We start from the raw sequence: 57,671 nt of genomic DNA on the forward strand, positions 1-57,671 counted from the left end.
GGTCTGGTGGTAATGGCGGAGGGGTCCCACGCGTACCCATCTCGAACACGACCGTTAAGCCCTCCAGCGCCAATGGTACTTGGACCGCAGGGTCCTGGGAGAGTAGGACGTCGCCAGGCCAAGAGCAGCACAATTTAATAATATTCCCTGATAGCTCAGTTGGTAGAGCACTCGACTGTTAATCGAGTTGTCACAGGTTCGAGTCCTGTTCGGGGAGCCATCATGGAGAGATGTCCGAGTTTGGTCGAAGGAGCACGATTGGAAATCGTGTAGGCGTCACAAGCGTCTCGAGGGTTCGAATCCCTCTCTCTCCGCCAGTTATTTACTTAAGATTTAGGCCCGTTGGTCAAGCGGTTAAGACACCTCCCTTTCACGGAGGTAACGGGGGTTCGATTCCCCCACGGGTCACCATATTTACAAAGCCTGATTCGAAAAAAAAAGTTTGATAAAAGGCTTGCATTACTAAGGCGATATCGGTTATGATATGAAACGTCGCCTAAATAGTAAGACTTACTAACGACGCGGGGTGGAGCAGCCCGGTAGCTCGTCGGGCTCATAACCCGAAGGCCGCAGGTTCAAATCCTGCCCCCGCAACCAACTTTATCCCGGAGTTCATCCGAGATCCCACATGGAGCTGTGGTGTAGAGGCCTAACATGCCTGCCTGTCACGCAGGAGACCGCGGGTTCGAATCCCGTCAGCTCCGCCATTTTCTTTCTAAGACAGATTGCAAAATGGCTCGGTAGCTCAGTTGGTAGAGCAGAGGACTGAAAATCCTCGTGTCGGCGGTTCGATTCCGTCCCGAGCCACCATCTGAGTAATACCTTAATGGATATGCCGTTGTAGCTCAATTGGTAGAGCAACTGACTTGTAATCAGTAGGTTGGGGGTTCAAGTCCTCTCGACGGCACCATTTGTTTTACAGTCTTGGAGGATTAGCGAAGTGGCCAAACGCGGCAGACTGTAAATCTGTTCCTTCGGGTTCGGTGGTTCAAATCCATCATCCTCCACCAGTTTTACCTTAACATTATAGGGGCATAGTTTAAAGGTAGAACAGCGGTCTCCAAAACCGTTAGTGTGGGTTCAATTCCTGCTGCCCCTGCCAATGAAGACTTGGTGATTATGGCGACCGTGGCGAAGTGGTTAACGCATCGGTTTGTGGATCCGACACTCGGGGGTTCAATTCCCCTCGGTCGCCCCATTTTTACCTCGTTGGGGATTAGCCAAGCGGTAAGGCAACGGACTTTGACTCCGTCATTCCTAGGTTCGATCCCTAGATCCCCAGCCATTATGCGGAAATAGCTCAGTGGTAGAGCATCTCGTTGCCAACGAGAAGGTCGCGGGTTCGAATCCCGTTTTCCGCTCCATCTAAGTTCTTGGCGCCATAGCCAAGTGGTAAGGCAGAGCTCTGCAAAAGCTCTACCCCCAGTTCGAGTCTGGGTGGCGCCTCCAACTTCATATTCGCGCCCTTAGCTCAGCTGGATAGAGCGTTAGACTACGAATCTAAAGGCCAGGAGTTCGAATCTCTTAGGGCGCGCCATTTTTTTGTTTAAAGCCAAATTTAATATGCCGGTGTGGCGGAATGGCAGACGCGGCGGACTCAAAATCCGCTTCTCGAGAGGGAGTGGGGGTTCGAGTCCCTTCACCGGCACCATAACTACGATTTCAAGAAATTTTATAATTTCTTGTTTTTTTATTTTCATAGAGAATGCTGGTTCGACAGGCGATCGCAAGAAGGATCGTCTGTTTTTTTGATAGAAGGGGTGCGACAATTTGTTGCACCTGGATGCAAAGTAGTATACTAAATGAATTGAATATAACCGCTCGACGTTATCGGATTTCAAACTCGGGAGGTTAAACATGGCGCACAAGCTTGATGTACTCAATAGGAACCATGTGAGCATAAAAGGAAAAGGCGACAGGGTTATGCTCTTCGCACACGGATTCGGTTGCGATCAGAATATGTGGAGATTTGTCGCCCCGGCATTCGAGGAACAATGGAAAATTGTCCTGTTTGACTTCGTCGGCGCTGGAGATTCGGATAAGAATGCTTACGATCCGGTCCGTTACAACGAACTGTCTGGGTACGCAGCGGATGTATTAGAAATATGCGAAGCATTGGAGCTTCAAAATGTTGTCTTTGTCGGACACTCGGTTGCTGCATTAATTGGCATCCTTGCATCGGTGCAGTCCCCGGGAGTGTTCGATCACCTTGTATTAATCGGACCGTCTCCTCGATATATAAACGACCTGCCGGATTATATCGGCGGCTTTGAACGCGAGGATATCGAAGGGCTGCTGGCACTCATGGCATCCAACTACAAGCAGTGGTCGGGCTACCTGGCTCCGATGATCATGAGGAATTCCGATCGTCCTGCTCTCGCAAGAGAGCTGGAAGACAGCTTCTGCAAGGTGGATCCGACAATTGCGGGTATATTCGCCAGGGCAACCTTCCTATCGGACCACAGGGACGTGCTGCCGAAGGTGGAGACCCCTACGCTTATCCTGCAGTGTATGGAAGACATGATTGCACCGTTGGAAGTGGGCGCCTATATGCATCAGCAAATTCGCGACAGTTCCTTTCGAATGATGGAGGCGACCGGCCATTGCCCTCACGTTAGTCATCCGGATGAGACCGTGGCGCTTATATCCGATTATCTCCGTGAAGCGTATGCGGAGACAAAAAAGGTTGCAGAGGCTTGAGCGTCCTGGTGCCGACCGAAGGGGACAAGGCCGTCCCGCCGGTAGGTCGACTATTGCTCACGCAGGAAAATCTCATTCTGGAAGCCGACGCGGAATTTTGCAGATTGTTCGGCTTTATGCCGCATGCGCTGGCAGGCGTCCGGTTCGAATCGATCTTGACGAGAGCAAGCCAGATCTTGTACCAGCTTCATTTTAGTCCGAGTCTTCGTCTTAACGGCAAGACCGAGCGGGTTCGATTTGCTTTAAAGTCGGGCAGGGCGGAAGCCGTGCAAATCGTCGTCTCGGCAAGCTTATTGTTAAAAGGGGACGCGGTGCATTATGAGTTTCTCGTTTCACCGGAGCGATAGACTGCAAGATGTGACCCCACAAATATGATTTAAACACAGACAGCTTAGGCTGTCTTTTTTTTATAACTCCAAGACTGAGGCAGGGATTCAAGTCAGGCGAAGGAATATCAATCATGAGATGTCCGGACATTCTCAATTTACATAAAGGAGTCTGATCCAGCGGATAACCTCGATCTACCACGCAGCCCCAGAAGTATTGGCATTTACGAGCGGCGTCAACGATCGATATGCAGTCCGTCATGAACGCCGTATGGGAAGGTCTGCTGCCGGCGTTGAATAGGGAAGCCGAAGGGATCGAGCCGACCCTGATACGGCCCGTGCATTCGCAGACAGGCTTACGTCTCTTCAAATCGCTGTTCCTTCGGAGATCTCGCCGAGCAGGGAGCGGGGCCAGTCATGAGGCGTTCGTTAACGCCTGGCCGACAATCCGTTAGGCCTGTCGGAGGTGAAGCTGCGCGAGGACGAGCAAGGCGGCCGCATCCGCTGGACGCAATCCGGGCAAGCTTACGAGCTAAAATACGGGGCTGCGGAATGGATATTGAATGAAGGCAACAAAAATGATGCGGACATGCAAGTAGCCGCGAGCGGATGCTGGACGGACGAGGAAACCTTTCTGCTCACCGTCCGTCCGGTCCGCCTACGTACAGACTTATCGATGCCGATTTGAAGGTGATACGCTGCGAATCTCCTATACCAGCGAATTCAATCTGTTCGGGTCAAAAGAACTGACGCTTGAAGGCAAAGTAACGACAGACACAATCATATAAGTTTAACGCTTGTTAAGTTAGTCACAGCGCAGTTGCGTCCCCCTGCCTATAATGAAGCAAAGAAGCCGGCCGAAGTCAGACAGGCGTCATCCGGCGGCAGCTTAGGGGGCGTTAGCATGGATTATGTGAAGCCGGGACAGATGTTGGAAAGCCTGATTGCGATGGGGGAAACGAAGTCCAAGCTGTCCGTATCGCAGAAGCTCGTGCGAAGCGGATTGGCGGGCGCGATACTCGGATGCGCGACGACCCTGGCCTACACCGCTTCCGTGCAGACAAAAATACCGATCGCAGGCGCCGTCTTGTTTCCCATCGGCTTCGTGCTCATTCTGCTGCTGGGCTTGGAACTTGTGACAGGCAGCTTTGCGGCTTTACCGCTGGCTGCGCTCAAGAGAAGGATAAGCACGGGTAAAATGGTCTCATGCTTCGCATGGGCGCTCGCCGGACATCTGATCGGTGCGGGACTGTACGCGGCGTTATATACGATGGCCATCACGAAGATGGGCCACGATATGAGCAATCCGCTCGTGCAAGCGGTCATCTCGGCGGCGGAAGGCAAGACGAGCGCATATATCCATATCGGCGCGGACGGCTGGATACTGTCGTTCGTCAAGGCCGTGCTTTGCAACTGGCTGGTCGCGCTCGGCGCTATCATGAGCCTGTCCTCGACCTCGACGATCGGCAAGATCACGGCAATGTGGATGCCGGTGCTGCTGTTTTTCGGACAAGGCTTCGAGCACTTAATCGTTAATATGTTCCTTTTGCCAGCCGGTCTCATGCTCGGCGCGAACTACACGGTTGCGGACATGGTCTTGTGGAACTGGATCCCCGTCCTGCTGGGCAACTTCGCTGGTGGAGCGATAGGTACGGGATTGCTGTTTTATCTGGCTCATCGGGAGAGAACGTCGGAGGCCGTTTAAGCGAGAGGGCTAACGCGATAAAGGGACAATCATGACGAGGCATCGCAAAATTTGCACATGAACAAGAATAGGGGCCGGAATCGATATTCCGGCCCGATTATATTCAACCCGTATTCGGGCTTTCACGTATGCGCAGCCACTGAATGGAATCAGCGCGCGACATTCCGAACGCAAGGCGGTTTTCAGTATCCCTTGGGTATCGATGCAGCGAACCGCCATGTTTTAAGTATGCACATGGGGAGGCACTTTTTTACCCTTGTCGTCTCGTTTGGGCGAGCGCCAGTTTTTGACTTTGTTCCAGGCATTCGTAATGGAGTGGGTATACTTTTTGCACTCGGGCTTGCTCTTGCCTTCCCGGTCGAATGCGAGCGTCGCGTTGATCTCGCCACCGAGCACGACGATGATGCTGCTGATGTAAAGCCAGGTGAGCAGCACGATGACGCCGCCCAAGCTGCCGTAGGTTTTCGTATAGTTGGCGAAGTTGCTGACGTAAAAAGCGAACAGTCCCGACGCGACGATCCAGCCGATCGTTGCCACGAGGGCGCCCGGCAGAACCTCCTTGAATTTCAAATGCCGGTTGGGCACGTACTTGTACATGGCCGTGAACACGAGCGCGATGATGGCGATCGGGATGACGAACTGCGCCACGGACCATACTTCGTCAAAGAAATCGGGAAGCGCGAACGTCTTGAAAATCCACTGGCCGAGCCAACGGCCGAATACGAGCAAAGCCAGGCTGCTGAAGATAACGAGCGTGAGGACGAGCGTCACAATAAGCGACAGTCCCTTAACCTTCCAAAACGGGCGTGTCTCCGGCTCGTCATAGGCTTTGTTCAGCGCCCGGATGATGGCATTAATGCCGCTCGAGGCCGACCATAGCGAACCGATGATCCCGAAAGAAAGCAATGCGCCGCTGCGATTATCTTGTATGTTTTTGATCCAATCGACAAGCACCTGGCTGTTGGACTGAGGCAATACCTTATTCAGGGCGTCCAGCAGATCCCAGGTCGTGAACGGCGTGAACCCGATCAAGGCGATAAGGAAGATCATGAAAGGAAATATCGCCAGGATTAAGTAATAGGTCAACTGGGCGCCCATCGCGGGCACTTCGTCGTCCTGAAAGCGGCAGTACAAGTTCTCGGCAAAGCGCAGCGACTTTTTTTTCGTTTTTTTGTCCATCTTCCTTTCCTCCTTGCCTGGGTAAGGGATCGACCGCCGCACCATGCGACGGTCGATCGCGATTCACAGCCTCAGGACGATCAGGATTGCTGCGCCAGCCTGACGAGCATATGCGCAAGCTTGTGTCGTTCGTCCTGTTCGCCGACCTTCCATAATTCCTTCAGCAGATTTTCCTCGGCGTTGCGTGGATCCTCGTGCTCCGCGAGATAATCCGCGACCTTCTCCGCGACCTGCGCGAGCTGCTCCTCGGAGAGGCCGAGCGATTCGCCAAGCGCGATTCGCTTGTTCAGATAGCTTTTGAACGATTCGAAGTTGCTGAGGATCTCGTCCTTTTTCGGAGCGTCGATTCTAGAGATCGTATCGCCCACCTTGGAAGTGTCGATTCGTTCTTCCTTATCGATGATATGCTGGGATTCGCTCATTCTGAATGCCTCCTTTGAAAGTTAATGTCATTGTGCGCTTTCCTTCGGACATTCTATCCGCATCGCCGACCGTTAGAACTTTGGTAGGGGATCTGCCCGGGACTACTTCCTATTGTCCATCTTGACCGCCGGTGAAACGGAAGTACAATGGGGAAATGGGAAAGGGGCGAGGAGCGGATGGGCTTTGAGAAGGGCGAAGGGCTGGAGCGGCACAGCCGGTTGCTCATGGACAGCTACCTGAAATTAACAGGAAAAACGTTGGTCGAAGCCGAGACGGAATCATGTGCGGCGGAGCGATTGTACGAAGCGCCGTTTGCTTTGTTGTCCCACGGGACGGAGGCGGATCCGGTGCTGAACTATGGCAATCGGACCGCGCTGACGCTATGGGAAATGACCTGGCAGGCGTTTACAGCGATGCCTTCCAGGCTTACAGCCGAACCGCTGGAGCGAAGCGTCAGGGAAGCCTTTATGGAGAATGTCAGGATAAAGGGTTATTCTGACGGATACGAAGGGGTCAGAATCTCGGGGAGCGGCAAAAGGTTCCGGATCGAGCAAGCCGTTGTCTGGAATCTCATTGACGAGAAGGGTGCGTATCGGGGCCAGGCGGCGATGTTTCCAGGCTGGACCTGGCTATAAAAAAGGCTCTGCCCCAACTGAAGGGGCGGAGCCTTTATCAATAGTGGAAAAAACTCAGAGGGCGCTGCCTCCGAACAAATACCGCTTTTCCCAAGTCGTTCCGTCGATCGTGTCCGTGCGAACGCCGCCGCTGTCCTTCGAGTAAGTCTGAAGCATTTTGCCGTCTCCCAGGTATATCGCGACATGCGTAATTTCAGCGTTAGACTTGACCGCATCGCCGTATGCGGAAGCGGACGTGCCGCGATAGGACATGAAGAACATCAAATCTCCCCGCTTCAGCTCGCGCCAGTCGCTCGTGACGGTCCCTTTTTTCTTGACGTAATCTCCTTGGCTGCGCGAGTCGGAAGGCAGCTCGATCCCCGCCGCGCGGTAATAAATCCATTTGACGAAGTCCGAGCAATCGAACGTCGCATCGGTATTCCGATCCGAACCGTATTCGTAAGGCGTTCCTATATAACGCATGCCTTCTGCAATGATCTTTTCAACGTCGGATGACGAAGCGGTCGTACCGTCTGCCGAAGCATCGGCCGTACCGCCTGCAGAAGCATCGGGCGTAGAGTCCATGCCTCCAAAGGTCCAAGCGGAGCCGATATCCGTCGCATTAGCGGCGGAAGCATCAGCTGCCGGCAGAGCCGTCCATATCGCCGAAGCCGCCAACAAGCCGGCCGTGGCAATCGTCAAGCGTTTGCGTAACATCCAAACACCTCCCGTTTATGGTATAGATAACGCTAACATAGACGGAAGGCCAAAGGTACCCGCAAATGTTGGCACCTTAAGACCGTGCCGGCCCCCGACTGCAGTCTAGGGCCAATTCCGTGCGCGGGTCCGTTATCCGAAGGCGTCCGAGCGTTTACAATGAATTTGTGAGGTAAAGCAAACAGGAAACGACGCAAAGGGGTGAGACGAGTTGAAAAAGAACAGTGGTTGGGCAGTGGTACTGATCGCGTTGGGCGTACTTCTTCTCTTCGGTAAGCTGGGTCACTTGGTCGGATGGATCATCGGTCTTCTGATTCCGATCGCGATCATCGGTCTTGGCGTGATGGCATGGCGCAACGGTTACAGACTGATCGGCATCGTCATCGGCATCATCGGCGGCTTCATGCTGCTGGGCAAGCTGTCGGTCGTGATCTTCTGGGTCGCGGCGATCGGGCTGATCGTGCTGGGAATATCGATGCTGAACGGCAAATCGGGTCGTACCCGCAGATGGTAAGCAAAGGAGGTTATCCATAACAATGAGCGTAGTCAAACGAGTGCGGGACATAACGGTCGCAACGCTGAATGAGAGGCTGGACAACGCGGAGGACCCCGTTAAGCTCATCGATCAGTTCCTCTGGTCGACGCATCAAGAGATCTGCCAGTGCGAGGTGCTGCAGCGGCAATACGCCGCCCACACCGACCAGATGCACAAGCAGTTGAAGGACGCGCAGCTGTGGACGCAGCGCCGCGAGGAACAAGCGCTGACCGCGCTGAAGGCAGGCGAGGAGAACGCCGCGAAGCTGGCGCTCGCCGACAAGGTCGCCCATGAAGAACGGGCGGAGCGCTATCAAGGCTTGTACGAGCAGAGCCGCGACGAGCTGCTTGAGCTGGAGCAGCTGCTGCAGGAGCTGAGGGACGAATATCGCAGCGTCTACGACCGCAGGCAGTTCTACATCGCCCGTATGGAGTCGTTGAAGCTGCAGCAAAGGCTGAACGCCCGCTTCGCGCCCGGAAGCGCAGATCCTTCGCAAATGCTGCGCAAGGTGGACGACCGGCTGACGGACATGGAGCTGGAGACCAAGAGCCTCAGAGATTTGCGGCGCATGGGCCAGGAGCTCGTCTACCAGGCCGGCACGGTGGTCTCGCAAGCCGTGGACCGCGAGCTGCAAAATCTGAAGCGCAAGCTGGAACAAGGAGGGTAAACGATGCGCAAGCTGTATAGATCGACCCGCGACCGCAAGCTGTTCGGGGTGTGCGCGGGACTCGCCGATTACCTCGGCGTTGACGCGACGCTGCTGCGAATCCTGCTCGTCATCGTGACCGTCTTCTCCGGCGGCACCGTGCTGTTCGTCTACATCATCGCCGGGTTCATCATTCCCCGCGATTCGGACTTCGGCGGCGGCAGCGCCTTCGGCGGTCCGCATGGAGGCCATGGCGGCTGGGCGCCTCCGCCTCAAAACGGCGGCTGGACGCCTCCGCAACAACGTCCGCCGGCACCGCCCGCTTCTTCCTGGAACTCCGGCGGCGCTTGGCCCGGTCCGGGTCCTGCCGCACCGGCAGCCAGGCCCGCTCCCCAGACGGCCGCTCCGTCCTCGCAAGCGTCGTCGACGCTGGACGCGATGATGGAGGATATCGAGAAGAAGGCGCTCAAGAAGGAAATCGAAGAACTGAAGGCCCGCATCACCAAATTTGAACAACAATCGAAGGGAGAATAATACAATGGGCGTATTTCAAAGAATGAAGGACATGACGAAGGCATCGGTGCACGAGCTGCTGGACAAACTGGAAGACCCGGTTGTAATGCTCAACCAGTATATTCGCGACATGGAAGTGGAAATTCGCGACGCCGAAGTAACGGTGGCGCGTCAGATGGCGGCAGAGCGCCGGCTGAAGCAGCGTCTCGACGAGGCGGTTCGCATCTCCGCCGAGCGCATCGGTCAAGCCGAGCAAGCGCTGCTCTCCGGCAACGAAGGCATCGCCCGCAAGCTGCTCGAGGAGAAGGTTTACTACGAAGGCCAGGCTGGCAGCCTGCAAGAGCTGCATAGCCAAGCGAGCGCGCAGGTCGCCGAGCTGACCGGCCAGCTGCACGAGATGAAGGAAGAGTTCTACAAGCTGCGCAACAAGCGCAACGAGCTCGCCGCCCGCGCTCAAATGGCCAAGGCGCGCAAGCAGCTGGCGCAATCGAGCCAGACGCACACGATCGAGAGCGGCAATGCTTCCCGTGGCTTCTACCGGATGGAGGAGAAAATCCTGCAGATGGAAGCCGAAGCCGATGTCGCCCGCCTGCCTGGCGCCCCGTTCGGCGGCGTATCCGTCGCTCCGTCCTCCGTCGATCCCGCCAAGGCGATGAAGGTCGATCAAGAGCTGGCGGCGCTGAAGAGCCGTATCGCGCCTCCGTCCGCTTCGGACGAATAAGGAACGTCGACAGGCGGCATTCACGCCGCAGAAAACATGTGGTATGCTAGCAAGGATGCTCGCCGAAGGCCATAACGGACGAACCCGTCCGTTATGGCTTTATCCGCGATAACAAGGTATTGGGCCGCAGCGCAGACGATCCTACGGAGAGGAGGCGGCCGGTATGAAAAACCTGAACTTGTCCAAAAAGTCGCTGGTGCTCATCGCCGCCGGACTCTATCTGGCCGTCGGCGCCATCGCGGGCTTCGCGACAGTCAACGCGGCCATCCTCCTATGGCTCGGCATTGAGCGCTACAGGCAGGATCGCAGCCGGTTATCGGTCGTTGTCATCGCCGTCAGCGCGATCGTGCTGGTCGTCAACCAGATCGGTCTCGTGCTCGTGATCGGATTGATCCTTGCGGCGATCTATTATTTGCGTGTGAGGCCGTCCCAAGGCGCCGGATATGTCAGCAGGCCAAGGCTCATTCTGAGCATGAGGCAGGATCGGCCAGGCTGGGTGCTCCGCTCCATGGGCAGTTGGCATCTGTACGGCGAGGTCAGGCTGGACCTGAGCGGCGTCGTGCCGGAGGACAACGAGACGAACGTCGTCTTGCAGGGCATCGTCGGCGATATCGAGATCGTCGTTCCCGAGGACTACGGGGTGCAGGTCGAGGCCAATGTGCTGCTCGGCCAGGTGACGGTCGACGGGCAGGGCGACGGCGGCATGATGAGGCGCATGTCGTGGAGCACGCCGGGCTTCGCGCGTCAGGATCAGCAGATCAAACTGCAATTTAATTACATCGTCGGCAACATTCGTATCCGGCCGATCTGAGGAGGAGCGCATAATGGTCTGGCGTCAAATCGGCGAAGCTGTTCTGTTCTCCCTCGGGATCGGCTTCGTTGTCATTTACTTGCTGGAAAGCCAGGGACTCGCGGCTCCGTTCGAGTCGTGGTCGAACGTCATCACCTTCGGCCTTACCGCAGTCGGCGTCCTCATCGTGGCGGGCGTCGGCTTCGGTCTGTTCAGAAGCCTGCCGACGCGCAGCCGCATCGAGCAGATGCGCCATACGCTGCTGCTGATGGAGCGGGGCAGCCCGGTGCAGCCGCAGCCGAACATGGGCAAGGACGAGATCGGGCTGCTCGCCGAACAGCTCGTTCGCTTCAGCCGCAAGTGGGAGGAGCAGGTCGCTTCGCTGCAGCGCTTGTCGACCAACAATACGGAGCTTGCGGCCAAGGCGCGCATGAGCGCCGTCGTCGAAGAGCGGCAGCGGCTCGCGCGCGAGCTGCACGACGCGGTCAGCCAGCAGCTGTTCGCAATCTCGATGACGGCCACTGCCGTCGGACGGACGATGGACCAGGACTTCGAGCGGGCGCGTCGGCAGATCGCGCTCATCGAGGAGATGTCCTCGGTCGCGCAGTCCGAGATGCGGGCGCTGCTGCTGCACCTGCGGCCCGTCCATTTGGAGGGCAAGCGGCTGTCTCAGGCGGTGCCGGAGCTGGTGAAGGAGATGCGGGCCAAGGTCGACATCGACATCTCGCTCGATATGGACGAGGACCTGCCGCTGAACAAAGGCATTGAGAACCATCTGTTCCGCATGGTGCAAGAAGCGCTGTCCAACACGCTTCGGCATGCCCGCGCGAACAAGATGGACATCGCCTTACATAGACGGGGAGACACCGTCAGGCTGGCGATCCGGGACGACGGCGTCGGCTTCGATATGCAGGAGAAAAAGCACGCTTCGTACGGGATCGTCAGCATGGAAGAACGGGTGAACGAGCTCGGCGGTTCCCTGAACATTGCCAGCGCGCCGGGCAAGGGCACGCGCATCGAGATCCGGGTGCCGATCATGACGGAAGAGAGAGGGTGGGAAGATGGCGGAGCAACAGCCGATCAAAGTGCTGCTGGTCGATGATCACGAGATGGTGAGAATCGGACTGGCTGCCGTACTGGGGACCGAAGAAGGCATTGAAGTGGTAGGTGAGGCGGGCAACGGACAAGAAGGCTTGCGACTCGCAAAAGCGTACAATCCGGACGTCGTGCTGATGGACCTGGTCATGGAAGGCATGGACGGCATCGAGACCACGCGCCGTCTGCTCGAGCAGCAGCCGGAATGTCGCGTCATTGTGCTGACGAGCTTCCTTGACGACGAGAAGATGTATCCTGTCATCGAAGCGGGCGCATTCAGCTACTTGCTCAAGACGTCGAGGGCGAGCGAGATCGCGGATGCGATCCGGGCCGCGGCACGCGGTCAATCGGTTCTCGAATCGCAGGTCGCCTCCAAGATGATGAATCGGTTCAGACGGCCGCCGCAGACCGAGGCGCAGCCGCACGAAGAGCTGACGGAGCGGGAGATGGAAGTGCTGCATCTGATCGCACAGGGCAAGTCCAACCAAGAGATCGCGGACGAGCTGTTCATCGGCATCAAGACGGTCAAGTACCATCTGACCAATATGTTCAGCAAGCTGGGCGTCGAGGACCGAACCCAAGCGGCGATCTACGCACACCGCAACGGATTGGCCGAATAGCCTGCCAAGAATATCGTGTCCTCCGCAATAAAGCAAGCCGCATGAACCGCGCCAAGTGCGCTGCATGCGGTTTTTTCATACCCGAATGCGCGTCTTTAGTCGGAAGTTCGACCGTGATCGACAATTTTTTTTATTTTCTGACGGTAAATATTACCTTGCGTTAACGATTCGGGACTACAATAGGTAAGAAGCAGGTTGTCAGTGGAGGCGGCTACCATGAGTAAATGGGTAAAAAGTCTACTGAATCCAGCATGCATCAGGACGATCGTAGGAGGCTCCCGCGAGGGAAACGTCGGCATGCTGGCAGGGCGGCTTGGTCCCGACAGAGCGACCTGGCCGAAGAAAAAGCTAAAGCAATGGATGGAAGGCCGCTCGCAGATTCTGTGGGGCTGGCAGGGCGAACATCTGCTGCTGCTCGCCGTGCGGCTGCCGGAGGACGAACGCCGGCGACAGGCCGTCAGGCCCGAGCTTGAAACTCAGCTCCGCGGCATCGTCGCAGAGGATGCGGGCGCCGAAGCCGCGATCGGCTTCGGATTTATCATGATGCCTCCAAGGGCGCCGGGTCACAGCGGCGAACAGCTGCTCATGGAGGGCATGATGGAGGCCGGCGCACGCGCTTATAAAGCTATGGAAGAAGCCAAAGTTCCCGAGGTGTCCGCGAATCCGGCCAAGGCCGCGGCAGACCCCAAATCGGCCGATCCCTGGGCGGAGGGCGAGCAAGGATTGACGGTCGGCCGGCTCGCGGTCTCCATGCCCGCCATGCCGCCGGAAACGCCGGTATCGGCAGCCGCGGAGTGGTTCGAGGAACAGCCGGACAGCCACAGCATCGTCGTGGTGATCGCGGGACAGCCGCGCGGACTGATCACGCGGGACCGGCTGAATCGGATGCTGGCGTCCAAATTCGGCATGCCGCTGTATTGGAACCGGACGATCGACAAGATCATGGAGAACGCGCCGCTCGTCGCGGAGGCGGACATGCAGGTTGAAGCCGTCGCCCGCAGGGCCATGGATCGTTCGGACTCGCAGCTGTACGACACGGTGATCGTGACCGAGCAGGGCCGGTACGTGGGCGGCGTCACCGTCAAGGCGCTGCTCGAATCGTTCGCTTCGCTGCAAGCCGAAGCGGCACGGCGCGTCAACCCGCTGACGGGATTGCCTGGCGGGGACATTATTCGCCGGGAGATCGAAGCCCGTATTAAAATGCGCAAGCCGTTCAGCGTGTATTACGCGGATCTGGATTATTTTAAATGGTTCAACGACAGCTACGGCTATAGCGCCGGGGACGATATGATCCGATATACGGCGTCCGTGCTTGACGGCGTCCTGAACCAGGAGGAAGGAACCCATCACTTCCTGGGTCATATCGGGGGCGACGACTTTATCTCCATTAGCGATCGCTCCGATCCAGAAGCTCGCTGCCGCGCCTTCATCGAGCGGTTCCACGCCGGCGTCGATCCGATGTACGGGACGGCTCGGCCGACGGCGGTGGTCGACCGGCATGGCGGCGCCGTCCAGCAGCCCGGCGTGACGCTCTCGATCGCCGTCATCCGTTGGGACGGCTCAGGAACCGTCAGTCATGAAGAACTGTCGCGATTGGCCGCGGCATGCAAGAAAAAGGCCAAGGAACTGCCGGGAAGCGCGTACGCCGTCAGCGAGGCGATCGCAGCGTCATTCGAAGAACGGGCATAAGACGGCTGGAGGGGGAGACACGATGGCGTTGGGAACGTATCCGGGGCCGGGCATATCCAGGGTTGCGGACAGAGAAGCCGCCCTGTTGTACTTTTATTGGAGCGGAGCTGCGGGGAGCGCGGCCTCGCTGATCGAGGCGAGGTGGAAAAGGAGGGCCGAGGAGCTGCTCCTCGAGAGCTTTTCGGCGCCGACGAGACCGTATGCGGCGAAATGGCTGCATAACGATCTGATGCTTTTTTTCTGCGCGGACAAGCAGGAGGAGCCGGGCCGCTTCAGACGCGAGCTGATGCTGTCAGCCAGGGCGTACAAGCAGCAGCTGCTGGAGCCGGCGCTGCGGGAAGAGCAGCCCGGCGCGCCTTTGCCTTCGCTTCACGCAGGCTGCGCGTTCGGCGAGTTCAAGCGTGGCGAGGGGACCGCACGCAAGCTGCACGAGATGGCGCGGGAAGCGATGCAGAACGGCCAGCACGAGGATGCGCTGGAAGACGCGCTCCGGCTCGGCGAGCTGCAACGGCTGCTGGATAATCAGGCGCTGCGGTCGGTCTATCAGCCGATCGTGGACATCCGCGAGCGTCGTCCGCTCGGATATGAGGCGCTGTCGAGGCCGATGAACACCGACGTTTTTAACGGGCCGCTGCCGTTGTTCGAGTTCGCCGAGCGTGCGGGCAAAGATTATGCGCTGGACCGCCTCGCCAGAGAGCGGGCCATCTCGGGCAGCGCCGGCCTTGCGAAGGAACAGAAGCTGTTCTTGAACCTGTCTCCCCGCATTATCGACGCACCGCAATTTGCGCCCTGGAAGACACTCGCGCTGCTGGAGTCGCATGGCTTGACGCCCGACCAGGTCGTCTTCGAGATCACGGAACGATCGAGCATCCGGGACTTCGGCTCGGTGCAGCGCGTGCTGGCGCATTACCGGAGCCAAGGATACAAGATCGCTATCGACGATGTCGGAGCCGGATATTCTTCTTTGCTGTCGATCGTCGAACTGCGGCCGGATTATATTAAAGTGGACCGTTCGATCGTCAGCGGCCTGCATGCGGATACGTTCAAGGAACACATGCTCGGCACGCTCGTCGAAGCCGCGGATCGGATGGGGATTGCACTGATCGCCGAAGGCGTGGAGACGCAGCAGGAGCTGGACAAACTGATCTCGATGGGCGTCAATTACGCCCAAGGCTATCTGCTCGGCCGACCGGGACCGATGGCGGAAAACCTTTAGGCTAAGCATCAGCCGTTCGCCGGAATGAGTAAGCGAGGAACCGCAGGATCGTATCTCTAGCGGTTTTTTTGCATGCCGCGCGGCGTTGTACGGGGAGGTTCTTGCAGCGTTTGAACGATATCCCCTTCGGACAGGATGGTGTGAACACCGGTTGAAGTCAAGCCGCCACAGACAAGGAACGAACGGGCCGTTAAATTAAAGCGGCGCAAAAAAAGGAACGTGCAGCATGATCTGCGACGTCCCTTTTCACAAGAGAAGTTTAAGCTTGCTCGCTGAGCAATAGGCCGGTATCCGGATACAACGACTGCAGCTGCATCTGATCCGTATAGATCGCTTCGCGGAGGGGAATCATCCGCCAAGGGGCTTGCTCGGCCAGCGGCTCGGCGACTCTGCGCCAGCCCATGGGCGAGTACGCTGCGGTGAGCCGTTCTCCGATGCCGGGATCGAGCTGCAGCTCTTCCTCGGATTGGAGGCTTAGGCTCAGACTCTCGGCCTTGTCCTGGAGCTCGCTCATCGCGGCTTCGGACGGGCTTGCGTACACTTTGTCGACGGCGTAATTGACTTCGATCGCCTGCTTCACGACGGAAGAGGCGGCTTCGGCGGCACGCCTGACGTGAGGAGGCAGCGGGGCCGGCACCGGCGCGCGCCGCGAATCTCCTTCTTCGCGAACGTACCGGTAAGTCTCTTCGTCGAGCACCTCTTGAAACGGCAGGAGCGGCGTCACTCTATTAACGGGGGAAATGCGGGCGGAGAGCCGTGCTGAACCGTTCAAGCTATTGAAACGTATGGCCATAATTGCTGACCTCCTCAGTGCGTATTTTATTTGGCTGCGTTTCCCTGTTTCCCTATTGTAAAGTTATGCTGAATTACCCTAACGGCATACGCTTGAAACACCGGCAGGCCAGTTGTAAAAAACCTCCAAAAGAATAGCTTAGAGAAGTCAATTATGATAAACTACTGAGCATGAGTAAGGGTCAAATTTGGGCTTTAAAGCGATGCAGTCCGAGAGAAACTTCGGCGGCTCAGCCGAGGCTCGGGCGAACGCTATTCTAACGCATTGAGAGTTGACGAACACATGACGGATCAACTGATAGACAACGTAGCCGCGGAAGGCGCGGTTTACTTTATCTTTGGCGCGACGGGCGACCTGGCCCGCCGCAAGCTGTTTCCGGCGTTGTACAGCCTCTACCGCGAAGGCAAGCTTGGCGACAAGTTCGCCATCGTCGGCCTCGCGCGGCGCCCGCGCACGGACGAGCAGTTCCGCGAGGACGTCCTCGAATCGATCAAGGAATTTTGCCGTTACAAGATCGGAGACGGCCAGGACTGGCAGGATTTCGCGGAGCGCTTTACCTACCACTCCCTCGACATCGGCAACGTGGACGGCTTCCGCGAGCTGAAGGCCTCGACGGAGGCGCTCGAAGCGCGTTACTCGATCGCCGGCAACCGCCTTTTCTATCTGGCGCTGGCGCCTGAACTGTTCGGCACCGTATCCCGCAACCTACGGGACGGCGGCATGCTTGAGAGCGAAGGCTGGCATCGACTGGTCATCGAAAAACCGTTTGGCTACGACTACCCGTCCGCGTCCAAGCTGAACGAGGAGATCCGCCACGTATTCCGGGAGGACGAAGTATTCCGCATCGACCATTACCTGGGCAAGGAAATGGTGCAGAACATCGAGGTCATCCGCTTCGCCAACGCCTTCTTCGAGCCGCTCTGGAACAAGCAGCATATCGCGAACGTCCAGATCACGCTGTCCGAGACGGTCGGCGTCGAAGAGCGAGGCGCCTACTACAACAAATCGGGCGCGCTGCGCGACATGGTGCAGAACCATATGCTGCAGATGCTGACGATGATCGCGATGGAGCCTCCGAGCCATCTCGATCCCGAAGCGATCCGCGACGAGAAGGTCAAGGTGCTGCGCTCCCTGCGTGGCTTCAAGTCCGGCGACGAGGTGCGCGAGCGCGTCATCCGCGGCCAATACACGTCGGGCGAGCTGAGAGGCCAAGCGCTCAAGGGTTACCGCGAGGAAGATTCGGTGCCCGCGGATTCGACGACCGAGACGTTTTTCGCGGCGCGTCTGTTCGTGGACAATTTCCGGTGGTCGGGCGTACCGTTCTACGTCCGCACCGGCAAGCGGCTTCCGGTCAAGTCGACCGAGATCGTCGTCGAGTTCAAGAACGTGCCGGGCAACCTGCTGTTCGCTAGCCGGCAGCAGCTCCAGCCGAACCTGCTGGTCATTCGCGTCAATCCGATGGAGGGCATCTACATCCGGATCAACGCCAAAAAGCCGGGCAACGAGATGACGGTGCAGCCCGTGGCGATGGAATTCTGCCAGAGCTGCCAGGTCGGCATCAATACGCCTGAAGCTTACGAGCGTTTGCTCTTCGACGCGGCGCGCGGCGATTCGACCTACTTCACGCGCTGGGACGAGCTTGCGGCCGCCTGGCAGCTGGTGGATCCGATCGCAGCCGCCTGGCAGGAGCATGCCGCGGATCTTGCTCACTACTCCGCAGGCGCTTGGGGCCCGCAGCAGGCGCACAAGCTGCTGCATCAGGACGGCTTCCATTGGTGGCCGGTGAACGGGCAGGACGAGGACAACGTCATTTGGGTCAGCAATTCCGGCAAGTAAAATTATAAAAGGCTGCCCGCCTGCGCGGGCAGCCTTTATTCGGAGGAGGAAACGGCGGATGCCGCGTATATACGACATCAGTATGACGATCGAAGAGGGCATGCAGGTATGGAAAAATTACGAGGCTAAAAAGCCGCGTATCACGAACGTGCAAAATCACGATCAGGGGAAGCCGCACGAAAGCTTGCTGACGATGAACGTGCATACGGGGACGCACGTGGATGCGCCTCTTCATATGCTGGCGGGCGGCGCTACGATCGAGACCATCCCGCTGGAGCAGTTGGTTGGTCCGGCACGCGTGCTGGATCTGACGCACGTCAACGATTCAATTACGAAGGAAGATCTCGTGCCGTTTAACATCCAGAAGGGCGAACGTCTGCTGTTTAAGACGAGCAGCTCGTACACCGAGGAGTTTCTGATGGACTTCGTCTTCCTGCGCGAAGACGGGGCGCGCTATCTGGCCGAGATCGGCATCGCGGTCGCCGCGACGGACGCGCTTGGCATCGAGCGGTCGCAGGCGGAGTATCCGACGCACCGCACGCTGATGCGCGCGGGCGTCGTCATCGTCGAAGGCGTGCGCCTGAAGGACGTCGCGCCGGGCTCCTACTGGCTCGTCATCGCGCCGCTGAAGATGACCGGCATCGATGCCGCGCCGGCCCGTGCGCTGTTGATTGGCGACTAATCTAAATATGACGAGCAGAATCGGGACGCTGAGCGTCCCGGTTTTTTTGATGCAGAAATTACGGTGGACATGCGATGGACTGCGATGGTTGCACCTTCCGCCGGGCTTTGCGAAGACTTCCGCTCGGTCTCCAGACCGAGGCCGCTAAGCTACTGTAGACGGAAGCGAATTTCCATCGCCCGCATTACAATTAAATTCGCAGCGTGCTCGTGTTCATTTCGCTCGTTTACAACGTAACAGTGTTATGTTACATTGATTTTAAGAGGTGACGAACATGGAGCGCGAATTAATCTCGAAAAAAGACCTGCTGGAGCTTATGGGCATCTCTTACGGCCAGCTTTACCGCTGGAAGCGCAAGCAGCTGATCCCCGAGGAGTGGTTTATCCGCAAGTCCACGTTTACAGGACAAGAGACCTTTTTTCCTAAAGATATGATATTGGCTAGAATCGATCGGATTATGAACATGAAGGAAGATTTATCGCTGGATGAGTTGGCCGGCAAGCTGTCTCCTCTGCAAACCGAACTTACGTTGTCCAAACGCGAGCTAGTAGAACGTAACATTGTTTCGAAAATTTCCATCGACCGTCACAGCACGCCGACGCAGCTGAATGATCAGGAAGCCTATACGTTTGCGCAGCTATTGTATTTGTTCGTAACGGATCAGCTGCTGTCGGCGGGAGAGATCAGCCTTGTCGAGAGCGACTTGTTGATAGAGACGCTGCGCGATTACTTTCCCCGTTATGAAGGCAAGCCGTGCGAGCTGCTGTTTATGCGGAAGATGGGCGTAACGATGTTTGCGCTCGCTTCGGTGCCTTCTGCGCTGCACTTCGATACCGGCGTCAAGATCGTTGCCAGAGTGCAATTGGCGGAGATCGCGGAGCAGTTGAGGAGCAAGCTGAACTGAAGAGAGGATGATAAGCGATGGCCAGCGAGATGATCGGCGATTTGAAAATGGATGGCATCGGTACCGCTGCGGGCGGCGTCTATAAAAAAGTAGAACTGAACGGCGTCTGCAAGGTGGCGAGCGATATCGAAGCGCAGCTGTTCGACGCGGACGGCCGAATCCGCATTGGCGGACAATTGACGGCTGTCGAGCTTGACCTCGACGGCACGCTGGATATCGCCGGGAATGCACGAGTCGACAAGGCCGTCATCGACGGTGTCATTACGGTAGTGGGCGCGTATGCGGGGCAGCAGCTGCGTTTGAACGGCATGCTGACCGTCGGCGGGGATTGCGAGACGGACGCGCTCGAAGGAGAGGGCGCCTTCAAGATCGGCGGGCTGCTGAATGCGGGCACGATCGATCTGAAGCTGCAGGGCAGAGGCGCCGCGAAGGAGATCGGCGGCGAGTCGATCCGCATCGGTAAAGGACGGACCGGCGCTTGGCAAACGTTATGGCAGCGGATGCTGCCGAGCTTCGCTCAGGAGCTGATGGCCGACTTGATCGAAGGCGACTGGATCGAACTGGATCACGCGACGGTAAAAGTCGTGCGGGGGGATCGGGTGACGATCGGCGAAGGCTGCGTCATCGATCGCGTGGAATACCGGACCGAGCTTCGCAAGCACCCGGCGGCCCGAATTGGCGAGGAGGCGAAATTAAATGGCTAATCAAAGTCGGCCCGCGCTGAAGATGGTAGGAACCAGTTCCTCGAACGGGGGCGTCTTCGGTCAAGTGAAGATTACGGGCGAGTGCGAATTTCGCGGGGACCTGGACTGCAGCAAGCTGACTTGTACGGGCGAAGTTGACGTTCGCGGAGGGCTGAAGGCGGATGCGGTCAAGCTTACCGGCACTTGCGGCGTGGAGGCCAGCCTTGCGAGCGGAGAAATCGGGGGCACGGGCGAAGTTAAAGTGAAGGGCAACCTGCGGAGCGAAAAAATGAAGCTCTACGGCCAGCTCGCCGTAGATGGCGACGTGGAGCTTGGCGAAGCCTTGCTGCGCGGCGCCATTGTCTGCGGCGGTCTGCTCAGCGCAGAGCGGCTGGAGCTCGGGTTATACGGCCCCAGCTCCGTGGGCGAGCTCGGGGGCGGCAAGCTCAGCGTCCGGCGGAGCCGGATGAGCGCCCTCAAAAATCTAGTATCGCCTTCGGGAGCCGCCTCGTTGAAGGCAGGTACGATCGAAGGCGACCAGGTCGAGCTGCAGCATACGGAAGCCGATGTCGTCAGGGGCGGGGACGTCGTCATCGGTCCGGGCTGCGTGATCGGGCGCGTCGAATACCGGCGGGAGCTGCGCGTAGACTCGCGGGCCAAGGTCGGTCAGCGCGTGCGCATTTAATTCGATATTCAATTTCTTCAGGAGGTTTAATTATGAGCGCTTCGCAAGGCAACAAGCTGGGCATCGTTCTCGCCGGACTAATGCTCGGCATCTTTGTGGCGGCCATCGACAACACCATCGTCGGTACCGCCATGGCGACGATCGTCTCCGAGCTCGGCGACTACGACAAGATCGTCTGGGTCACTTCGGCGTACCTCGTCACGGAAATGGCGGGCATGCCAATCTTCGGCAAGCTGTCCGACATGTACGGACGCAAGCGGTTTTTCATTTTCGGCATGATCATGTTCCTGCTCGGCTCGGTACTATGCGGGACGGCGACGAGCATCACCGAGCTGTCCATCTATCGGGCTATTCAAGGCATCGGGGGCGGCGCGCTCGTGCCGATCGCGTTCACGATTTTGTTCGACGTCATTCCGGTCGAAAAGCGCGGCGGCATGTCGGGCATCTTCGGCGCCGTATTCGGCACCTCGAGCCTCGCCGGACCGCTGCTGGGCGCCTACATCACCGACCATGTCCACTGGCGCTGGATTTTCTACATCAATCTCCCGCTGGGACTGATCGCGCTGGCCCTGATCGTATTCGGCTACAAGGAATCCCGCGTTCATATGAAACAACGCATCGACTGGTGGGGCGCCTCCACGCTCGTCGGGGCGGTCGTCAGCCTTATGTTCGCGCTGGAACTGGGCGGAGGCACGTATGCATGGGATTCGGCGCAGATCGTCTCGCTGTTCGCCGCGGCGTTTGTCCTGTTCGCGGTGTTCTTGTATGCAGAGACCAAGGCGGCGGATCCGATCATCTCCTACGGCATGTTCCGGCAGCGGCTGTTCGCTTCAAGCACGGTAGCGGGATTGTTCTACGGCGCGGCATTTATCACGTTCGCGATGTACATCCCGATCTTCGTGCAGGGCGTGAACGGCGGCTCCGCAACGAACTCGGGCCTCATCCTGCTCCCGCTGACGCTGGGATCGGTCGTCTCTTCGCAGATCGGCGCATTTCTCGCGATGAAGACGTCTTATCGCAATGTCATGATCTTGTCCGCCGTCATTCTCGTAATCGGGGCCGCGCTGCTGTCGACGATTACACCCGACACGCCCAGGGCGACGCTGGTCTGGTACATGATCGTCACGGGCGTCGGCGTCGGCTTCTCGTTCTCCGTGCTCGGCATGGCCAGCATGCACGGCTTCGGGGCGAACCAGCGGGGCTCTGCGAGCTCGACGATGTCGTTCGTGCGTTCGCTTGGCATGACGGTCGGCCTGACCGTCTTCGGCATCATGCAGCGCAACTTGCTCGCTGACAAATTGAAGGGCGCCTTCGCCGGCACGGAAGATGCGCAGGGCGCGGCGCTCGGCGACATCCGCCAATCGCTGACGCCGGAAAACCGTGCCAACATTCCCGAGGATACGCTGCATAAGATCGTAGAGGCGCTGTCGTCCTCGATTTCGCACATGTTCCTTTGGTCGCTCGTGCCCGCGGGACTCGCACTCGCCACCGTCTTTTTCATGGGACGTTCGAAGCTTGAGATTCCCGCAAAAGGGGAAAAGCCGGAAATGGCCGCGGGCGGGCATTGAGGTGCAGTTCGGAGGCGCGGCATTTTAGGCGCGATTCCAGCCGCGCATTTCATATTGAGTTCACAAACCGGTCGTAAGATGGCGACAGTTCAAAGCGCGGAGGTACCGTTCAAGTGCGGCGGCTCCGCCGATTTAAAGGGGTGTAAACGCAAATGGCTATGGCTCCACTCGCGCAAGCCGCGATCGGACGCAAAAACAACAAAGCGCTCGTACTGACGGGACTTATGCTTGGCCTGATTTTCGCGGAGCTCGACGAGACGATCGTCTCCACGGCAATGCCGACGATTATCCGGGATTTGCACGGACTGCCGCTGATGGGCTGGGTGGCCGGCATCTACATGCTGTCCATGACGCTGTTCATGCCGATTCTCGGCAAGCTGGCCGATCTCTATGGCCGCAAACGCGTCTACCTCGCGTGCATCGGATTGTTCATCGCAGGCTCGTTCGTCTGCGGCCTTGCGCAATCGATGCCGATGCTGCTCGTCGGACGAGGCATACAAGGAATTGGCGCAGGCGGCCTGATGCCGCTCGCGATGGTTATTCTAGGCGATACGTACGAGCTCGAGCAGCGCGCCAAGCTGCAGGCGTTGTTCGGACCGCTGATGATCCTTCCGCAGCTGCTCGGACCGACGATCAGCGGCGAGCTCATCTCGCATGTGAACTGGCATTGGATTTTCCTCATTAATCTGCCGTTCGGCATATTGACCGCGGCCGTCATGTGGATCGGGATGGTCGAAAAGAGAGGCGAAGAAAAGAAAAAGATCGACTGGATCGGCGCCGCGACGCTGATGCTCGCGCTGCTGTCCCTGCTGCTCGCGCCGGTGCTGATCGAGACGCAAGGGCTGTCGTGGAGCTCGCCGCTTATTATCGGCATGCTCGTCCTGTTCGTCGTCTTGACGGCGCTGCTCATCTGGATCGAACGGCGCGTAGAAGAACCGATTATACCGCTTCACCTGTTCCGCAACCGCAACGTCGTCGTGCTGTCGAGCCTCGTATTCATCCTGATGCTCGGCGTCATGGGCACGTTCGCCAACTTCCCGTTTTTCGCGCAAAACGTCATGGGCTTATCGCCGCGGGCATCGGGGTATTTGAACCTGGCGTTCATGGGCGGTGCGATCCCGTTCAGCATTCTCGTCGGCTTCCTCATCACGCGGGTCGCCTACCGTACGATTTTTATCCTTTCGTTTACGCTGCCGATCGTGGCCCTCATCCTGATGCTGCAATTCGGCATCGACGTCTCCGTGATGTACGTGGTCGTCGCCTTCGTCATCATGGGCGTGGGGCTCGGCGCACTGTTCGGCGGGGACAATCTGATCGTGCAGGAATCGGTGAGCAAGGAAGAGAGCGGGATCGCGCTGTCGACCGTGCAGCTCTTCCAGTCGATCGGCGCGTCGATCGGACTCAGCGTGTTCGGCTCGCTGCTGGCCGGCGACATCAAGAAAGGCATCGAGGGAATTGCGGATCAATTGCCGGCGGGCACCGCGAGCGAGATTCAGACGGGCGGCATTCCGAAGGGACTCGCGCCGGACCTGCTTGAGCACGTGAAAACCGCGTTCTCTGGCGCATATCACAATCTGTACGTCATCTCGATCGCGTTCGTCTGCATCGCCTTCGTACTCTGCTGGTTCCTGAAGAAGGAAGTGTTGCAGAAGCGGGAAGACGGAGATGCGCCGCTGGCGCACTGAGCCGTCGGCGATGGCTGCAGGTAAGGCAAGGAAGAGGCCGTACGGTACCAACAAAAGGTGCTGTGCGGCCTTTTCGCGCTTTGGCGGGCGGATGGAAGCGTCGTACCGCCATCGCAAGAAAATACGCTAATTCATGCCCGGCGCTGACCGCTTCGCCGCAGGTTCACCTCCCTGGCCGGGCACAATATGCTATAATGTAGTTTGCCATATTGTCCAAGAGAGGAATCCGTGATTCATGAGCAAAGCGATCCGCGACGAACTTAAGCAGGAAGTGGCGAAGCGCCGCACCTTCGCTATAATATCTCACCCCGATGCGGGCAAAACGACGTTGACCGAAAAGCTGCTGCTGTATGGGGGCGCGATCCATGTCGCCGGTTCGGTCAAGGCGCGCAAAGCCGCCCGCCACGCGACCAGCGACTGGATGGAGATCGAGAAGCAGCGGGGGATCTCCGTGACTTCGTCGGTCATGCAATTCCAGTATGCCGGCAAAAACGTGAATATCCTGGATACCCCGGGTCACCAGGACTTCAGCGAAGACACGTACCGCACGCTGACCGCCGCCGACAGCGCGGTCATGCTGATCGACGTCGCCAAGGGCGTCGAGACGCAGACGATCAAGCTGTTCCAGGTATGCCGCAAGCGGGGCATTCCGATCTTCACCTTCATTAACAAGCTCGACCGCGAGGGGCAGAATCCATTCGAGCTGCTCGAGGAGATTGAGCGCGTGCTCGGCATCCGTTCGGTGCCGATGAATTGGCCGATCGGCATGGGCCGCGAGCTATGCGGCGTCTACGATCGCATGAAGAAGCAGGTCGAGCTGTTCCAGGGCAACGACCACTCCAAGATCGAAGTTCGTCCGGCCGCCGACTACAACGATCCGGCGATACGCGAGATGGCGGGCGAATATCTCGCCGACCAGTTGGCGCAGGATCTCGAGCTGCTTGACGTCGCAGGCGATCCCTTCGACTACGAGAAGGTGCGCGCAGGCGAGCTGACGCCGGTCTTCTTCGGCAGCGCCGTCAACAACTTCGGGGTGCAGACGTTCCTCGAGAACTTCCTGCAGCTGGCCCCGGCGCCGACGTCGCGCCGTACGACGGAGGGCGAAGTGGAACCGGACGACGAGAAGTTCTCCGGCTACATCTTCAAGATCCAGGCGAACATGAACCCCGCTCACCGCGACCGGATCGCTTTCCTGCGCATCTGCTCCGGCAAGTTCGAGCGCGGCATGTCGGTCAAGCACGTGCGCGCGGGCAAGGACATTAAGCTGGCCCAGCCGCAGCAGTTTCTCGCGCAGGACCGCGACATCGTCGATACCGCCTATCCGGGCGACATCATCGGTTTGTTCGATCCGGGCATTTTCCGAATCGGCGACAGCCTCGCGCAAGGCGCGAACCTGACGTTCGACGAGCTGCCGACGTTCTCGCCCGAGATCTTCGCCAAGGTGTCTGTCAAAAACGCGCTGAAGCAGAAGCAATATCTCAAAGGTCTCGATCAGCTGACCGAAGAGGGCATGGTACAGGTGTTCCGCTCGATCGGCCCGTTCGAGGATACGTATCTCGGCGTCGTGGGTCAGCTTCAATTCGACGTCTTCGAATACCGCATGAAAAACGAGTACGGCGTCGACATTCAGCTCGCGCGCACGCAGTTCCAGTTCGCCCGCTGGATCGTCGCCGACAAGCTCGATGCCTCCAAGTTCCGCATCAACTCGACGCTCGTCAGGGACAAGAACGACAATAACGTCGCCTTGTTCGAAAACGAGTACGCAATGCGCACCGCCGTGGAACGCATGCCCGACGTGAAGTTCCTGGAGACGGCGCCTTAAGGCGCGTCGATTCAGGATTATTCCCCGGTTTGAGTAAAGAGATCGAATGAAGACCGTCCCGCGATGCCACGCGAGGCGGTCTTCGCCGCATTTCCGCGACATTGTCGGTTGTCCGAAGGGACGGGGTTCGGCTATAATGAAAGCCATATACAAGTTTGGGGCAAATCAAGGCAAAGGAGCGGACCGAATTGGCTACTTTAAAGGATATCGCGGATCAAGTGGGCGTATCGATCTCCACGGTGTCCAGAGTCGTCAACAACGATACGAGCCGTTCCGTCAACGCAGACACGCGCCAGCGCATATGGGACGCGGTCGCGCAGCTTGGCTACAACCCGGGCAAGACGGCGAAGGACGGCGCGGGCTCTAAGCGCGGGATATCCGCGCGGCAGCCCGATATCGGCAAGGTCGGCTGCATCGTGGCGGTTAATCAGAACAAGTACAATCATCCGTACTTTTCTCCGATTCTCGAGGGCATCGAGCGAGGCATTCAGGAGCACGGCGGAGAATTGGCTTATATACACAACGGCGAAGATCTCAAATCTCCCGAGATGCTGCAAAAGGTGATCCAGGACGGCGGAGTGGACGGCATCATCGTCGTCGAGAGCATCGATCCGGTCGTCTACGACGCGATCAAGCGCCATATCCCTTGCGTCGTCGGCATCGACGTATCCGATCCGTCCATTCCCAGCGTCGGCTACGACCGGCTGATGGCGGCGAAGCATGCGGTGCAGCACCTGATCTCGCGGGGGCATCGGCATATCGGCTTCCTCGGCGGCTCCGGCAGGTCGCTCGATATCACCAAGGAAAAAAGATACCGCGGCTACAAAGAAGCGATGGACGAAGCCGGACTCGCGATCCATAAGGAATGGATCCTCGATACGGAATGGAATGCGGAAAAGAGCTATACGCTGATGAAGCGGGCGCTCGAAAAGCCGGCCAAGCTGCCGTCCGCATTTCTGGCCGCCAGCGACATGATGGCGATCTCGGCCATGCGTGCCGTATTCGAGAGCGGTCTGCGCATTCCCCAGGATGTCGCCATCGCCTCCATCGACAATATCGACTTCGCCGAGTACGCGACGCCGCCGCTGACCTCCGTACATATTCCCAAGTTCGAGATCGGTTGGGTGGCGGCCAAGACGCTCGTCGACGTCAGACAGAACAAGTACCCGCTCCCCGTCAAGATTACGCTTCCGTTCGAGTTAATGGCCAGACAATCGACCTGATGCGGCACCATTCGTACGCCCTGCCCGTTTATGCGGTGCAGGGCTTTTTGTTTTCCATAGAATTTTGGATATATTTGCGGCAAAATTTAAGCAAATTTTGCGTGAAAAGAAGTTTGTGCATATTCTCTAAATCAAAGGCTCTGCAAGCGCTTAGATCACTAAAATCCGAATGTTAGATTGGGATTCCGTCATAAGCAATCGTATTTTACGAATATTTACGCCAAATAAAGTCCAAAAAATCAAGGAAAAATTCATCCAAATTGCATTAAAAATCCTTGACGGTTATCTGATATTCGAATAATATTTAAATTGTAATCCAAACAATTAAAGTTTGGCGCAAACACATCGGAGTTGGGGGATACGATATAGGATGAATAAAATTCGGCTGGCACTGATCGGCGTAGGGGATATGGGGACCGGCCATGCGATGGGATTCGATCAAATCGAAAACTGCGAGATCGTCTGGATCGCGGATCCGAGCGAATCCAACTTGGCAAGGGCGATGCCGTACATAAGAAGAAACAATCCCGGTATCGTTGCGAGTTACTTGGAATTGTTGGAACACATCGACACCTTCGACGCCGTCGTCATCTCGCTGCCCAACTATATGCATCGCGATGCGGCGGTGCCGTTTATCGAGCGCGGCAAGCATGTGTTTCTGGAAAAACCGGTCGCGCCGACGCTCGGCGAATGCGACGAGATCATCGCCAAGGCGGAAGCTGCCGGCGTGATCCTGCAGATCGGCCTCACTTACCGTTACTCCAACATCTATCGCCGGATGCGCAGGGAACTGGATGCCGGGCGGCTGGGAGACGTCACCATGATGTGGTGCAAGGAATTCCGCGATCCGTTCCCGCCGGTGGACTGGTTCTATGACGCTTCCAAGTCGGGCGGCGCGCTCATCGAGAAGGATTGCCATCATTTCGATATTTTCAACTGGATGATCGATTCGAAGCCGCGCCGCGTGTTCGCGTCCGGCGGCCAGCACGTGCTGAAGGACGGTCAGCCCAACGTCATCACCAATTCCTATACGCATTACGAGACCCGGACGCTCACGAGCACTTCGATCGTCGACCATGCCTGGGTCATCGTCGAATACGAGAACGGCAGCAAGGCGAATCTCGGCCTCTGCATGTATCTGAAGCCGAGGAACCTGATGGACGAAGGGCTCGAGATCGGTCTGCTCGGCAGCAACGGCGGCCAGATGATCGCCAAGAAGGACAAGACGATCGACATCTTCGGTCCCGAGGACAAGAGCCGCGACCACATCGATCTGGACCACGAATCCGATTCGGTGAACGGCGGACATACCGGCAGCCAGCGGCAGCGGCACGCCTTCCTGAATTCCGTCGCCACGGGCGAAGCGCCCTATGCCAACGGCCGGATCGGCCGGGATGCGCTGCTCGTCGCGCTTGCCGCCGAACGTTCCATCAAGGAAGAACGTTACGTCTACATCAGCGAGCTGAGCTAAGGCCGACAGACAGGGGGAGTCCGCATGACCTCGAGGTGGAAAGAGGAAGGCACGTTTTTGTTGTTCATCCTTCCTTGGATCGTAGGTTTTCTCGTGTTTTTCGTCGGACCGGCCGCGCTGAGCATGATTTACAGCTTCGCGGATTACAACTCGGTGACGCCGCCGCAGTGGATCGGGTTCGACAACTACCGGGACTTGTTCAAGGATCAGATTTATTTGAAAAGCTTCGGCAACACGCTGTATTTCGTTTTTATCGCCGTGCCGGTCACGGTCATGTTCCAAATTCTGATCTCCGTTGTGCTGAACGTCGAGATCAAGGGTATTCGCTTTTTCCGCACGATCTATTATTTGCCCTATCTGGTGCCGCCCGTCGCGACGGTCATCATCTGGCTGCTGCTGTTCGGCACGGACGGCGGCTTCGTCAATCAGCTCCTCGAGGCCGTCGGCATCCCGAAGGTGGACTGGTTCGGCTCCGAGGGATGGAGCAAGCCGCTGATCGTGACGATCGGCATCTGGAGCTCGGGCGGACCGGTCCTGATCTTCCTCGCCGCGCTCAAGGGCGTGCCCGCCCAGCTCTACGAGGCGGCACGCATCGACGGCGCCAGCCGGGTCCGCCAATTTTTCACCATCACGCTGCCGATGATCTCGCCGACGATTCTTTTCTCGCTGGTGCTGCAGATGATCTACTATTTCCAGATGTTCACCGAATCCCGCCTGCTGAACAACGGGGGGCCGGACTACTCTTCGTCGACCTACATGCTGAATACCTACAATACCGCATTCCGCGACATGAAGTTCGGCTATGCGATGGCGCAATCCTGGATTCTGTTCGTCATCATCCTGATCCTGACGTGGATCGTGATGAAAACGTCGAACCGCTGGGTCTACTACGAGAGCGATAAAGGGGGCGACGCATAGGCATGACTTACCGATTCAAAACGCCGCTGCAATACGTCGCGCTGCTCATCGGCCTGTTCATCTTCGCCGGCCCGCTGTTCTGGCTGCTGTCCACGATGCTCAAGACGCAGGAGCAGACGTTCAGATATCCGCCGGAGTTTCTCCCGCACCCGTTTACGCTAAGCGCCTTCGGACGGCTCTTCGAATCGATGCCGCTAATGGGCCGGTGGATCGGCAACTCGTTCGCGATCGCGGGCTCCGTCGGTCTCGGCACGATTCTGTTCTCCTCGCTGATCGCGTTCGGATTCGCCCGCACGAAGGCGCGTTCGCGCAAGTTCCTGTTCGCCATCGTGCTGGCCACACTTATGATTCCGGCGCAGGTGACGCTGATCCCGCTGTATCTGCTGTACCGGAACATCGGCTGGTACGATACGTGGCTGCCGCTCATCATTCCGCACGTGCTCGGCAACCCGTACTTCATCTTTTTGTTCAGACAGTTTTTCCTCACGATCCCCCGGGAGCTGGACGAAGCGACCTACGTCGACGGAGGCGGGTACTGGACGATCTATTCCAGGGTTATCCTGCCGCTGTCCAGCCCGATTCTCGTGAGCGGCTTCATCTTCTCCTTCGTCTTTTCGTGGACGGACTTCTTTTCCCCGCTCATCTTCATCCAATCGGAAAAGCTGCAGACGCTCAGCGTCGGCCTCCAGATGATCATGGGCCAGACTTCGCACGACTTCCCGGTGCTCGCGGCCGGTTCGTTCCTCGCGCTGCTGCCGATCGGCGTCATCTACTTCTTTGCCCAGCGCTACTTCATCGAGGGGGTGGTCATGACCGGGATCAAGTAATCCCGGGGACACCCGTGAGAGCGCATCGAGGGGCAGGTCAATCATTCATCCACGTACAAGGAGGGCTCAACATGCAAACAAAGAAACGGATCGCGCAGCTCGCGGTACTGAGTCTGGTCGGAACGATGAGTCTGGCGGCATGCGGCGGCAACAACAACGAGGGCGCGTCTTCGTCTCCCGCATCCAGCAGTTCGGCAGGCGCTTCGGCGAGCGCATCGGCTCCGGCGTCCGGATCGGCATCGGCCGGCGCAGCCGACATCTCCGGCAAGGTAACGTATGCGCAATGGGGAACGAACGTGGAGACCGAGCAGACGAAGGAGCTGCTCAAGGGCTTCAGCGAGAAATATCCGAACGTCGAGGTCGAGGTCGTCAGCAAGGATTGGGGCACGTACTGGACGGCGCTGACCGCGCAGGCCGCAGCCAAGGATCTGCCCGACGTGTACAAGATCAGCTATGCGTACGTGGACAAATACGCCAAGATCGGCGCGATGAAGGACTTGACCGATCTGATCGCCTCGACGGGCTTCGATACGAACAACTTCGAGCCCGGGGTGCTGGCCGCCCACCAGGTCGACGGCAAGCAAGTATCGCTGCCGCGCGACGCCAACACGATCGTGCTCTACTATAATAAAGGGCTGTTCGACGACCCCAAGACGAATCCGGGCGGCGCCGCTTATCCGGCCGGCGAGCTGACCTGGGATCAGGCGCTCGACATCGCCAAGAAGATGACGCTCGATCGTAACGGCAAGACGGCCGCGGACGCGGACTTCGACGCCAAAAACATCGTGCAATGGGGCCTTACGGTCGACGCCGCCGGCTCCGCCGACTCCGTGCTCGAGCCGCAGATCGAGTCCAACGGCGGCAAGCTCGTGAACGACGACAAGTCGCTCGGTCTCGAATCGCCGGAAGCCAAGCAAGTGCTGGAGTTTTACCGGGATCTGATCACCAAGCATCACGTGACGCCGACCTTCAGCCAGAGCCAGTCGCTCGCCAAGGAGCCGTTCCTGACGATGACGACGGGCAAGGTCGCGATGAGCTTCGCGGGTTCCTGGTCCGCCAGCGAATTCATCAAGGCGAACATCAAGTTCGACACGGTGCTGCCGCCGAAGTTCAAGGAGACGAAGACGGTCGTGCAGGTCGCAGGCAACGCGATGAGTCCATACAGCAAAAACGAGCAGGCCGCATGGGCGCTGCTGAGCTGGCTGGGCGGTCCGGACGGCCAGATCGCGCTCGCGCAGCAGGGCCAGTCGATCCCGGCCAACAAGGCGGCCGCGGGAACGTATCTCGCCAAGGACGAAGGCTACAACAAGCAGACGTTCATCGATGCGCAAAAATACGCGATCTCCGCGCCGTTTTTCGACGGCAAGGAAAAGCTGCTGTGGGAAATCATCCCGCAGAAGCTCGCGCCGGCGCTGTCCGGCAAGGGCGAGCTTGACGGCGTGGTGAAGGAGATCAGGTCGCTTTACGGCAAATAAGAGAAGAAGCGCCGGCGGTCGCTTGACGCGAAGTCCGCCGGTGCGAACGGCATCGATCGAACAACAAGAATAGCGCAAAGACAATGGGAACCGCATTTAACTTTGATTCAGTCTGTCAAAGCCTGCAGAACCCATTGTCTTTTCTTTTGCCTTTAAAACGTATTGCCTGCGGGATGAAGGAGGATGACGAGATGAAGGGGGATGACGGAATGAAGGCGGATGACGGAATGAAGGCAGACAACGGAATGAAGGCAGACAAGGGCAATAAAGGGAAGCGCTCGCAATTCAGACGATGGCTGTCGGCGGGGCTGGCATTGACATTGGCCGCCGGCCTCGCGCCGACAGTCGGAGGGGCGACGGCGTCGGAAGCGGCATCTGCAGCGCCGGCCAGATTCACGGGCGCGCCGTCCGAATGGGATGCGGTCGCGGCGGACGAGGCGGCGGGCGGAGGCTCGCTCAGCCTGCTGAAGGCCGTGCAGCGCGGCGGCATGCTGTACTTGCTGGCAGAGGGGACTGCCATCGATCCGGGCGGCGTCTTCTTGATCGACGCGGACGGCGATCCGGCGACAGGGGCGCAGGAGCCGGCGTGGAGCGATGCGACCGGCATCGACTACCGGATCGTCGGCACGCAGGTGCAGCGCTATGCGGACGGAGCTTGGACGTCGGCCGGTACGGCTGCGTACGCCAATTCTGGCGCAATCGCCGAGGCGGCGGTCGACATCGGGCTGCTTGGCTTAACCGCGTCGGCCCCGCTGAAGGCGGCGTATGCCGAGCCGGCGGCCAACGCGTTCCTGCCGGATGCGGGCAAGCCGATGCTGGCCGTCGAGGCCGAAGCGGCCGCCTTCGGACCCGACCCGGACATCGCGGTCGACGGCGATCCGGCGGATTGGTCCGGCTCCGAGCCGGTCGCCGTGTCCGCGGACGGACTCACGAAGCTGTACGCCGCGGCGAACGGCGACACGCTGAGCGTCATGGTCAGCGGCAGGATGGGCGACTGGAACGACGTTTTTATCGACACGGACCATAGCAAGGACACCGGCTTCACGACGAACTGGCTGTGGCCGGATTACGGCTTCGACTACATGATGGAAAACGGCGCGCTGTATGCGAGCACCGGAAGCGGCTGGGGCTGGAGTCAGCTCGCTGCCGAAGGCATCCAGTACGCGGAGTCCGGCTCGGGGAACGGAAAGGTCATCGAGATGTCCGTCCCGCTTGGGGAGCTCGGAATGGCCGCCTCTGCGCCGCTGTATATCGGCTTTAACGTCGGCGAGGTATACGCGCCGGCGCCTGCAGCACAAGCGGCGAAGATCGTGCCCTCGCTGCCCCGCGTGACGGCGGACGGCAACGACGCCGAGTGGTCTGGCATCCGTCCGATCGCGAACGGCACCGGCAATATCCGGGATCTGTCGGCGTTCGTGAAAAACGACAAGCTGTACGTGCTCGCGCACGGCTACGACCTGTCGGGCGAGAAAAACCTGTTCATCGATGCGGACAACGATCCGGAGACCGGCCATCAGGGCTGGCAGTATGCCGGCACCGGCGCCGACTATCTGGTGCAGAACGGCACGGCATACAAGAGCACAGGCAGCGGCTGGAGCTGGGAAGCGCTTGGCGCGGCGGAGAGCGTCGTGTCGAGCGTGTATGCGCCGTCCGGCGAAAGCGTGCTGGAGACGGTCGTCGACATGAGCGGCTGGGAGGCGAGTTCGACGGTGCGGGTTGCGCTCGGCGTAGGCGCCGACTATGCGCCCGCGGCATCCGGCGCCGCGCGCTATCCGGCCGTACTGTCTGAACGCGGCGCGCAGATCGCGGTCGACGGCCGGGACGGCGACTGGTCGGACGTCGACAACAAGGCGGCGTCGAGCGGCGGCTCTTTTCGGCTGCGCGCGCTGCGCGACCGGGAGAAGCTGTATTTGCTGGCGCAGGGCAGCGGTCTGAACACGCAGAACGAATACTTCATCGATGCCGACGCGGACGGCACGACCGGTCTGCAGGATGCCCGCTGGCCGGGCGGCGGCATCGATTACAAAGTGTCGCGCAACACGCTTTATCGATATGACGGCGCCGGCTGGACGGCATCGGGCAAGGTGCAGAACGTGCCGGATGCGGCGAGCGACCTCGTCTACCTGTATCTGGATCAGATCGGGGCAACGACGGATAGCGGGCTTAAGGTCGCTTATGCGGCGAAAAACGTTCTGGCGCTGCCCGGCGTCGGCCGGCCGATGCTGACGGTGCAGGCGATGGTCGAGCAGCCGTCCGAGGCGGGCGTCTACTACCCGCGCGAATCGTTTGACGTGCTGAACAACCCGTACACCGGCTGGGTCGCCTGGGCGCGGGACGTGCCGAAGAAGGCGCTCGGCGAGCCCTATGCGCAGTCGCACAGCATGGTATATGCCGGCATCAGCTGGCGGGAGCTCGAGCCGGTCAAGGGCGAGTTCGACTGGGCCGGCATCGAGGAAAAGTACCAGTTCGCTTACTGGGCGAGCCTCGGCAAAAAATTCAATCTTCGTATCGTGATGGACACGCCGACGTCGGACCCGGCGCATAAAGACATTCCCGACTGGCTGTACGACGAGCTGGTCGAGGCGGCGGGCTCCGCGGACGGCGCGGGCAAATGGTACAATTCGTCCGAGATCGGCGCGGGCTTCGCGCCGAACTACAACCTTCCCGTGCTGCTCGAGGAGCACGAGCGGATGATCGCGGCGCTCGCCGCCCGCTACGACGAGGATCCGCGCATCGCCTACGTCCAGATCGGCTCGCTCGGCCACTGGGGCGAATTCCACAACTACCCGGAGCCGCTGTCGGGCAAGTTCCCGAACGTCGCCGTATCCGACCGGTACGTGCAGCACTATCTGGACGGCTTCAAGCACAAGCTGCTCGGCATGCGCAAGCCGTTCCCGATTGCGGCGGCAAGCGGCCTCGGGCTGTTCAACGACGTGTTCGGCGATAAGGGCTCGACGGAATCCTGGCTCAGCTGGATTCGCGACGGTTGGTCGGACATCGGCCTGTATATCGAACCGGGCGAGAGCGCGGCCGAAGCGCAGGCGGCGTCCAAGATGCCGAATTTCTGGAAAACGAGCTTCTCCGGCGGCGAATTCACGAGCGGCAATCCGCTGCTGTCGCTCGCCGACGGCAGCATCGTCGAGTCGCTGCGGGAAGCGCGGCTGTCCCATACGTCTTGGCTTGGACCGTCCGCGCCGGCGGACTACGAGGTGGGCAAGGGCGGGATCACGCAGGACATTCAAGAGAACATGGACACGTTCCGCAAGACGATCGGCTACCGGTACGTATTGAATGCCGTGAAGCACGACGGCGAGGCGGCCGCGGGCGACAAGCTCGAAGTGAAGACGCAATGGACAAACAAAGGCATCGCGCCTTTCTATTACGACTGGCCGGTCGCCGTGGCGCTGGCGGATGCGGACGGACGGGTCGTCGCGTCGAGCGTCACGAAGGCGAGCGGCGTCGATATTCGCGGCTGGCTGCCCGGCGACGATGAAGCAACGCTGCCGCTGGATATCCCGACAGGGCTCGCGAGCGGCGAATACCGGGTGCTGGTCGGCATCCTAGATCCGGATACCGGCAAGCCGGGCATCAAGCTCGCGATCGAGGGTGACCGGGGCGACGACTGGTCGGCGCTGGATACGATCCGGATCGCGGGAACGACGTCGCCGACGTCGCCGCCCGGAACGCTGCAGCCGACGCCGGCACCAACGGATGAGGTGCAGCAGGTCGCGTCGCTGCCTGCGCCGGCGGGCGGCAAGTCGACGGTCGCGATCGTAGCCGGCAAGACCGAGGTGAGGTTGCCGGCGGATGCGGCGTTCGCGCTCGGCGGATCGCTCGCCTTCGCGGACGGCGGCTTCTCGCTCGCGCTGCCCCCGGGCGTATTGAAGCAGCTTGCCGCGCTTCGCGCGGACGGGGGCTGGCAGGGCGGCGAGATTTATGTCGTCAGGCGGCCGGGGGGCGAAGCGGCGGCGAAGACGCTGGCAGCCGCTTCGACGGCGAGCGCGGTCTATCGCCAGGCGGGAGACGCGTACGAGCTGGAGCTCGGCGTTAGGAGCCCTGCCGGCGTCAAGACGCCGCTGCGGCAATTCGACGAAGGGTTGAAGCTGACGCTAAAACTGGCGGAAGGCGCGGACCGGGTGCTGGCGGGCATCTACGCGATTGCCAAGGACGGAGCGCCTGAGTACGCCGGCGGTGCGGCCCGCGGCGATGTCGTCACGGCGACGGTCAACCATTTTAGCGTATACGCCGTGCTGGCTTTCGACCGCATCTACGAGGACGTGCCTGCCGGACATTGGGCCGCGGGCGGCATCAAGTCGCTGTCGGCGAAGCATATCGTCCAGGGCAGCGGCGACAACCGGTTTGAGCCGCTCCGCGCGGTGACGCGGGCCGAGTTCGCGACGATGCTCGTCAAAGCGTCAGGCCTTGCGGCAACGGCGGACGCGCCGGCCTTCCCGGACGTCCCGGCCGACGCCTACTACGCTCCCGCGGTCCGCGCGGCTGCCGCGTTCGGCATCCTCCGGGGCAGAGACGACGGCCGCTTCGGACCTTCCGATCCGATCACCCGCCAGGAAGCGGCGGTCATGCTGCTTCGTGCCTACGAAGCGGCGCATCCCGGCGAGGCTGTCCCGACGTCGGCTCAGGATGGGGCCGTGTTCGCCGATGCCGGACAGACTGCGCCTTGGGCGGAGCCGGCGGTCTTGTTCGCGATCGACCGCGGTCTGCTGAACGGGCTGCCGGGCGCCTTACTCGCGCCGGCGGGCATCGTCAGCCGGGCGCAGGCGGCCGCCATGCTCTCGCGGTGGCTGTCGATTTAAGCGAGAAAACCGAAGAGCCGTACTTTCGCGAGTGCGGCTCTTTTTATTTTGCCAAGGAGGTGATGCCCGTTCGTTTAGCAAACGAATGCCCGACGTTTTATCACTAAAAAGGAGCGTGAGTTAAATGTCGTTCTCGATTCAAGGCCGCCTCGGAAAAATCGTGCTGGCCTGGCTGTGCCTGCTGCTTGCCGCACCGTTCTCCTTGCTGATCCCGGGTCCGCATCATGCCTATGCCGCCATCGGCAAAGACCCGATCTACGGCAAGGTGCCCGGACTGAACGCCTACAGCCGCGTCATGATCTGGTACGGCACGAATACGGCCACCCAGGCGCAGCTGAACACACTGAAAACGTACGATCTCGTCATCCTGGAGCCGACGATCCGTATCGTCAACGTGGCGAAAAACCAGTTCTACTTCGAGACATTCACGCCGAATCAGGTCAACGAGGTCAAGCGGGGCACGGACGGCGTGCTCGGCACGGCCGACGACGTCATCGTGCTGGCCTATATCTCGGTCGGCGAGCTGGCGACTTCGAGCGTCTTCACCGGGTTCACCGGCAATATGACGATCCAGAACGGCAAGGACGTCGGCCTGCTGCCGGCGGACTACGCCGGACCGAGCGGCCCGCTGCACGGACCCAATCCGTGGAATTACAACGCCGCCGGCGGCTATGTCGACGTCGAAGGCGGAGCGCTGCCGGACGGCACCTACAATTCGGGCTACAACGGCTACTCGGGCATCTCGATCGCCGCCGATTATTCGTCTACGGGCAGTCTGCTCACCTGGGGCAACAAGGGACTCATGCCCTGGTACCTGGACCAGCAGGGCACCTGGGTGAACGATTCGCGCTACTTGTACGGCGGCTACTGGAAAAACGGCGACGGCACCGTCGATACGAACAAGACATACGGCGGGGGCTATATCAACGGCGGCGATCCGACGTGGAAAAAGCTCATTACGTTCATGACCGACAAGCTGGAGCACGACGCGGGCTATGACGGCGTGTTCCTGGACACGGTCGACACGCCCGATCCGATCGGCGGCGCGGGACCGACGACCTCATGGGGACCGCGGGGCAACTTCGGGTTCACGGCCAAAGGCATGGTGGAGCTCGTCGAGGCGGTCAAGGCGGTCGATCCGACCAAGGTCGTGGCGGCCAACCGCGGTTACTGGTTTTTTAATCCGGACGAAGGCACCTCCCAATTTGCGGCTCGCTATCGTCACGCGATCAACCTTTTTCTGACCGAATCGTGGTACTACAATCCGTACATCACGTCCGGCTCCAAGTTTTACGACGAGAATGCTTCCTTCGCCGACAACTGGAACACGAATTCGGCCTCGCCGAATTACCGCAGCCGGGACAACTTCGGCGGCTTCTGGAAGGATTACATGAACGCGCAGGCCAACCAGGCCGACGGCTTCAATATGATCATTTGCGACTTCACCATCCCTTCGTCGAGCACGGCCAAATGGATGAACGAGGTCGTCGTGAACAGCGGCTATCTGGGCTACGACGTGAGCGGCGCGACCAACTTCACCAATATGTACGGCGACGCCAAGAGCTGGCTGGAAACGCAGGGCTATCCCGAAGCGTCGCTCGCCGGGACGCATCCGACCGATCTGTACGGGGGCTTCAATATCGACGGCGACTTTGCGGATTGGTCCGGCGAGACGCCCATCTACAGCGATCCGGCGGGGAGCAACGCCAAGGGCATCACCAAGGTGTACGCGAAGTTCGCGGGCGACAAGTTTTTTATGAAAATAGACGCCAAAGCCGCGCTTAACCTGCAAAGCGAAATGATCTACTTCGACTACGACAAGAAAGGGAGCGCGGGCTGGCAGGGCGTCGCCTGGCCGGTCACGCCGGATTCGCGGATGTACTTCGAAAATGCGAATAAAGCTTATTTGGCGCCGCATGTCGAGGGCCAGGGGGACGTGTTCAAATTCCCGACGACGACGGTTACGAACAACGGCTGGCCGGTGCAGGTCAGGCAGTCCGGCAATTCGGCCGAGCTGGCGTTCGACGCGGACTATGTTTTCCCCGGCGCCATGGCCGGCCAGGAGATCTGGACCTGGTTCCGCGTTGCGAACTTCGGCGGCTCGTCCGTGAAGTTCAACGTGCCGGGCACGCCCGCGGTGCCGGCGACGCCGACGGGACTTGCGGCGCAGCCGGGCAGCGGTCAGATCGCGCTCTCCTGGAGTCCGAATTCGGAAGCCAACCTCGCCGGCTACAATGTGTACCGCGGCGGCACGAAGCTGAATACGTCGCTTGTCGCGACGCCCGCCTATACGAATACCGGACTAACCAACGGCACTTCTTACAGCTATCAGGTGACGGCAGTTAATTCGGCCGGCGCCGAATCGTCCAAGAGCGCGTCGGTGACCGCCGTGCCCCAGGCGGCGACGGCGCCCGCCGCGCCGACGGGACTGGTTGCGACGGCGGGCAGCGGCCAGATCGTGCTCTCTTGGGCGGCGGCCTCGGATCCAAGCGTTACCGGCTACAATGTGTACCGCGACGGAACGAAGGCGAACGCGTCGCCGATCGCCGGCACGAGCTATACTAGCGCGGGGCTGACGAACGGGACGTCCTACAGCTTCCAGGTGACGGCGATCGGCGCGGGCGGACTGGAGTCCGCGAAGAGCGCGGCCGCGACCGCGACGCCGACGGCGGGCAGCGGCTCCGGGATCGTCGTCGACGGCGCGGCGGCGGACTGGGCGGGCAAGGCGGCGCTCGCTACCGGAGCCTCGGGCGTGCAGGCGCTCAAGGCGGCGGACGCGGTCGGCAACCTGTACCTGCTTGCGCAGGGTGGCGGGCTGAACGTCAAAGGCCAGTTTTTTATCGACGCCGACAACAATCGGCTGACGGGCTACAACGCTGCGGGATGGACGGCGAGCGGCGCGGAGAGCGGCGCCGAATATATGATCGAGAACAATATCGTCTACCGCAATAACGGCGCAGGCTGGTCGTGGACCGCCATCCGGACGCTGTCCGGCTCGGAGTTCGTCCGGAGCGACGGCGTCGTCGAGCTGTCCGTCCCGCTGGCGACGCTGAACGTGGCGGCCGGCTCGACGATACGGGTCGGCTATATTTCGAACGATTCGACGACCAACCGGCTGCCGGGGACGGGCGTCGCGCTGCCCGCCTATACGATCGGCGGCGGGCAGACGCCGCCAGACACAACGCCGCCGGCCGTCCCTGCCGGACTGACGGTCACGGCAGGCAGCGGCACGGCTTCGCTCGCCTGGACGGCGGGCGGCGAGACCGACCTGGCCGGGTACTACGTGTATCGCGGCGGCGTCAAGCAGAATGCGACGCCGATCGGCGGGACCTCTTACACGGCAACCGGGCTGACCAATGGCACAACATATGCGTTCCAGGTATCCGCAGTCGATACGAGCGGCAACGAATCGGCGAAGTCCGCCGCCGTGAATGCGACGCCGCAGGCACAGGCGACGATCGCGATCGACGGCAGCGCCGCCGACTGGAGCGCGGTCGCCGCGCTTAATTCGGGGGCGGGCGGAACCGTGACCGCCCTTAAGGCGAAGAACGACGGCGCCTATTTGTATTTGCTCGCGCAGGGCAGCGGCGGCCTGAACGTCAAGAGCCAGTTCTATCTGAACACGGACAATCTCGCGACGACCGGCTTCAATCCGACCGGCTGGACGTCCGGCGGCATCGACACGCTGCTCGAAAATCAAAATCTGTTCGCGTACGCCGGCTCGAACAATAGCTGGACCTGGACGCTCGCGAGCACGCTCGGCAGCGCGAGCTTCGTCCGCAACGACACCGTGCTAGAGGCCGCGATCCCGCTTGCCTCGCTCGGCTTGACGCCGGGCAAGACGATTCGTCTCGGCTTCGTCTCGAACGACTCGGCGACGAACCGGCTTCCCGGCAGCGGGGCGCTTTATTCGTTTACGCTTCAATAGTTCGTTCAGCTAGGCGCAAACGTTCCTTCGGCTGCAATTGAAGGGGCTTGCTTGGACACGAGCAGCAATCAAAAACGCCCGAAACTGCCGGTCGTCGGCAGCTTCGGGCGTTTTCTCGATTATTTGTTGCCAGCAGCGGTCAGCCTTGCGCCCCTTGTCCCCGCGCCTCCCAGGCTTCCGCCAGCAACTCCGAATTGATGCCTGCGCCGGCCATCGCGCCCATGGCGGCGGCCTGGATGAGCTGATTCATCTCGGTCGCGATGTCGCCGGCGACGAACACGCCAGGTACGCTCGACTTGCCCAGCGCATCGGTCACCGCCCCGCTGCCGGTCGCGGTTAGCTCGCAGCCGAGCGATTGGGGCAGTTCGGAGCCGGGCACCAGCGTCGGCGCGAAAAAAACACCGGTGCAGGGAACCGAGAAGCCGTCTTCGAGCTCGACCCGGTTAACCATGCCGCCCTCGGAGACGATCCGGCGGATCGGCGCGTCATGCAGCGGAATGTTCCTTACGCGCAGCTCCTCGCGCTGTCCGTCCGTCAGCTCGTCGGGACCGTCGGTACACAAGGCGATACGGTCCGACCAGCCAAGGATCGTCTTGGCGAAGTGAAACGCGCGCTCTCCCTTGGCGATGACGGCAAGCTCCCGATCGCGCAGCTCCCAGCCGTCGCAATACGGGCAGACGAACGCACTCTTCCCGTAGACGTCGGTCAGACCTTCGATCGCGGGCAGACGATCCTTTTTGCCGACGGCCAGCAGCAGCTTTTTCGCCCGATAGGTATGGCCCCCCTTGGTCGAAATCTTGAAGTCGCCGTCCGCTCCCGCGATATCGACCGCGATATCCGCGGCGAACTTGACCGACGGATAGGCGCGAATCTGCTCGACGGCGATGCGTCTGAATTCGTCCGGCTTGATCCCGTCCCGCGTCAGAAATCCGTGCGACTCATGCGTGACCTTGTTGCGCGGCAAGCCTTCGTCGATTACGATTACGTTTTTTCTGGCTCTCCCGAGCACAAGCGCCGCATTTAATCCCGCCGGTCCGCCTCCGATGATCGCCGCATCCAATAACTGTTCCATGTGCATGCTCCTTTTGGTGATATTATAGACTCTTTATATCCATGATTATAGCGGATAGGCATTGCTTTACGCAATCGTTTTGCGCACAGACCCAAAATCGAACAAGAAACGGACAACAATGCGTGGGTGACAAGCGGTATAATGGAAGCGATTAACCCAATCGCGAAGGAGTATGATGATAAGCGTGAGCAAAAATCGGATCGGCCTGATCGGCTGCGGCAATATCAGCGCGATTTACCTGAAAAATCTTACGGCCTCGTCCGACGTGCAAGTCGTGGCGTGCGCGGACATCGACGTCGAGCGTGCGCGCTCGCGCGCGCAGGAGTTCGGCGTGCCGAAAGCATATACTGTCGAGGAGCTGCTCGCGGACCCCGAGATCGACATCGTCGTCAACCTGACGATTCCGGCCTCGCACGCCGAGATCAGCCGCCGCGCGCTCGAAGCGGGCAAACACGTCTATCTGGAAAAGCCGCTCGCGGTCGAGCTGCAGGACGGTCGCGACGTCGTCGCGCTGGCCGAGTCCAAGGGACTGCGCATCGCTTGCGCGCCAGAGACTTTCCTGGGCGGCGGCATCCAAACCTGCCGCAAGCTGATCGACGAAGGCGCCATCGGACGGCCGATCGCGGCGACGGGCTTCATGATGGGCAGCGGCCCGGAAGCCTGGCATCCGGACCCCGTCTTCTTCTACCAAAAGGGCGGCGGTCCGCTGTTCGATATGGGTCCGTATTATTTGACCGCCTTCATTTTCCTGCTCGGCGGGATCCGCCGCGTCACGGCTTCCGCAGCAGTCTCGTTGCCCGAGCGCGTCATCGGCAGCGGAGCCAAAAAGGGCGAGCGCATCCCGGTCGAGACGCCGACGCATATCGCCGGCGTGCTGGATTTCGCATCCGGGGCGGTAGGCACGCTGATCACGAGCTTCGACGTCGCAGCCGGCACGAGCCAGACCAATGTCATCGAGATCCACGGCACCGAAGGCACGCTGCGCGTACCGGATCCGAATACGTTCGGCGGTCCGGTCAAGCTGAAAAAGCCGGGCGGCGACTATGAGGACGTGCCGCTCGCCTTCGGCTACGACGACAACATGCGCGGCATCGGCGTCATCGACATGGCGCGCGCGATCGCGGAAGACCGTCCGCACCGGGCATCCGGCAGACTGGCGCTGCATGTGCTCGAGACGATGAACGGACTGCTCCAGGCGTCCGCCGAAGATCGCCACATCGCGCTTGAGCCGCTGGCGGAGCGTCCGGCGATCATGCCGGAGAGCGGCTTCGAGTAAGGCCGGTCAGCTATTTCATAGGTCATGCGGAAGCCCGGACGGTCCGAGATGGATACCGTCCGGGCTTTTTATGCCTGCTTGCCGGAGCGTCCGCGATCTGTAAGGAAGAAATCGCCGACAAACCGGTCGGCAAATAATTGAACTGCGACGGATTTGGGTAAATTCAATTGGTCCTATTTTGAAACATCCAAATTTGTACATATTCGGAGGCGCCGACCATGGCCAAAAACTTGATCGAGCAACTGAACGATTGGCACCGTAAGAGCAGCTACGGCGAAATCGTCGACAAGATCGAGCAGATTCCCCCGGAAGAGCGGGACTACACGCTTACCAGCCACCTGGCTAGAGCCTATAACAACCTCAACCGCTACGAGGAGGCGCTGACGCTCCTGTTGTCGGTAGCCGAGCAAGGCGCCGCGGATGCACTGTGGCATTTTCGGACGGGGTATTCCTACTACTATCTGGACCGCTACCCGGAGGCGATCGCGGCATTCGAGCAGGCCCGCCGTCTGGATCCCGCTGACGAGCTGACGAAGACGCTGCTCAGGTTGAGCCGTTCGGAAGCCGAGCGTCTCGCCGCCAAGCCGGCTTCGGCCCGCAATCATCCCGAAGTACCGTTCGAGCAATTGGATTTTTCGGAATTCTGGGAAGACAGCGAGTACGCGCGCGACAGCTACGTGTCCGATCCGCCGACGGACGAACTGATCGCCGAGGTGGAAGAGGAGCTCGGTTACAAGCTGCCGACCGGCTACATTCACATGATGAAGCTGCAAAACGGGGGCATCCCGCGCAATACGTGTTTTCCGACGAAAGGGCCGACTTCATGGGCGGACGATCATATCGCGATTACGGGCATCATGGGTATCGGTCGGGACAAAAGTTATTCGCTGAGCGGAGAGTTCGGAAGCCCGTTCATGATCAGCGAGTGGGGGTATCCCGACATCGGCGTCGTTCTGTGCGACTGCCCGTCAGCCGGCCACGACGTTGTTATGCTTGATTATCGCGACTGCGGGCCGCAAGGCGAGCCCCAGGTCATTCATGTCGATCAGGAGCAGGATTATCGAATCACGTTCCTTGCTTCTAGCTTCGAGGATTTTGTCCGCGGATTGGTTAACGAAGACGTGTACGACACCTCAGCCGAGGATGCGGAGCAGGATCTGCTGCGGGTAACCGACGGCCAATTTACGCCGCTGCTTGCGGAGCTGTGCGGCAAGGTGACGGAATTCGAGGCGATCGAGGAACTCATTCGGGCCGTGGGCAGAAAAATCGTGGAAGAGAAAGGCTACTTTTCCCTCCATGCCGACAGGCTGTCGAACCTGATGTACGACGTGCAGTTCTGGCTGTACACCAGGACGTATCCGCAGACAGACCGGGAAGCTTATTTGAAGCGTTATCCGGACATGCTCGTGTTCGGCGAAGGATTTTCCACAAACGGCTATGCGCCGGACTTTGTATCGGATTGGCTGGAAGACCGGATACGTCAGGGAATGATCGAGCCGGATAACGGCGGGTTGCGGTTCACCGACGAAGCGGCGGCGCAAGTGATCGCGCAGTTGAAAAGCGAAGCTGCGGCGGCCGGCCGAAGAGGCGAAGAGAAGCGCGAGCTCGACGAGGAGCTGGCACCGTTTAAGCTCGTCGGGCACGGCGACAGCGCCTCCGTCATTTTGAGTGCCGGCATTTACAAGCAGGAGCTGTTCCGTATGCGGGAGGACGAGGGCTTCGAAGGGAGCGGCTACGATTGGGGTTCGCTGGCAGCCGTGTTCCTGGAGGAGCGGATGCCCGAGTTGTCCGGCGTCGTCCGCTTCGATCCCGAGGCTGGCATGTTCAGCGCTTATTCCGGCGACCGGGAAGCGGTCGTCCGCTTTGCCCGTGCTTTCAAGGCAGCCTGCGAGGATGACGCGCTGATCCGGGACTTGTTTTCCCGCGCCGAATTGGACTGACGACCGGACGCAGGTCCGCTGTCTCAACGCTCAAAGTTGCTCACCTGAGGGCGTTTGTGGAATACTATCCTTATCGTATAAGGAATGGCCGGGGGAGAGCGGAGCAATGGAAAAAACGCTGTGGATTCGCAATGGCAAAGTCGTGCTGCCCGGGAGCGTGGAGCAAGCCGATATTTTCGTCGAGAACGGACGTATCGTCCGGATCGGGAGCACCGGCGCAAGCGGCGTCGGCGAGGATGTGCCGACGATCGATGCGGAGGGTGCTTATGTAATGCCGGGTCTCGTCGATATTCATTGCGATGCGATCGAAAAGGAGACGGAGCCGCGGCCGAACACGCTTTTTCCGATGGAGATGGCTTTCTTGCAGTTCGAGCGCAAGCTCGCCGGGCATGGCATCACGACGATGTATCACTCGCTGTCGCTTGGCGTGGGCTTAAGCCTTCGGGGCGAGCATCTCGTGTCGGAGATGATCGGCACCATCCGGCGGCTCAGCGCGCAGCGGTCGATGATACGCCATCGCGTCCATCTGCGTTACGAAGTATCCCACCTGACCGGCTTTCCGTTGGCAGATCGTCTCATTCGCGAGGGGCAGATCGATTATTTGTCGCTCATGGATCATGCGCCGGGTCAAGGACAGTACCGCCGTCCCGGCGCCTTCCATCGTTATGTGATGAAAAATCAGGGCGTCGACGCAGAAGAGTGCGAGCGGATCGTCGAGGAGCTGCAGGCGCGCCGGGCGCTGATTGATTGGGATAAGCTGCGCCGGCTGACCGGGCTTGCCAGGCAACATGGCATCGCAGTGGCTTCCCATGATGACGATACGCCTGACCAGGTGGACCGCTCGATGGCTTTCGGCGCATCGATCAGCGAATTTCCGCTGAATCTGGAGACGGCCGCATACGCTTTTGGACAAGGAATGAAAATATGCGTAGGCGCTCCGAACATCGTGCGAGGCGGCTCCCACGACAAAAACCTGACGGCCATGGAAGCCGTCAGGGCCGGAGTCGCCGGCATCGTCTGCTCGGATTATCATCCGGCGTCGCTGCTTCATTCGTTATTCGGCATGTATGCGGACGGCATTCCGCTCCATGAAGCCGTGCGGATGGCATCGCTCGAGCCGGCGACGGCGCTCGGGCAAGCGGCAAGCGTCGGTTCGATCGAGCCGGGCAAGCTTGCGGACTTGCTCGTCGTCAGGACGATCGGCGCCGTACCGGTCGTTACGGATACGATCGTCGAAGGGACCATCGTATCGCAGACGCGGGATTTTCGGATGTAAGTAATCAGGTCGTAAATCAGGTCGTGGGGGCGGCGGTATTCGCCGCTCCGGTTCTCGTCGCAAGCTGGGCATGCAGGATGTCGACAAGCTGGTCGCGTATTTCCTCGGAGCTATGCGTCCAGATCATCTCGAAAAGCACGCCGATACCGGGCAGCGTCACCTCGGCATTGCCGATCGAATCCTCGATCGTGGCTCTCAGCTCGGCCTTGCTCTTGCCTTCGACGCGTTGGAAGATGGCTTCTCGCAGGGTGATGTTCACGGTGCTGATCCTCCTCGAAGCGGTCGTCTGCAGACCGGGGTATAGCCGAATCTGCCGCGAATATAGCCTCTCCGAGCCGAGGGGCGGTTATCCGGCGCGCAGGTCCGTGTTATAATGGAAAACACGAAAAGCGAAGCCGGCAAGGCAAGAACGAGGAGGAACCTTCGGCATGGCCAAGGGCAAAAAGCAATTTGCCGTCATCGGTCTCGGGCGCTTCGGCTCAAGCGTCGCGCAGTATCTGGCGAAAATGGGTTACGAAGTGCTCGCGGTCGACGAGAATCAGGAGCGCGTGCAGGAAATGGCGAACGTGGTCACGCACGCCGTCTCCGCGGATTCGACGGACGAGGAAGCGCTGAAGGCGCTCGGCATCCGCAATCTGGACGTTGTGGTCGTGGCGATCGGCCAAGATATCCAGGCGAGCATTCTGACGACGCTGGTCCTCAAGGACCTGGGCGTGCCCCGCATTATCGTCAAGGCGCAGAACGAGCTTCACGGCAAGGTGCTGAACAAGATCGGCGCCGACAAAGTCGTATTTCCCGAACGGGACATGGGACTGCGGGTCGCGCATCATCTGATCTCGCCCAACATTATCGAGCATATCGAGCTTTCCCCGGATTATAGCATCGTCGAGCTGCAGGTCCCTTCGAATATGGCGGGCAAGACGCTTAGAGAGCTCGATTTTCGCGTAAAATACGGATGCAACGTCATGGCGATCAAGCACGGCGGGGAAAAAATGGACGTGACGCCGCGAGCAGACAAGCCGCTGCAGCGCACCGACGTACTCGTCATCGTCGGCAACAACGGTCAGCTGACCCAATTGGAGCAAGCCTATGCCAGCCTTTGAGCAAGCGATCGCCTCCGTCGCCAATCCACGCGTAAAGGGATGGGCCAAGCTGTCCGAACGCAAATACCGGCAGCAGAGCGGACGCTTCAAGCTCGAGGGCGTCCACCTGGTCAAGGAAGCGCTCGAAGCGGGATGGCCGCTCGAGGCGGTCGTCTTCGACGAGGGCTTCGGCTTGCCTGACGAGCTGCTGCCTTACGCGGAGCGCGGCGGACCGGGAGACGGACAGGCCGCTGCCACGGCGTGGATTCCGGTCTCGCCGGATATTATCGCCAAGTGCAGCGAGACGGAGACGCCGCAGCCGGTATTCGCCGTGGCGCTGAAGCGAAGCGTCGACCTGGAGGCATTGTTCGGCGGCGGCTCGGGAGAGGATGCCGGGGATGTTGGCGCCGTGCGCAGTCGCGGTCCTGTCGTCGTGCTCGACGGCGTGCAGGATCCGGGCAACGTCGGCACGATCGTGCGCTGCGCTGCAGCCAGCGGCGCTGCGGCCGTCGTGCTCGGCAAGGGCACGGCCGATCTGTACAACGCCAAGACGCTGCGCGCCACGATGGGCTCGCTCTTCCGCGTGCCGGCGATCGAGGCCGAGCTGAGCGAGCTCCTGCCCGAAGCGAAGCGGCAAGGTGCAGTCTTGTACGGAACGAGCCTGCAAGCGGAGCTTTCCTGCTACGAGATCGACTTGACCGGCGGCGAAGTCTGGCTGCTTTTCGGCAATGAAGGCGCGGGGCTGTCTGCCGACGCGCAGGCGCTTATCGATCGGCCGATCATCATCCCGATGACGGGATATGCCGAGTCGCTGAACGTCGCGATGGCGGCCACGGTGCTGTTGTTCGAGGCGCAGCGTCAGCGGCTGGTATAAGCAGTCCGCTTTTAAGTGAGTGATAACCTGAACGCATAACACCGGGCCTATCTCGGTGTTTTTTTGTTTTTACGAACATCAATCCAAAGTCTGACGACTTCGCGGCACGGAGGTTAGGTATTCCGACGAAAAAAGGATAGAAACATTTCGCATGGATTTATTGTAATCGCTTAATATTCGTCCATATTCGCAATCGATATCTACCTCGAAAAAAAAACGGAGGTGATATATTTACGTGGCAATATAAAAAGATTGGAAGGGGAATTCATTTGAGCAGGAAATGGAATAAAGTTTTGGCACATGTGCTGATCTGGTGCATGGCAGTCGTTTCGTTCCCGTTTGTCACGGCTTCAAATCCGGTTTACGCAAACGAGCCAATAGAAGCGCCGGTCGCGGAGGCGGCCGCGGCAAAGGGCAACGCTACGCCGGAACGCATCCGGGACGGCGTTATTTTGCACGCCTTTGACTGGAATTTAAGCGTCATACAGGAAAACCTGCAGGCGATTGCCGACGCAGGGTACACGGCGATCCAGACGTCGCCGATCATGGGCAGCTCCTCCGGGGGGACCGGCTGGGCTTCTTCTTATACGCCCCGCAACATGGTCGCCGGCGGCAACGGCAATAAGTTCGGCGACAGGGATGCGTTCGTCAGCCTGACCACCGCGGCCAACGCGCTCGGCATCAAGGTCATCGTCGACGTGATCCCGAACCACATGGGCGCCGCCGCTAATTCGGATACTCCGTGGAACGACAGCACGTATTTCCACAATGTAACCGGCAACGTAGGTTATAATGACCGTTTTCTGCTGACCCAGCCGGAGATGATCAGCGGGCTGAGGGATCTGGACACGCACGCCAAGTTCGTACAGGATTCCTACATCGCGTATTTGAAGGACATCATCGACGCCGGCGCGAGCGGCTTCCGCTATGATGCCATCAAGCACATCGAGCTGGACGACGATGTGCCTTCCCCGGCGAGCATCGCTGCGGGCGCCACGAATCCGAAATATGCAGACGGGAAGTTCGCCAGCGATTACGTGAAAAACGTGACCGGCGCCGCCAAGGCGTATCTGGAGGAGAAAGGCAAGGTCAACTTCCAGTACGGCGAGGTGCTGCAGGGGGGAGACCCCAACATGGACAGGATGCAGGGCTATGCCAAGTATATCGACCTGACCGCTTCCAAGTACGGACATGATGTGCGCGGCGTCCTTGAGGTAGGGGACATCGGTCGTCTCGACAAGTGGGCGGATTACGGCGCCGAGGGCCTGACTGCCGACCGGCTGGTGCCTTGGGTAGAGTCCCACGACACCTATAATAACGAAGGCGAGTCCCTGAGCTTCAGCCCGAAGCAGATCAGACAGGGCTGGGCGATGATCGCTGCCCGGAAGGATGCTTCGCCCTTGTTCTTTGCCCGTAACGTCAATGCGGACGGAACACAGAGAGCCAATGTTCGCACCGCGGACAACGTCGCCAATAGCCGGCCCCAATGGACACATCCCGAGGTTGTGGCCGTAAACAAGTTCCACAACGCGATGGCGGGACGCGACGAGAATCTGGTCAGTCTCGGCACCAATGCCGTCATGATCGAGCGCGGGACGACCGCGGCCGGTGGCGGCGCGGTGCTGGTCAACACCAGCAAGACCGACCGCGTGCTGGGCAGCGTGCCGGTGAAGTTCCTGAAGGACGGCTCCTACGTGAACGTGCTGAACCCAAGCAACGTTTTCACCGTAGCGAATGGCAGAATCAGCGGGACACTTCCCGGCAACCCTGCCAAAGTATCCAATACAGACACCAATCCAAACGCCGGTCTTGTCGTGCTGATGGACAGGGAGAACGCAACGCCCGCCATTCTGGCCGCCTTGCCGAGCGATGACGATGTGATCGCAGGCAACAGCTTTACGGGCAATCAACTGAAGCTCAGGCTGTCGGCGGTCAATGTGACCGAAGCCATGTATGCCGTCAACAACGGCGTCGCGACGAGCTTTGCCAACGACGACACCATTACCGTGAGCGGCAACTACAACGATCCGATCAACGTGACGTTGATGGGCAGAGCAGCAGGAGGGACCTGGATCACCAGCGCATTTACCTACACGAGGGTCGAGCCTGAAAAAGCGGTCGAGCCGCCGGTCGCGGAGCCGACGCACGTCAACGTTTATTTCTCCATCAACCGCAATGCGAACTACCAGGCCTGGGCCGGTTACACCTACGGCGTGCGGGCTTACACGTTCAACCCCGAGCTGTTCGGCGGTTGGCCCGGCGGCACGATGACGAGAATGAAATACAACGGCGCCGACACCCATTGGTACATGATTCAGATGCCGCGGGCTGCCGTCGGCGGAATTATCTTCAACACCCGCACCAATGCGGACGTTCAACAGCAATCCAATCAGCCGGCGATTACCGCCTCCATGCTCAACAATGAGCAATTGTATTTCTATGGCACCAATGCATCGAATTTTAACATCAACGGCTCGTCCGATACCGGCAACAACGCCCGCGCCAACTGGGACACGGCGTTTGCCGCAGGCAACAACATCGGCTATGCGGCCAGCGGCGTATTCCCGCCGGGGCGCAACGGCGTAATGTTTGATACGTCGGGCGGCAGCGCGATCGCGAATCAATATGTCCGGGACGGCGCAAAAGCGACCCGGCCGGCGACCAATCCTACGCGCAGCGGGTATCTCTTCGACGGAAAATGGTACACCGATGCGGCAATGACGCAGGTATACGATTTCGATAAGTCCGTGGTCAATACCCTCGGCGAAGATCAAATTTACGCCATGACGCTTTACGCCGGATGGATCAAGCTGGATGCCGACAAGTTCCTGGTGGACTTCAATACGCAGGGCGGTAGCCCGGTCATGTCCGTTCCCAACGTGACGGGAGGCGCCAAGATCGCAGCGCCGGCGACGCCGCTCAGGAACGGTTATACGTTCGACGGATGGTACAAGGATGCGGACATCAAGGACGTATGGAACTTCGGCACGGATACGGTAACGGCGGCGACGACGCTTTACGCCAAGTGGAACCTGGTGTCCTACACGATCGCTTATAAAGACGGCGCAGCATCCGCCGTCATGCCGGGCACCGAACCGGCTGCCTATACAATCGTCACGCCGGCGCTCGATCTGATCGCGCCGAGCCCGAAGGAAGGCTATTCCTTCGTCGACTGGTTCACCGATCCGCAATTCAAGCCGAGCTCCAAGCTCAACAGCATCGCGGAAGGCTCCGTGGGCGATCTGACGCTGTACGCCCGCTTCGCGGCGAACAGCTACAATGTCGCGCTGGATCCGCAGAGCGGATCGGGCGGTACGGCGAGCGTATCGGTCTCGCATGGCGGCAAGCTGCCGATCGGCATCACCCCGCCGGAAAGATCCGGTTACGTGTTCAGAGGCTACTATGAAAATACGGACGGAAAAGGCCAGCAGTACTACAACAGCAACGGCGTCCGCGTGTTCGAGGGCAACTGGTCGGCCGCGTCCGTCACCAGCCTTAACGCACACTGGGTTCTCCAGGGAGATCTGGACGCACAATCGGTATCGGCTGCAGTCGCGGCTCTCGAAGTGGGCTATGCCGAGGGTAATGATGCGGCGCTCGTCACGGGTAACGTTACGCTGCCGACTTCGGGAGCGGGCGATGTCGCCATCTCCTGGTCGAGCGACAAGCCTGAGGTCGTCAATGCGGCGGGCGCAGTCGTTCGTCCGTCGGCAGGCGAGTCGGACGCTACCGTGGTCCTGACCGCGACGTTAACCAAGGGCGAAGCTGCCGACACGAAAACCTTTACGGTCGTCGTCAAGTCGCTCACGATCGAGGACCGCACGGCGCTCAGCCAGCAGATCGACGCAGCGCAAGGCTTGCTTGACGGGGCGGTCGAGGGCGCAAGCCCGGGACAATATCCGGCGGGCTCCAAGGCTGTGCTGCAAGCAGCGGTCGCTGCGGCAGAGGCCGTATACGGCAATAAAGCTGCAACCGCGCAGCAATTGGACGACGCGCTGGCAGCGTTGACATCGGCGGCGAATGCTTTCAAAAAGGCCGTCAATCCCGAAGGCACGGTTATCGTACCTGATCCGACGCCGACGCCGACACCAACACCGACACCGACGCCGACGCCGGCCGGCGGCAACAAAGTCGTTACGACCTTTAATGAAGAAGATCTGAAGCGGTTAAGCGTAGATCAGGCACTTAACGCGGCGAAGGATGCGACGCAGGTTCTGCTTCCTGTACAGGCGGCCGACTTGACCGGCAACAAGCCGATCCGGATCCAGTTTAATGGCATCTCCGTCGAACTCCCGGCAGAAGTTCTGAGCGAAGCGCAAGCGCTCGCCGCAGGTCAGCCGACGGACAAAACGAAAATTTCGCTGCAGGTCGTTCCCGTGGCGCAATCCAGAACGGCGGAACTCCAGAATGGCGCTCTTCTGCCGCATGCTTCCGTAAAAGTCGTCGGACAAATGTACGATTTCTCGCTGTCCATCGTAACCGACGGTAGCGAAGCAAAAAAGATCGGCGTATTCGCGAAGCCGCTCACGCTTCGGTTTACGCTCGAGGGGACGGTCAACAAGGATCTGACGGGCGTGTACTTCATCGGCGACCGGAATCAGCCTCAGTATGCGGGGGGGACGATCGATAACGGCGTCATTTCCGCGCAGGTTCGTCATTTCAGCACCTATGCCGTGCTCGAGATCAACAAGTCCTTTAGCGACGTGAGCGAGTCCAACTGGGCTTCGCCGGCCATCAAGTCGCTTGCCGCGAAGCAAATCGTAAACGGAACGACGGAGACGGAATTCACGCCGAATCGTTCCGTATCGAGAGCGGAATTTGCAGCGCTGCTGACCAGATCGCTCGGTCTCCAATCGACAGGCTCGAATCCGTTTAACGACGTCAAGAAAGACGCATGGTATGCGGAGGCAGTAACGGCCGTATACGAAGCGGGAATCGTAACCGGCCGCGACCCGCAAACGTTTGAACCGGCCAAGACGATTACCAGGCAAGAAGCTGCCGTGATGCTGATGCGCGCCTATGCGTTCCGAAGCGGGAACCGCGACGTTCCGGCAGCAGGCGCCGCATTCACGGACCAGGCCGGGATTAGCGCATGGGCTCAGGATGCCGTGTCGCAGGCTCATGCTTTGGGTCTGTTAAAAGGCAAGGGCGCGAACGTCTTCATGCCGCAGGCTTCCCTGACGCGGGCGGAAGCTGCGCAAATCGTCTTTACACTCTTGAATATCTAACATTCGCAGCAGCCATAAGCCCCCAATGCCGACAGGTATGGGGTTTATGGCTTGCTTAACCTTATATATGGGCAATCCATGATAATATAGGGGGAGATCAGGAGGGAAGATAGTGAAATTAGGTTTTATATCCAAGCGCTTTCGGCAACTCACGTTTAAACACCGGATTATTTCAATATTTTTCCTGATCGTTCTGATTCCCTTTGTATGTCTGGGATTGGCTTCTCTTTTTACCATCAACTCGATCCTCGTCAATAAGGTCGGGACCTCTCTTCAGAGCAACCTGAAGCAAGATTTGCTGATTTTGGACAATACGCTAAACAATCTGAACCATGTATCCCAGCAGCTCGCTTTCGGCGGAGGGACGAACAGGATTTTGGAGCAACTGCAGGAAGAGACGAATCGGTTCGAGATTATCAGACTTCGGAACGAGATGAAATACGAGCTGAACGTCGTTACCTTTTCAAATCCTAATGTCGGATTGACATTGTATTACAATCAAGATACAAGCGAATACGATTTTGAAAATTTCATGGTCAGAGAATCCTTTAATCCAAAGTTACTTCCAATTATGGAAAGCTATCCGGAAATTACTTATTTCGGTCCGCATAAAAGCAATAATAGATCGTCGAACCAATTGGTTTTCAGTATCATGCGCAAGGTAAACGTGGCCAATCAGGACATATACTTATACGTGGAGACAGGCTTTAATACGGCTCAGAAGCTATTGGAATCCAAATCCTCGGACAGCAGATCGCGCAATCTCCTCATTCTCAACAATGAAGGCAGAATTACGTACACCCAGGATGAAGCGCATTTTCCTCTGAACGGTCTATTTCCTGCAAGCGACAAAAAAGTAACGTCGGGCATATACGGGCACTCCGTCTGGCATAAAGAAACGAGCAATCAAGGCTGGAGTCTCGTGTCGATCGTGCCCGAAAAGGAATTGAACAGGGAGAAAAATCAGTGGTTTATGCAAATTGCGTTATATTTCTTGTTATTTGAATTGGGTGCGATCGGTCTCGCCATTTTTTTATCGAGAATGGTTTACAAGCCGCTCGAGCGATTTAACATGGAAATAAAAAATTTGGTTCAATCCAATGCCAAGGATAATACCGAATTAACGAATATACCTGAATTCGATTATCTCCTCTTTAAGATTCGCGTGATGAAGAAGAAGGTATGGGAGCTGTACGGGGAAATCGAACAGAAAGAAAAGAGAAGAGCGGATTTAGAGGTAGAAAAACTGTTGTATCAGATTAATCCGCATTTTCTGATGAATACGCTCGATACCGTGCATTGGCTCGCGATGATGAACGGACAGGAGGAAATCGACAAGCTGACGCTCTCCCTCAATAAACTGTTGCAATACAATTTGGGGAAAATGGGCGGTGGAACGACGATCCAAGGCGAGATCGAAGCGTTGAAGGAATATTTGCAGCTTCAGAAAATCAGATACGACTTCCAGTTCGATGTCGATATCGACGTGGACGAGGAGGCGATGCAGCTGGAGATTCCGCGATTCATCCTTCAGCCGTTGGTTGAAAATGCGCTTTATCATGGCGTTAGCGACGACGGTTACGTTCATGTCGATATTCGGTTAAATGAAGAGCTGGAGATTAAGGTGCAGGATAACGGAGTCGGGATGACACCGGAAAAAATCCGGCAGCTCCTGAATGACGATCCGCTGGACGGCCAGAAGGTAGGAATGGGAATCGGCATGAAGTATGTGATCCGAATATTGGAATCAAACTACGGAGATCTGGCGAAGTTTACGATTAAAAGCGAGATTGGCAGCGGTACGACCGTTTCCTTAAGCTTGCCTGTTTATAGAGGTGAACAAAAATCATGATTCGCGTCCTGATAGTCGACGATGAAAAAATGGTTCGGATCGGTCTGATCAACTTCATGCCTTGGAAGGAATTCGGAATGGAAGTCGTGGGGGAAGCCAATAATGGCGAGAACGCGCTGAAGTTTATCGAGAACAACAAGGTGGATTTGTTGCTGACGGACCTCTCGATGCCGGTCATGTCCGGCATTGAGCTAATGAAAGAAGTAAGCAAGCATCACCCGCATATCCAAGCGGTCGTGTTGACGCTGCATACCGATTTTGAATACGTGCAGGAAGCGCTGCGGCTTGGCGCCATCGATTATATTGCCAAAACACAGCTCGAGAAGGAACAATTCGAGGACGTGCTGCGAAGAATTGCGTCTTTATTGGATAAGAAGAAATTAGGGGTTCAACAAAAGGAAAGAAGTCAGGTCGATCGGGTATATGTCGTTTATACGCTGAATCAGCACAGCGACGATCCGAAGTGGGACGCCTCCATGCCCCAAGACGCCGTCGAGGTCGAAATGGGGGTATGGTACTGGGACGATATGCCGACTGGCGCCTGGACATCGAGCGCCGGCCATGCCCTTGTTTGCTTTCGCGATCTGAAGGAGCTGGACCGCAAAGCGATCGTGCAGCTCATTCGGTCTTACCGCAGAAACGGCTTTTTCTATGATTATGATCCGGCGCGAACCCTTCTTGATATCCGGCGGGACGAGATCGTGAACATCGGGAAGGATAGCGGTCATGATCTAAATGAATTGAAAAGCAAATGGTTGTCCCCGGATTGGGTCTACGACGACCGCATTTTCGAGCAAATGCTTCAGGAACTGAAAGCCGTCAAGCTTCCGCCGATTCGATTGACCCGATTGTTTTTCTCGCTGTCGGATGAATGGAACCGGCTGTACGGCCAGACGATGGGGATCCTCATCGCGATGGAGGATTCGTTCCACTACTTCTTGCAATTCCAAGCCTGGTTATACGGCGCAAGGGATGCGATCCGGCAGGCGAATATCAAGCCGCAGTTTTCCCTCGAGATCCAGAACAGCATCGCGAAGGCGACGAATCTGGCCCAAACGATGATGAGCCAGTCTTTGACGGCAGGGGAAATGGCACAGATGGTCAATATGAGCAGCAGCTATTTCAGCCAATGCTTTAAGCAGATCGTAGGTAAAACGTACACCGATTATTTAAGGGAGATCCGTATGGAACGGGCCAAGCATTACTTGCTGAATACGACCAAAACCATACAGTGGATAGCGGAGCAGGTCGGCTATAACGACGACAAATATTTCAGCCGATTATTCCGGGAGCATGTCGGCGCGCTGCCGAGCGACTACAGGCAAGCGGGCATGCACGACAAGCATAGTTAAATAAAGACGCAAGCCAAGTAGATATTCGTCCGAAAACAGGTTAGACAGTTTTCGGACGAATTTTTTGTTTTCAAGATCTTCGTCGTATTCTCATCCTCATTTGCACGGATCTTCTAACGCGGCCGCTGCGCGCGGCGATTTATAATAAACCTGCAAGGATGCGAAGTGAATAAACCATCTGGGGGAAAGAAAATGAATAAGAGTTTCAAAACCTTGGCAGTTGGTCTGACCGTTGCAATCAGCTTGGGCGCATGCGCTAGCAACAACAACGCGGACAATAACGCAACCGGCAGCGCGAGCCCTGCGGCAAGCAGCAGCTCGAGCAGCGCTGCACCATCGGAGGCGGCCGTCGATCCGATGGGCAAGTTCGCGGAGCCTGTCGAAGTAACGCTCGGCAGAGGTGTCGATCCTACCTACAAATACGAAGGCAATGACACGGCCGAGGACAACATTTATACCCGCTGGCTGAAGGATTCCTACAACATCGTCGTGAAGCACGAATGGGAAGCCGCTCCGGCCGATTACGGCCAAAAGGTAAGCTTGGCGATCGCGAGCAATAACCTGCCGGATGCGATGCTCGTTAACGAAACGCAGCTGAGACAAATGGTGAAGGCCGGGCAGCTGGCCGACCTCACGGAAGTCTACGACAAGTACGGCGCAGAACGACTGAAGCAAATTTATAAGACGAACCCGGGCCTGCTTGAAGGCGTCACGTTCGACGGCAAGCTGTATGCGCTGCCTGAGACGACGCTGCCTTCGGCGCCGATGACCTGGATTCGCAAAGATTGGCTCGACAAGCTCGGACTTGAAGCGCCGAAGACGCTGCAGGATCTCGAGAATATTGCCAAAGCCTTCAAGGATAACAAGATGGGCGGAGAAAATACGCTCGGTATCGTAGGTACGCAGCAGGGCGGTT

General features: G+C 58.9%; 44 protein-coding genes, 15 tRNA genes and 1 rRNA gene (1 of these 60 running past the window's edge). 54 read left to right on the forward strand and 6 right to left on the reverse strand.

Going from position 1 to position 57,671, the window contains the following annotated elements:
• Window positions 1–2 precede the first annotated feature (2 nt).
• The 20 genes from rrf to ACFSR7_RS00100 all read left to right on the forward strand — a co-directional run bounded on the left by rrf (window position 3) and on the right by ACFSR7_RS00100 (window position 4,731).
• Window positions 3–119, forward strand: a 5S ribosomal RNA gene (rrf, locus tag ACFSR7_RS00005).
• A 25-nt stretch (window positions 120–144) separates the two neighbouring features.
• Window positions 145–220, forward strand: a tRNA-Asn gene (locus ACFSR7_RS00010).
• Window positions 221–224: 4 nt separating this feature from the next.
• Window positions 225–317, forward strand: a tRNA-Ser gene (locus ACFSR7_RS00015).
• A gap of 19 nt (window positions 318–336) precedes the next feature.
• Window positions 337–411, forward strand: a tRNA-Glu gene (locus ACFSR7_RS00020).
• A gap of 109 nt (window positions 412–520) precedes the next feature.
• Window positions 521–597: transfer RNA gene (locus ACFSR7_RS00025), tRNA-Met, on the forward strand.
• 33 nt (window positions 598–630) lie between these two features.
• Window positions 631–707, forward strand: a tRNA-Asp gene (locus ACFSR7_RS00030).
• Between the two features lie 27 nt (window positions 708–734).
• Window positions 735–810, forward strand: a tRNA-Phe gene (locus tag ACFSR7_RS00035).
• A gap of 24 nt (window positions 811–834) precedes the next feature.
• Window positions 835–910: transfer RNA gene (locus ACFSR7_RS00040), tRNA-Thr, on the forward strand.
• Between the two features lie 16 nt (window positions 911–926).
• Window positions 927–1,010 (forward strand) — tRNA-Tyr (locus ACFSR7_RS00045).
• Window positions 1,011–1,028: 18 nt separating this feature from the next.
• Window positions 1,029–1,102: transfer RNA gene (locus ACFSR7_RS00050), tRNA-Trp, on the forward strand.
• 20 nt (window positions 1,103–1,122) lie between these two features.
• Window positions 1,123–1,198, forward strand: a tRNA-His gene (locus ACFSR7_RS00055).
• 12 nt (window positions 1,199–1,210) lie between these two features.
• Window positions 1,211–1,285: transfer RNA gene (locus ACFSR7_RS00060), tRNA-Gln, on the forward strand.
• A gap of 4 nt (window positions 1,286–1,289) precedes the next feature.
• A tRNA-Gly gene (locus tag ACFSR7_RS00065) sits at window positions 1,290–1,364 on the forward strand.
• Between the two features lie 11 nt (window positions 1,365–1,375).
• Window positions 1,376–1,449: transfer RNA gene (locus ACFSR7_RS00070), tRNA-Cys, on the forward strand.
• Window positions 1,450–1,460: 11 nt separating this feature from the next.
• Window positions 1,461–1,537 (forward strand) — tRNA-Arg (locus tag ACFSR7_RS00075).
• A gap of 28 nt (window positions 1,538–1,565) precedes the next feature.
• Window positions 1,566–1,651 (forward strand) — tRNA-Leu (locus ACFSR7_RS00080).
• 206 nt (window positions 1,652–1,857) lie between these two features.
• Window positions 1,858–2,700, forward strand: coding sequence for an alpha/beta fold hydrolase (locus ACFSR7_RS00085; protein WP_378158276.1), 843 nt, complete (start codon window positions 1,858–1,860; stop codon window positions 2,698–2,700).
• Window positions 2,697–3,047, forward strand: coding sequence for a hypothetical protein (locus ACFSR7_RS00090; protein ID WP_378158277.1), 351 nt, complete (start codon window positions 2,697–2,699; stop codon window positions 3,045–3,047). The genes ACFSR7_RS00085 and ACFSR7_RS00090 overlap by 4 nt, the downstream gene beginning before the upstream one ends.
• A 445-nt stretch (window positions 3,048–3,492) precedes the next feature.
• Entirely contained in the window at window positions 3,493–3,714 is a 222-nt protein-coding gene (locus tag ACFSR7_RS00095) for a hypothetical protein (protein ID WP_378158278.1), read from the forward strand.
• Between the two features lie 216 nt (window positions 3,715–3,930).
• Complete coding sequence (locus ACFSR7_RS00100; protein WP_378158279.1) at window positions 3,931–4,731, forward strand: formate/nitrite transporter family protein; 801 nt, start codon at window positions 3,931–3,933, stop codon at window positions 4,729–4,731.
• Between the two features lie 222 nt (window positions 4,732–4,953).
• On the opposite strand, the gene ACFSR7_RS00105 is transcribed toward ACFSR7_RS00100, so the two are convergent.
• The gene (locus ACFSR7_RS00105) at window positions 4,954–5,910 is read right to left on the reverse strand and encodes a YihY/virulence factor BrkB family protein (protein WP_378158280.1); all 957 of its coding nucleotides are present in this window, start codon (window positions 5,908–5,910) and stop codon (window positions 4,954–4,956) included.
• Window positions 5,911–5,990: 80 nt separating this feature from the next.
• Window positions 5,991–6,332 (reverse strand): DUF3243 domain-containing protein, encoded by a 342-nt coding sequence (locus tag ACFSR7_RS00110; RefSeq protein WP_378158282.1) that lies wholly within the window; start codon window positions 6,330–6,332, stop codon window positions 5,991–5,993.
• A gap of 177 nt (window positions 6,333–6,509) precedes the next feature.
• Between ACFSR7_RS00110 and ACFSR7_RS00115 the strand changes: the two genes are divergently transcribed.
• Window positions 6,510–6,968, forward strand: a complete 459-nt coding sequence (locus ACFSR7_RS00115) for an MEKHLA domain-containing protein (RefSeq protein WP_378158283.1) — start codon at window positions 6,510–6,512, stop codon at window positions 6,966–6,968.
• A 54-nt stretch (window positions 6,969–7,022) separates the two neighbouring features.
• On the opposite strand, the gene ACFSR7_RS00120 is transcribed toward ACFSR7_RS00115, so the two are convergent.
• On the reverse strand, window positions 7,023–7,664 hold the full coding sequence (locus ACFSR7_RS00120) for a C40 family peptidase (protein WP_378158284.1): 642 nt from the start codon (window positions 7,662–7,664) through the stop codon (window positions 7,023–7,025).
• Between the two features lie 211 nt (window positions 7,665–7,875).
• Here ACFSR7_RS00120 and ACFSR7_RS00125 point away from each other — a divergent pair, with 211 nt between their 5' ends.
• From ACFSR7_RS00125 to ACFSR7_RS00165, 9 genes are all read left to right on the forward strand, one after another.
• Window positions 7,876–8,178, forward strand: a complete 303-nt coding sequence (locus ACFSR7_RS00125; protein ID WP_378124357.1) for a hypothetical protein — start codon at window positions 7,876–7,878, stop codon at window positions 8,176–8,178.
• Window positions 8,179–8,200: 22 nt separating this feature from the next.
• Window positions 8,201–8,866 (forward strand): PspA/IM30 family protein, encoded by a 666-nt coding sequence (locus tag ACFSR7_RS00130; RefSeq protein ID WP_378158286.1) that lies wholly within the window; start codon window positions 8,201–8,203, stop codon window positions 8,864–8,866.
• Between the two features lie 3 nt (window positions 8,867–8,869).
• On the forward strand, window positions 8,870–9,379 hold the full coding sequence (locus ACFSR7_RS00135) for a PspC domain-containing protein (RefSeq protein ID WP_378158287.1): 510 nt from the start codon (window positions 8,870–8,872) through the stop codon (window positions 9,377–9,379).
• Window positions 9,380–9,383: 4 nt separating this feature from the next.
• Window positions 9,384–10,079: a PspA/IM30 family protein gene (locus ACFSR7_RS00140; RefSeq protein WP_378158288.1), complete on the forward strand. Its 696-nt coding sequence runs from the start codon at window positions 9,384–9,386 to the stop codon at window positions 10,077–10,079.
• A gap of 163 nt (window positions 10,080–10,242) precedes the next feature.
• The gene (gene liaF / locus ACFSR7_RS00145) at window positions 10,243–10,890 is read left to right on the forward strand and encodes a cell wall-active antibiotics response protein LiaF (RefSeq protein WP_378158289.1); all 648 of its coding nucleotides are present in this window, start codon (window positions 10,243–10,245) and stop codon (window positions 10,888–10,890) included.
• Between the two features lie 13 nt (window positions 10,891–10,903).
• Entirely contained in the window at window positions 10,904–11,971 is a 1,068-nt protein-coding gene (locus tag ACFSR7_RS00150) for a sensor histidine kinase (protein ID WP_378158290.1), read from the forward strand.
• Window positions 11,931–12,584, forward strand: coding sequence for a response regulator (locus tag ACFSR7_RS00155; protein WP_378158292.1), 654 nt, complete (start codon window positions 11,931–11,933; stop codon window positions 12,582–12,584). The genes ACFSR7_RS00150 and ACFSR7_RS00155 overlap by 41 nt, the downstream gene beginning before the upstream one ends.
• Before the next feature lie 216 nt (window positions 12,585–12,800).
• Window positions 12,801–14,273 carry a GGDEF domain-containing protein gene (locus ACFSR7_RS00160; protein ID WP_378158293.1) on the forward strand — a complete coding sequence of 491 codons (1,473 nt, stop codon included), beginning with the start codon at window positions 12,801–12,803 and terminating at the stop codon, window positions 14,271–14,273.
• Between the two features lie 22 nt (window positions 14,274–14,295).
• Window positions 14,296–15,489 carry an EAL domain-containing protein gene (locus ACFSR7_RS00165; protein WP_378158295.1) on the forward strand — a complete coding sequence of 398 codons (1,194 nt, stop codon included), beginning with the start codon at window positions 14,296–14,298 and terminating at the stop codon, window positions 15,487–15,489.
• A gap of 259 nt (window positions 15,490–15,748) precedes the next feature.
• Here ACFSR7_RS00165 and ACFSR7_RS00170 read toward each other — a convergent pair whose 3' ends face one another.
• Window positions 15,749–16,282, reverse strand: a complete 534-nt coding sequence (locus ACFSR7_RS00170; RefSeq protein ID WP_378158296.1) for a hypothetical protein — start codon at window positions 16,280–16,282, stop codon at window positions 15,749–15,751.
• A gap of 282 nt (window positions 16,283–16,564) precedes the next feature.
• On the opposite strand from ACFSR7_RS00170, the gene zwf reads away from it, so the two are divergent.
• The 15 genes from zwf to ACFSR7_RS00245 all read left to right on the forward strand — a co-directional run bounded on the left by zwf (window position 16,565) and on the right by ACFSR7_RS00245 (window position 40,803).
• On the forward strand, window positions 16,565–18,118 hold the full coding sequence (gene zwf / locus ACFSR7_RS00175) for a glucose-6-phosphate dehydrogenase (protein ID WP_378158297.1): 1,554 nt from the start codon (window positions 16,565–16,567) through the stop codon (window positions 18,116–18,118).
• 58 nt (window positions 18,119–18,176) lie between these two features.
• Window positions 18,177–18,800 (forward strand): cyclase family protein, encoded by a 624-nt coding sequence (locus ACFSR7_RS00180; protein WP_378158298.1) that lies wholly within the window; start codon window positions 18,177–18,179, stop codon window positions 18,798–18,800.
• A gap of 274 nt (window positions 18,801–19,074) precedes the next feature.
• Entirely contained in the window at window positions 19,075–19,704 is a 630-nt protein-coding gene (locus ACFSR7_RS00185; protein ID WP_378158299.1) for a YhbD family protein, read from the forward strand.
• Between the two features lie 17 nt (window positions 19,705–19,721).
• Window positions 19,722–20,408, forward strand: coding sequence for a hypothetical protein (locus tag ACFSR7_RS00190; RefSeq protein WP_378158301.1), 687 nt, complete (start codon window positions 19,722–19,724; stop codon window positions 20,406–20,408).
• On the forward strand, window positions 20,401–21,072 hold the full coding sequence (locus tag ACFSR7_RS00195; RefSeq protein WP_378158303.1) for a hypothetical protein: 672 nt from the start codon (window positions 20,401–20,403) through the stop codon (window positions 21,070–21,072). Before ACFSR7_RS00190 ends, ACFSR7_RS00195 begins: the two co-directional genes overlap by 8 nt.
• Before the next feature lie 32 nt (window positions 21,073–21,104).
• Window positions 21,105–22,640, forward strand: a complete 1,536-nt coding sequence (locus ACFSR7_RS00200; protein ID WP_378158304.1) for an MDR family MFS transporter — start codon at window positions 21,105–21,107, stop codon at window positions 22,638–22,640.
• A 152-nt stretch (window positions 22,641–22,792) separates the two neighbouring features.
• On the forward strand, window positions 22,793–24,325 hold the full coding sequence (locus ACFSR7_RS00205) for an MFS transporter (protein WP_378158306.1): 1,533 nt from the start codon (window positions 22,793–22,795) through the stop codon (window positions 24,323–24,325).
• Between the two features lie 235 nt (window positions 24,326–24,560).
• Window positions 24,561–26,147, forward strand: coding sequence for a peptide chain release factor 3 (locus tag ACFSR7_RS00210; protein WP_378158307.1), 1,587 nt, complete (start codon window positions 24,561–24,563; stop codon window positions 26,145–26,147).
• Between the two features lie 188 nt (window positions 26,148–26,335).
• On the forward strand, window positions 26,336–27,370 hold the full coding sequence (locus ACFSR7_RS00215; protein WP_378158308.1) for a LacI family DNA-binding transcriptional regulator: 1,035 nt from the start codon (window positions 26,336–26,338) through the stop codon (window positions 27,368–27,370).
• Between the two features lie 370 nt (window positions 27,371–27,740).
• Window positions 27,741–28,841, forward strand: a complete 1,101-nt coding sequence (locus tag ACFSR7_RS00220) for a Gfo/Idh/MocA family protein (protein WP_378158310.1) — start codon at window positions 27,741–27,743, stop codon at window positions 28,839–28,841.
• Between the two features lie 24 nt (window positions 28,842–28,865).
• A complete protein-coding gene (locus tag ACFSR7_RS00225; protein WP_282910264.1) occupies window positions 28,866–29,759 on the forward strand; it encodes a carbohydrate ABC transporter permease in 894 nt (297 codons plus the stop codon).
• Between the two features lie 2 nt (window positions 29,760–29,761).
• On the forward strand, window positions 29,762–30,586 hold the full coding sequence (locus tag ACFSR7_RS00230) for a carbohydrate ABC transporter permease (RefSeq protein ID WP_378158311.1): 825 nt from the start codon (window positions 29,762–29,764) through the stop codon (window positions 30,584–30,586).
• A 71-nt stretch (window positions 30,587–30,657) separates the two neighbouring features.
• The gene (locus tag ACFSR7_RS00235; RefSeq protein ID WP_378158313.1) at window positions 30,658–32,061 is read left to right on the forward strand and encodes an ABC transporter substrate-binding protein; all 1,404 of its coding nucleotides are present in this window, start codon (window positions 30,658–30,660) and stop codon (window positions 32,059–32,061) included.
• Between the two features lie 191 nt (window positions 32,062–32,252).
• Window positions 32,253–36,875 (forward strand): S-layer homology domain-containing protein, encoded by a 4,623-nt coding sequence (locus ACFSR7_RS00240; RefSeq protein WP_378158315.1) that lies wholly within the window; start codon window positions 32,253–32,255, stop codon window positions 36,873–36,875.
• Window positions 36,876–36,999: 124 nt separating this feature from the next.
• Window positions 37,000–40,803 (forward strand): fibronectin type III domain-containing protein, encoded by a 3,804-nt coding sequence (locus ACFSR7_RS00245; protein WP_378158316.1) that lies wholly within the window; start codon window positions 37,000–37,002, stop codon window positions 40,801–40,803.
• A gap of 139 nt (window positions 40,804–40,942) precedes the next feature.
• Here the strand turns inward: ACFSR7_RS00245 and ACFSR7_RS00250 are convergent, their stop codons facing one another.
• Complete coding sequence (locus tag ACFSR7_RS00250; protein ID WP_378158317.1) at window positions 40,943–41,875, reverse strand: NAD(P)/FAD-dependent oxidoreductase; 933 nt, start codon at window positions 41,873–41,875, stop codon at window positions 40,943–40,945.
• 184 nt (window positions 41,876–42,059) lie between these two features.
• Between ACFSR7_RS00250 and ACFSR7_RS00255 the strand changes: the two genes are divergently transcribed.
• The 3 genes from ACFSR7_RS00255 (at window position 42,060) to ACFSR7_RS00265 (ending at window position 46,367) form a co-directional block, all read left to right on the forward strand.
• Complete coding sequence (locus ACFSR7_RS00255; protein WP_378158318.1) at window positions 42,060–43,151, forward strand: Gfo/Idh/MocA family protein; 1,092 nt, start codon at window positions 42,060–42,062, stop codon at window positions 43,149–43,151.
• A 218-nt stretch (window positions 43,152–43,369) separates the two neighbouring features.
• Complete coding sequence (locus tag ACFSR7_RS00260; protein ID WP_378158320.1) at window positions 43,370–45,091, forward strand: Imm51 family immunity protein; 1,722 nt, start codon at window positions 43,370–43,372, stop codon at window positions 45,089–45,091.
• A gap of 106 nt (window positions 45,092–45,197) precedes the next feature.
• Entirely contained in the window at window positions 45,198–46,367 is a 1,170-nt protein-coding gene (locus ACFSR7_RS00265) for an alpha-D-ribose 1-methylphosphonate 5-triphosphate diphosphatase (RefSeq protein WP_378158321.1), read from the forward strand.
• Window positions 46,368–46,383: 16 nt separating this feature from the next.
• Here ACFSR7_RS00265 and sspI read toward each other — a convergent pair whose 3' ends face one another.
• A complete protein-coding gene (sspI, locus tag ACFSR7_RS00270; protein ID WP_378158323.1) occupies window positions 46,384–46,626 on the reverse strand; it encodes a small acid-soluble spore protein SspI in 243 nt (80 codons plus the stop codon).
• A 169-nt stretch (window positions 46,627–46,795) separates the two neighbouring features.
• Here sspI and ACFSR7_RS00275 point away from each other — a divergent pair, with 169 nt between their 5' ends.
• From ACFSR7_RS00275 to ACFSR7_RS00300, 6 genes are all read left to right on the forward strand, one after another.
• Window positions 46,796–47,470: a potassium channel family protein gene (locus ACFSR7_RS00275; protein WP_378118030.1), complete on the forward strand. Its 675-nt coding sequence runs from the start codon at window positions 46,796–46,798 to the stop codon at window positions 47,468–47,470.
• Complete coding sequence (locus ACFSR7_RS00280; protein ID WP_378158324.1) at window positions 47,457–48,323, forward strand: TrmH family RNA methyltransferase; 867 nt, start codon at window positions 47,457–47,459, stop codon at window positions 48,321–48,323. Before ACFSR7_RS00275 ends, ACFSR7_RS00280 begins: the two co-directional genes overlap by 14 nt.
• Window positions 48,324–48,592: 269 nt before the next feature.
• Window positions 48,593–53,551 carry an InlB B-repeat-containing protein gene (locus ACFSR7_RS00285; protein WP_378158326.1) on the forward strand — a complete coding sequence of 1,653 codons (4,959 nt, stop codon included), beginning with the start codon at window positions 48,593–48,595 and terminating at the stop codon, window positions 53,549–53,551.
• A 433-nt stretch (window positions 53,552–53,984) separates the two neighbouring features.
• Window positions 53,985–55,403 (forward strand): sensor histidine kinase, encoded by a 1,419-nt coding sequence (locus tag ACFSR7_RS00290; RefSeq protein ID WP_378158327.1) that lies wholly within the window; start codon window positions 53,985–53,987, stop codon window positions 55,401–55,403.
• Window positions 55,400–56,755, forward strand: coding sequence for a response regulator transcription factor (locus ACFSR7_RS00295; RefSeq protein ID WP_378158329.1), 1,356 nt, complete (start codon window positions 55,400–55,402; stop codon window positions 56,753–56,755). The genes ACFSR7_RS00290 and ACFSR7_RS00295 overlap by 4 nt, the downstream gene beginning before the upstream one ends.
• Before the next feature lie 192 nt (window positions 56,756–56,947).
• Window positions 56,948–57,671, forward strand: partial view of a type 2 periplasmic-binding domain-containing protein gene (locus ACFSR7_RS00300; RefSeq protein WP_378158330.1) — the 5' portion only. Its footprint extends 980 nt past the window's final position; the window shows 724 of its 1,704 coding nt (coding positions 1–724); the start codon lies at window positions 56,948–56,950; the stop codon falls past the right edge of the window.

The sequence above is a fragment of the Cohnella sp. GCM10020058 genome, from assembly GCF_042683485.1.
Classification (GTDB): domain Bacteria; phylum Bacillota; class Bacilli; order Paenibacillales; family Paenibacillaceae; genus Cohnella.

Excerpts from the sequence above, each read along its gene's own strand:
- ACFSR7_RS00085 (WP_378158276.1), top strand. The coding sequence starts at position 1,858 with ATGGCGCACAAGCTTGATGTACTCAATAGGAACCATGTGAGCATAAAA.
- ACFSR7_RS00100 (WP_378158279.1), top strand. The coding sequence starts at position 3,931 with ATGGATTATGTGAAGCCGGGACAGATGTTGGAAAGCCTGATTGCGATG.
- ACFSR7_RS00105 (WP_378158280.1), bottom strand. The coding sequence starts at position 5,910 with ATGGACAAAAAAACGAAAAAAAAGTCGCTGCGCTTTGCCGAGAACTTG.
- ACFSR7_RS00110 (WP_378158282.1), bottom strand. The coding sequence starts at position 6,332 with ATGAGCGAATCCCAGCATATCATCGATAAGGAAGAACGAATCGACACT.
- ACFSR7_RS00115 (WP_378158283.1), top strand. The coding sequence starts at position 6,510 with ATGGGCTTTGAGAAGGGCGAAGGGCTGGAGCGGCACAGCCGGTTGCTC.
- ACFSR7_RS00120 (WP_378158284.1), bottom strand. The coding sequence starts at position 7,664 with ATGTTACGCAAACGCTTGACGATTGCCACGGCCGGCTTGTTGGCGGCT.
- ACFSR7_RS00130 (WP_378158286.1), top strand. The coding sequence starts at position 8,201 with ATGAGCGTAGTCAAACGAGTGCGGGACATAACGGTCGCAACGCTGAAT.
- ACFSR7_RS00135 (WP_378158287.1), top strand. The coding sequence starts at position 8,870 with ATGCGCAAGCTGTATAGATCGACCCGCGACCGCAAGCTGTTCGGGGTG.
- ACFSR7_RS00140 (WP_378158288.1), top strand. The coding sequence starts at position 9,384 with ATGGGCGTATTTCAAAGAATGAAGGACATGACGAAGGCATCGGTGCAC.
- liaF (WP_378158289.1), top strand. The coding sequence starts at position 10,243 with ATGAAAAACCTGAACTTGTCCAAAAAGTCGCTGGTGCTCATCGCCGCC.
- ACFSR7_RS00150 (WP_378158290.1), top strand. The coding sequence starts at position 10,904 with ATGGTCTGGCGTCAAATCGGCGAAGCTGTTCTGTTCTCCCTCGGGATC.
- ACFSR7_RS00155 (WP_378158292.1), top strand. The coding sequence starts at position 11,931 with ATGGCGGAGCAACAGCCGATCAAAGTGCTGCTGGTCGATGATCACGAG.
- ACFSR7_RS00160 (WP_378158293.1), top strand. The coding sequence starts at position 12,801 with ATGAGTAAATGGGTAAAAAGTCTACTGAATCCAGCATGCATCAGGACG.
- ACFSR7_RS00165 (WP_378158295.1), top strand. The coding sequence starts at position 14,296 with ATGGCGTTGGGAACGTATCCGGGGCCGGGCATATCCAGGGTTGCGGAC.
- ACFSR7_RS00170 (WP_378158296.1), bottom strand. The coding sequence starts at position 16,282 with ATGGCCATACGTTTCAATAGCTTGAACGGTTCAGCACGGCTCTCCGCC.
- zwf (WP_378158297.1), top strand. The coding sequence starts at position 16,565 with ATGACGGATCAACTGATAGACAACGTAGCCGCGGAAGGCGCGGTTTAC.
- ACFSR7_RS00180 (WP_378158298.1), top strand. The coding sequence starts at position 18,177 with ATGCCGCGTATATACGACATCAGTATGACGATCGAAGAGGGCATGCAG.
- ACFSR7_RS00185 (WP_378158299.1), top strand. The coding sequence starts at position 19,075 with ATGGAGCGCGAATTAATCTCGAAAAAAGACCTGCTGGAGCTTATGGGC.
- ACFSR7_RS00190 (WP_378158301.1), top strand. The coding sequence starts at position 19,722 with ATGGCCAGCGAGATGATCGGCGATTTGAAAATGGATGGCATCGGTACC.
- ACFSR7_RS00195 (WP_378158303.1), top strand. The coding sequence starts at position 20,401 with ATGGCTAATCAAAGTCGGCCCGCGCTGAAGATGGTAGGAACCAGTTCC.
- ACFSR7_RS00200 (WP_378158304.1), top strand. The coding sequence starts at position 21,105 with ATGAGCGCTTCGCAAGGCAACAAGCTGGGCATCGTTCTCGCCGGACTA.
- ACFSR7_RS00205 (WP_378158306.1), top strand. The coding sequence starts at position 22,793 with ATGGCTATGGCTCCACTCGCGCAAGCCGCGATCGGACGCAAAAACAAC.
- ACFSR7_RS00210 (WP_378158307.1), top strand. The coding sequence starts at position 24,561 with ATGAGCAAAGCGATCCGCGACGAACTTAAGCAGGAAGTGGCGAAGCGC.
- ACFSR7_RS00220 (WP_378158310.1), top strand. The coding sequence starts at position 27,741 with ATGAATAAAATTCGGCTGGCACTGATCGGCGTAGGGGATATGGGGACC.
- ACFSR7_RS00225 (WP_282910264.1), top strand. The coding sequence starts at position 28,866 with ATGACCTCGAGGTGGAAAGAGGAAGGCACGTTTTTGTTGTTCATCCTT.
- ACFSR7_RS00230 (WP_378158311.1), top strand. The coding sequence starts at position 29,762 with ATGACTTACCGATTCAAAACGCCGCTGCAATACGTCGCGCTGCTCATC.
- ACFSR7_RS00235 (WP_378158313.1), top strand. The coding sequence starts at position 30,658 with ATGCAAACAAAGAAACGGATCGCGCAGCTCGCGGTACTGAGTCTGGTC.
- ACFSR7_RS00240 (WP_378158315.1), top strand. The coding sequence starts at position 32,253 with ATGAAGGGGGATGACGGAATGAAGGCGGATGACGGAATGAAGGCAGAC.
- ACFSR7_RS00245 (WP_378158316.1), top strand. The coding sequence starts at position 37,000 with ATGTCGTTCTCGATTCAAGGCCGCCTCGGAAAAATCGTGCTGGCCTGG.
- ACFSR7_RS00250 (WP_378158317.1), bottom strand. The coding sequence starts at position 41,875 with ATGGAACAGTTATTGGATGCGGCGATCATCGGAGGCGGACCGGCGGGA.
- ACFSR7_RS00260 (WP_378158320.1), top strand. The coding sequence starts at position 43,370 with ATGGCCAAAAACTTGATCGAGCAACTGAACGATTGGCACCGTAAGAGC.
- ACFSR7_RS00265 (WP_378158321.1), top strand. The coding sequence starts at position 45,198 with ATGGAAAAAACGCTGTGGATTCGCAATGGCAAAGTCGTGCTGCCCGGG.
- ACFSR7_RS00275 (WP_378118030.1), top strand. The coding sequence starts at position 46,796 with ATGGCCAAGGGCAAAAAGCAATTTGCCGTCATCGGTCTCGGGCGCTTC.
- ACFSR7_RS00280 (WP_378158324.1), top strand. The coding sequence starts at position 47,457 with ATGCCAGCCTTTGAGCAAGCGATCGCCTCCGTCGCCAATCCACGCGTA.
- ACFSR7_RS00290 (WP_378158327.1), top strand. The coding sequence starts at position 53,985 with ATGAAATACGAGCTGAACGTCGTTACCTTTTCAAATCCTAATGTCGGA.
- ACFSR7_RS00295 (WP_378158329.1), top strand. The coding sequence starts at position 55,400 with ATGATTCGCGTCCTGATAGTCGACGATGAAAAAATGGTTCGGATCGGT.